We start from the raw sequence: 57,671 nt of genomic DNA, 5'->3' as shown, positions 1-57,671 counted from the left end.
CGCTGACGGCAAAAGCAATTGGCGGCTTTAATTTGGCTGACAATGCCCATCCGCGTGATTTTTTACAAGGGACGACGGGAGCTGCGGCGCGGGCTAATGCCGCCCAGCAAAACAGCTATGAGACCTTGCCTATATTTTTGGCGGCAGTGTTGGTTGCGATGCTGTTTTTTGTACCGCAGTTGATTATTAATACCATCGCTTGGCTTTATGTGCTGATTCGTATTGGTTTTTGCGTGGCCTATATTACCAATTTAGCTACCTTTCGCTCTATTCTTTGGACGCTATCGATGGCCTGCTCATTGATGTTATTTTATTTAGCGATTCGGGTCAGTATGTAAGCCAATTAGCCTGAGCGCGCTGTTGTAAAACATGCTCTTTTAGCAATAGAGTATGTTATCAATAAGGTAGTGATTCATTAAGCAACACTTGCTTGTAGCGCCTTGATAATCACTGCTTTATTTTTTTCTCGTTTGATATCGTCCCATACTGTTTTCGCCTCGCTATAGCCTTTGGTCAGCATCGCTAACCACTGCTTATAACGACCGACTAAAACCACATCGCTTTTCGCGACGCCCTCTAGAAATTTAATCTGATGGGTGATTAAATCTTGCCACAATAATATCGCCGTATTTTCTAGGTTTTTAGAATTATCAGTATCGAGCTGAGCAATTAAATCAGGTCGGGTAACGGCTCCGCGACCAAGCATTAGATGCGTCGTACCTGACTGCGCCATACAGTTTTGCGCATGCTCACTATTCCAAATCTCGCCATTGGCAATCACTGGAATATCTAAGGTATTAAAATTCTGAATTTTATCCCAATAAGCAGGCGGTTTATAGCCTTGGGTCTTGGTACGTGCGTGAATGGTTAGCCAATCGGCGCCGCTCGCTGCAATGGCAGCTTTGATATCATCCATGCGACTGGTATCGGTATAGCCCAAGCGAATTTTTGCTGATACGGGAAGATGAGCAGGAACCGCTTGGCGTACGGCGCTGATAATCTCATACATCACTTCGGGCTCATCAAGTAGCACTGAACCACCGCGATGGCTATTGACCGTTTTAGCCGGACAACCAAAGTTGATATCAATCGCCGGCGCACCAAGCTCACACGCATAGGCGGCGTTTTCTGCCATCAATTGCGCTTCGCTACCGAGTAGCTGAATATGAATCGGCGTACCGGATGCGGTTTTGGCATCATGATGTAGTTCTGGCACGTATTTATAAAAAACGTGTGCTGGCAATACATGCTGAGTGACGCGAATAAATTCACTGACCGACCAATCATAAGGGCGACCCAAGTCTGACGCAATTTGGGTTAGGATTTGGCGCATTAATGGGTCGGTTAAGCCTTCCATAGGCGCAAGGAGACGAACGGGGTTGGCAAACAAGCGCTGAATAGTGTGTTGGCGCTCTTGCAGTGCTTGAGATAAAGATGGAGTGTTATTCATGGTTGGTAAGCTATTATTGTAAATTGAGGTCGGCAAAGACTATGAGGTGTGAGATAAAAGAGAAAACTAAGTATTACCAAAAACCACCTTTTTACCCGTCTGTAATCCTGATATCAAGTCTTTAATATTATGAATATCTAAATTGCTCTGTGCCCGCGTACAAGCAACGTAGAGCAGACGCAGCTCTTCTGGGCTGATTTTTACCGCATTGGTCGTCACATCATAATAAAAGTCATCATCAAGTTGTACTTTACCCCACTCAAGCCCTTTGGCTTTATGCGCGGTTGAGATGACATAATCGGCATTTTCAATACTGGATAAACTATTGACCGCTTGGCTGAGCACATTAGTCCCATGATCATCGACCAATTTGACCAAGGTTTTAAGGTCGCTGCCTTCATTGGTTTCAGAATATTCTTGGACGTCACCCCAATTATAAAAATACGCCAGCTCAGGGACGCCATACGCCGATTTGCCGTTTTTTAAGTTTTCGGCTGCCTGACAGAATTTAAGCATACGATCGGTATCCGCTTGCAACGCCACGCGGTGACCGAGTTTTAAGCCCGTTAGCAATTGCGACATAGCAGCAGCATTGGTGCGGCAAAGAATGGCATCTTTTTTACTATGAACCATGCCTTTTTCGGTAGAAGACTGCTTATTAGGATTGCCTTTTAATGGCACATCTTCTTGTAAGGCTTTGAGCAAGGTATTGGCAATCTCAGCAATCGGTTCGCCAAAACGAAATGACTGCGTTAATAAAGTCTGCGGCAATGGCAGTTTTTTCATCGCATTGACCGCCCCGCGCCATTCATAAATCTGCTGATGGGCGTCACCTACATAAATCACTTGCCGTGGCTGCTGGGTCAAAATCCCCATCATCAAGGGATCGGCATCTTGCGCTTCATCAAATAAGATAAAATCTGCGGGAATACTCGGCTTCGATAATGCCCACAATTTAAGATAAATATCATGCCCGATACCAGCAGGATGGCGCGCATCAATTGACTGTAACCAACGCTGCTCAACGGCGGGGTAGAGCATTTCACGCAGTTGCTCGGCATCAGAATCATCGAGCCAACTTGGAAACTCAATATGCCTTGGCGCAGGATAGCTGGCGTGGGTACTACAAAAATTGCTCACCGCATCACTGACAAACCGCGACAAGCGCGCTGGCGTGAGGGTAATATATTTATTAATCCCATCCATTTGCCGACGGACTTGTACCGGTTGCAGACCCAAGTCATCACCTAAACGTTTGGGTGAAAATCTTGGCAACGACAATTTGGCGGTGATATCACGCGGTACATGACGATAAGCCAGTGAGTGAAAGGTCCGACAGTCGACGTGACCGGGGAATTTTTGCCGCGCATCGTTGGCAATTGCTTTGTTAAAGGCTAAATATAAGCCGCGGCCACGCAGACGCTCACCGATTAATTTGAGCGTCGTTGTTTTCCCTGCGCCCGCATAAGCGACCACTTTAAATGACTTGTGATCCATCGCCATATTTAGCGCGTTCAGCTGCTCATCGGTGGGATCGCTCATATAAGCTGGCATAGATGCGGACATAATAAAGCTACCTAAAAACTAGAATGGGGACAAAAATAACGGGGGTAAAAAAAGCCACTGCATAGACAATGGCCGACTGGTCATGATGTTGATTGCAAAAAAATTGCAAGCGCACAGGACAATAATAAAAAAGTTAGTAGAAAATAAAGGTGGAAATAAGCAGGTTATATTAACAGATTAGCGCGTTGGCTGTTTTGCAATAAGTGTCTGATAAGTAGAGCTATTCTTTCTTCAATTCTATATCGTCTGCTGCATCAAGGCTGCGATCTTCTTTGATTAAGATTTTCGCTAAAAATAATCCCAGCTCAAACAATAACCACATCGGAATCGCGAGCATCAACATCGATACGCCATCAGGCGGTGTAACGACCGCCGCAACGGCAAAACAGCCGACGATAATATAACGGCGTTTATCTTCTAAGCTCTGAATGGAGACGACACCCGCCAATATCAATAGTAAGGTGACCACTGGAATCTCAAACGTCAGCCCAAATACCATGAATAATTTGAGCGCAAAACTTAAATAACTGTCGATATCTGTCATCGGCAAGACGTTCTGCGGCGCAAACATGATAAAAAACTTAAGTACGCCTTTGAGTACAATAAAATAAGAGAAAGCCACGCCCGCATAAAATAAAAATATCGAGGACATCAGTACAGGAATGGCGACTTTTTTCTCTTTTTTATATAAACCGGGTGCGACAAACGACCAGATTTGATACAAGATATACGGCATCGCAAAAAATGCCGCGACAAATATGGTCAAGCGTATCGGTGCCATAAAGTTAGAGGTAATATCGGTCGCAATCATTGTCGAGTTGGCGGGCAACTGAGCAACCAATGGGTCAGATAAAAAATCATACAGCTCGCGTGAAAATCCGACCAAGGCTAAAAATATCACCAATACCGCGACGCATATCTTAATCAGATGCCGACGTAACTCAATCAAGTGCTCGGTAATCGGCATATCGCCCAGTGAGCTTAAGATATCGCCAGAGTCCTCATTATTACTATCGACATTAATGTTATCGACGTTCTCACTATCGGTATTACTATCAAGGGTTTCTGTTGCAGCCTTAATATCTGCATCCATTATTTTTTCTTGGCGGCTTTTTTTACGTTTAAATAAGCCCACTAATCATTCTCCTGCTTATTAACAGAAGCCTGTTTGGGTAAAGGAGTGTCCAAATGGTTGACAGGACTGTTTAATAAAATATCGGCTTTATAATTGGGTAAATAGGGTGCTTGCGGCAGACGCCTTGCTTTATCATAAGCGCCCAGACGGAACCACATATTTTCCCACGGTTTGGTGCTGATATTTTGCATGTTGCTTTGCGTTGTTTGTATAGTGATGTGTTGAGTGTCGCTATCATCATTACCTTGACTCTCTGAAAGTTCAGGCTCTTTTAACTTTTTATCTGACCCATCACTGTCATAGGCATAGTCAAACTCTTTTGGCGCCGCGGACGAATTACCGCCTTTTTCACCATCGTTTTTATTATTGGTATTATCCACTTTATCGGTTGTAGGCTGATGCGCTGCTTTTAGATGCTGATTCTGCGAGGATGAAAACTCTTGCATACTGCCGCGCATCTCTGCCATTTCACGGCGCATTTCTGCTTCCGTTTGGCGAATTTTGGCCAGCTCTTTTTGCATTTGCTGGCGCGTCTCAGCTAAGTCAAGCTCCGCTTCGATTTCAGACTGCAAGGTAGAAACCGTGCGGCGAATTTTGGCATACCATTGTCCAGCAGTGCGCGCCGCTTGGGGCAGCTTTTCTGGCCCCAAGACGATTAAGGCAATGACGCCAAAAAGCAATAATTCAGAAAACCCAATATCAAACATAATGTTCCGATGTCACTGTCTAAATGCTATACATTATGCTTGTCATCAACCTTAGTGGTTGTTGGGCGCTCTTCAGGGTGTGCTTTGCCATCATGGTCGAGCACCACTTGCTTTTTGGCATGTTCAGTATTTTCGTCTTTGACGGCTTCTTTAAAACCTTTGACCGCGCCGCCCAAATCTTTACCGGCATTTCTTAGTTTGGAGGTGCCAAATACGACAACCACCACCACCAATAAAATCAGCCAATGCGTAATGGAAAAACTGCCCATAATGCTATCCTTATGTCTTGGTTTTCAGTCTTTATAGGAATACGTTGAGTGTATAGAATATTGCTGTCGTACACAAAAGCTATCGATAGCTTATGCGAAGTAACACGTCACACTATTATAACCTGCCGTTATGACAAAAAGGTGAAAGCAACAATAATCAAACAGGGTAATGGCTAAGCTTAAAAAACGCTAGCGCGCCGCTTTTTCATCAATACCTGAGAGACCAAAGCGTCGACCTAATTCATTTAATACCGCCTCTGACTCGATATCGAACCAAGCCAAACCTACTAAGGTATGAAACCAGACATCAGCGACTTCATAGATAAGCTCATGACGCGCTTCGTCATATTGGGTTTTATCAATTGTTTCATCGCAATTGGCAAAGTCTTTAGCAGCGATAATGCTCTCGGTACTTTCTTCACCGACTTTTTCTAATATTTTATTTAAACCCTTGGCGTATAAGCTTGCTACATACGAGCTATCAGTATCCGCTTGTTTGCGCTCGGCCAATACTTTATCAAGCTGCTGCAAAATAGAATGAGTGGTAGCAAGGCTGTTATTTTGATGGGTGTCTGAATGGTCTATATCTTCCGCAGTCGCTTCATTAATTTCAGGCGTGGCTTTTGCAGCGGCGTTTGTCTGATAAATCTCTGCAGGATCTTTTAATACTTTATCGACTGTTTGCCATTCAGGTGTTTGCCCTGACAAATCCAAACGCTGATAAAAACAAGACTCGCGGCCGGTATGACAAGCAATACCACCGGCTTGAGTGACGCTAAGGACAATCACATCGGCGTCGCAATCTAGACGAATATCATGCACGCGCTGGGTATGCCCAGAAGATTCGCCTTTATGCCATAACTTGCCACGCGAACGCGAAAAGTATACCGCCGTCTGCGTTTGTGCGGTTAATTGTAGGGATTCGGCGTTCATCCACGCCATCATCAAAATACGCCCTGACACATAATCTTGTGCAATTGCAGGAATCAAACCATCAGCATTAAAATTTACGGCAGCAAGCCAAGCAGGTAAAGTCATCGTCTATCGTCTTATAAGTAGAAAGTAATTAGTCATACAAACTAATTAATAATAAAAAATAGGTTTTAATAAAAAGCACTCATCAATAAAAGGAAGCTTATGAAGTCATTTAGCCTATCTACCGTTTATGAGAGCGCTTTATCAGTGTTCACACTCTACTTAAACACAGCTTAGGCTGACATTCAATATGTTAAAGCAGTAAATAAAGCACAATTATACCTGAGCGGAATTTTGATAAAATAATAATTGTAAATAAGACTCAGCTAACCTTAGTTTTATTAAGTTTATATAGCTTAGTTTCTATTTCGAAGCTTGGATTTTAAGTGGCTAATGACCAAGGTTTAGCCGCTTAAAATAAGCGCCATGGTATTTGTGATTAGAAAGAACAACATACGCTAAACCGAGCTGAAACTTTCCTTGGCAAAACTGCGCATGATCTGTTAAAATAGCGCCTCCCACCTCGAGGCAAATAGAGGTTTAGTGCCTGTTTTTACAGCCACTATTCGTTATTGACTATTTGACGACCAGGTTCTATCAAAGACAAAGAGGCAAATCATCATGAAAGTTAAGATGAAAACCAGAAGCGGTGCAGCTAAACGCTTCAAAAAAACAGCGAACGGCTTTAAGCGTAAGCAAGCATTCAAAAGCCATATCTTGACCAAGAAATCAGCTAAGCGTATTCGCCAGTTGCGCGGTCTTAAGATGGTGGACAAGTCTGACGAAGCAGCAGTTCGTCGTATGTGCCCATACATCTAATAAGGCTATCGTCATTTATCTTTAATTAAGCGCTGTTTAATTAATAAATAGCGACTGAGTTAAAAGTATCTGACTTTGCAATCTGATAACGATGTCTATTAATTAATGACATCGTGATTCGTTTAATAATGATTAAAAATATCTTGGAGTAATTTATGGCCCGTGTAAAACGTGGTGTACAGGCAAATCGCCGTCACAAAAAAATCTTAAAGCGCGCAAAAGGCTACTACGGTGCCCGTTCACGTGTTTACCGCGTAGCGGTACAGGCAGTGACCAAAGCTGGTCAATATGCTTATCGTGACCGTCGCAACAAAAAACGTACTTTCCGTCGTCTTTGGATTGCACGTATCAATGCTGGTGCACGCTTAAACGGCTTAAGCTATAGCCGCTTTATCAATGGCATGAAAAAAGCTAACATTGCAATCGATCGTCGCGTACTTGCTGACATCGCTATGCATGATGCAGCGACTTTCACCGCCTTGGTTGAAAAAGCAAAAGCGGAATTGGCCTAAATATTAACCGTCCTTTAGGTATTCAGCTTTTTTGATTACTTGAATGGATAGGACTAATATTGATTAATAGTACGATATTAATAAAAGCTACCGCTGGTCGGTAGCTTTTTTTATATTAAATTATTTTATGGTCAGTTTATCACCGCTAAGGTTTTATCACCGCTAAGAGGCAACATGCTTTTTATAAAGTTGCACCTTTCATTGTCTAAATATTCAAGCCATTCATATTACACGCCCTTATATTAAAATGAATGGGTAAATGGTTTGCAATATTTGGTCAAATCCCTACAATTACCTATCACTATAATTAATAGTCCGTTTAAATCAGGAAGAATGCGTCTTATGACTACCCCTGCTGCTACCACCGATTTGTCGGCGCTACCGACCTTATCCTCAGAACTGAGCGAGCTAACTGAAGCCCAGTTGACTGAGTTTGCTAGTGCCGCTGAAGCCTTAATCCTACAAGTCAATGATGTCCGCTTATTACAAGATTTGCGCGTGCAATTGACGGGTAAAAAGAGCCCCTTAACTGGCTGGTCAAAGCAGATGGGCAAACTTAGCAGCGATGATAAAAAAACTTACGGTGGCTGGTTACATCAAGTCCGTAGCCGTATTCAAGATGCATTGACGGCGCAGCAACAGCAGCTAGAAGTGGCGGCATTAAATGCTAAGCTTGCAAGCGAAAGCATTGATATCACCTTGCCTGCGCGCGGTGGTCAAAAAGGTCATTTGCATCCAGTGACGATGATTACCCAGCGTATGCAGCAGTATTTCATTCAAGCGGGTTTTAATGTCGCTACTGGCCCTGAAGTTGAGAGCGACTATTATAATTTTGAAGCACTTAATATTCCCTCTCATCATCCAGCACGCGCGATGCACGATACCTTCTATTTTGATGCGCATTATTTACTGCGTACGCATACCAGTCCGGTGCAAATTCGCACGATGGAAAAAAATGAGCCGCCGATTCGTATTATTTGCCCAGGTCGCGTCTATCGCAACGACTCAGACCAAACCCATTCGCCGATGTTCCATCAGCTAGAAGGCTTAATGGTTACTGAGTCGAGCACCTTTGCTGAGCTAAAAGGCTTGATTAGTGAGTTCTTAGAAGCGTTTTTTGCCAAAGAATTGACCGTGCGTTTCCGTCCGTCATTTTTCCCATTTACTGAGCCTTCTGCTGAAGTTGATATCCTCGATGATAATGGCAAATGGCTTGAGGTCATGGGCTGCGGTATGGTGCATCCACAGGTGCTGACTAACTGCGGTATTGATAGCGATAAATACACCGGCTTTGCTTTTGGGATGGGTATTGAGCGCTTTGCGATGTTATATTACGGTATCGACGATTTGCGCTTGTTTTTCCAAAACGACGTACGCTTCTTAAAACAGTTTGGCTAGAGTGCTCTTTGTTTATATAAAAAGTGTTCCTTGTTAATACAACAAGTTAATTTGCCAACCTTTAATTCAAAATCTTTATTATAAAATTCTGATCCGAGATATTTATGAAAATTAGCGAACAGTGGCTACGTCAATGGGTAAATCCCAACAATAGCAGTGAGCAATTGGCCGAACAACTCACCATGGCAGGGCTAGAGATTGATGATCGCTTTGCGGTTGCCCGTGCCTTTAGTGGTGTGATTGTCGGTGAAGTCATCAGCGTTGAACAGCATCCAGATGCCGATAAACTGCGCGTTACGCAGGTTAATATTGGTGCATCTGAACCGTTACAAATCGTTTGCGGTGCGCCCAATGTGACTGTCGGTATGAAAGCACCTGTTGCGACCGTTGGTGCCATTTTGCCTTCTGATAATGGTGCAGGTTTTGAAATTAAAAACGGTAACCTACGCGGTGTCGACTCTAACGGTATGCTTTGCGGTGCCTCTGAAATTGATTTAACCGATAGCATCGATGGTTTACTTGAATTGCCAGCTGATGCACCGATTGGTATGGATATCCGTGAGTATTTAGGTTTAGACAATCAGATACTAGATATCTCTATCACCCCAAATCGCGGAGATTGCTTTAGCGTACGTGGTATCGCGCGCGAGATATCAGTCATTAACGATTTGCCGATGCAGCAGCCTGAGATTCCTGCCAATGTAGCAGCTACTGATAACAGCGCAACGCCAGCGGTGACAGTAAGTGCGGTTGAGGCGTGCCCACGCTATTTACTGCAGTCAATCAGTAATATTGATCGTAGCATCGACACTCCGAAATGGATGCAAGATGCGCTAGTCCAGTCAGGATTACGCTCGCATAACTTTTTGGTCGACGTGACTAACTATGTGTTGATGGAATTGGGTCAGCCGCTACATGCGTTTGATGCCGATACCATTGTTGGTGATATCGTGGTTCGTTTGGCAGAGCCTAGCGAGACCATTACCTTATTAAATGAGCAAACCATTACTCTAACGGGTGATGAATTGGTCATTGCTGATGATAAAGGCGCACTTGCGCTCGCGGGTATCATGGGCGGTCAACGCAGTAGCGTTACTGATAGCACCACCAATATCGTCTTAGAAAGCGCCTTCTTTAACCAGCTTGCTATTGCTGCACGTGCACGCCGTTTTGGTCTGCATACTGATGCCTCACAACGCTTTGAGCGTGGTGTCGATTTTGAATTGCCAGAGCTAGCACTGGCGCGTGCTTGTGATTTGATTACTAGCGTTACTGGTGGTCAAGCCGGGCAAATAGTAAAAGTGGAAAACAGTGAGCATCTACCAGCACGCGCACCGATAACTTTACCAATTGCTAAAGTCCGTGATGTCATCGGTATTGAGATTGAACCAGCAGTGATGGTACGTATTTTGAATCAATTGGGCTTTGAGGTAGCGCAGCAAGCGGATAGCCTGATTTGTACGCCGCCATCTTATCGCTTTGATATGAGTATCCGCGAGGATTTAATCGAAGAAATTGCGCGTATCTATGGTTATGACAATATTCCAAGCGTCTTACCGCATTTGCAAGTCAGTATGGATTATGACGATACCGCAGACTTAACGCATCAAATGAAGCTGGCACTGGTCGATAATGGCTATATGGAAGCGATTAGCTTTAGCTTTAGTGATGCAAAAATAGAAGCCTTGCTCGATGATAAAGCGTTAGGAGAAGTGTTGGCACTGGCCAATCCTATCTCTAGCGACTTAGCGGTAATGCGCCGTACTTTGCTGTCAAGCTTATTGCCTTGTGTACAATATAACCTCAATCGTCAGCAGCCGCGCGTGCGTTTCTTTGAAACTGGTCTTAGTTTTGTCGGTCAAAGTATTAGCGAGTTGGTACAAACGCCAAGTATTGCGTTAGTAGCAGTCGGCGATGTTTGGGACGAGCAAGCGTATCAAAACCGGGCATTAGACTTTTATGATTTGAAGCATGATATTGAGCAGTTATTACCTGCGCAAGTGGATAGTGCGCGTATCCGCTATGAGCGTAGTGAGCTTGCTTTCTTACATCCGGGTCAAAGTGCCAAGCTCTATATCGATGATCAGTATGTCGGTTGGTTGGGTCAATTGCATCCTAATACCGCTAAACAGTTGGATCTGCCAGCTACATGGGTGGCTCAATTATCACTTGCGCCATTATTAACCCTTGTACGTGAACAGCATGCCATCACCACGCCAAGCAAATTCCCGCAGGTACGCCGTGATATTGCCATCTTAGTCGATAGCGATATTAGCTTACAGACGTTAGAGGCGACGATACGCGCGGCAGCCGGTGAGTTATTGACAGATATGTGGCTATTTGATGTGTATCAAGGTGATAAAGTGCCAGCGGGTCAACGCTCATTAGCCTTTGCGCTGATATGGCAAGACAGAACACAGACACTCTCTGATGAAGCGGTAAAGACAGCGACCGATAAGGTAGTGCAAGCCCTAACCGAAAAGCACGCTGCTCAGTTGCGTGACAGCTAATATCTAATCCTAAAAATATAAAATCCTCCATAGCCTCCTCATAAGCGAGGCTATGGCGCTTTGCTATTGATGAAAAAAATTACCTGATAAAAATTTTTAGACATAAATTAAGTTAAGTGGTTATTAATAAAGGATTTTATTGCAGACTTTATTAAAATGACGGCAAAAAACCTTTATAATAGCTAACATTAATCCTCATACCGCTAAACCATGATATTCGACATCACGACATAGCATAGGAGTCGTACTGTGAGCACCTTAACCAAATCTGACATGATTGAGCATTTGATGAGTCATCTTAACCTGACACGCCAAGAAGGCCGCTGTTTGGTGGAGAACTTTTTCGATGAATTGTCAGAGAGTTTGATTGATGGCAAAGAGGTCAAGCTTTCAGGCTTTGGCAACTTCGAGCTGAAAGATAAAAACAGCCGTCCCGGTCGTAATCCAAAGACAGGTGAGCCTGTTGCGGTGTCTGCGCGCCGTGTGGTTACCTTTAAAACCGGTCAAAAATTTCGTCAGCAGGTTGATGAACGTTTATTTGATGAGTAAACTTTGTTAATAAGTTACTCTGTTGAGCCAATATCGATGATGAAAGTCATTCTATTGGCTTTTTAGATTTATCAAGCAAATGATTTACAAGATAGGGTAGTCAGTGTTATTTAGCGCCATAGCCTAACGCATTTTCTACCTAACCTTTGAAGCGCTAATAAAACCCTAAATAACAGACATAAAAAAAGAGAGCATAAGCTCTCTTTTTTTTACTACAGTATTTTTATTATGAAAAATAAAAATTACTGAGCTGGTTCTTCAACTACAACTTCGTCAGCTGCGTCTACTGCAGGAGTTTCGCTAGCTACGTCAACGCTAGTAGTAGTACCGTCTACAGGTACTTCAGCATCGATTTCGTCAGTAGCAGTAGCAGCTTGTGCATCAGCGATGTCAGCTTCAGCGTCAGCAACAGCAGCTTCTGCATCAGCAGGAACAGCTTCGCCTTCAGCAGCAGCTTCGTCTAACTGTTCAGAAGCATCTTGCACTTCTTCTTGTGCGTCAGATAAATCTTCAGCAGCGTTTTCTTTGTTGCTGTCACAGGCAGTAAGGCCCATAGTTGCAGTCATGATACCAGCTAGAGCAAGTAATTTTAAGTTCATAAGGTTTTCTCCGGGAAAATGAAATGATCAGTAGCAGCAAAAAAGGTTGAATATCCGAGATGTCTCAGAATTCAACTAGTATTAATCGCAGCTACTCAGCTTCCACGCATTCTATATGATTTCTTTCTGCATGGAAAGAGCTTGTACAATTAAGTAACAATAAAATTGTAAATAGGGGTTTACATGGTCTACTTAATATAACTTTTAATACAACAAGCCAAATTAATCGACGTATAATCAATGACATCAGTACGATTTAAGGGTTTTCCTATAAAAGGTTTTCTCTCATGATTAGGGTGCTAGTTTATACCCATTTATGGCCTATTGTCAGTACAATTATCATCAAATATAGCCATTGAATGATGAATATTAGCAGGGTATAAATAGCGGTAGTATTCGTAAAAGCTATCAATAAAAACCGTCTATAAAAGTAGTAAGAAACGAAGTCTTAGCAACAAAACAATAGCAGCATCAGAATCGTTGTTTGACCTCGTTTTTTACGGTTAATGGCTAAATGAAAAATGAAAAATAGCTAAATAAAATAGGCAATCAAGGGACTGAGCTTAAAATTATTAAATATCCATAACTATATAACAAGACTAACGACGATACGCATAGCGGTGACTATGGTATTTTTTAGGAGAGATATTATGAAATGGCAAGGCAGACGCGGCAGCTCTAATGTGCGCACAAGCAGTGGTGGCGGCAAGATGATCGGTGGCGGTATCGGCGGTATCATCATCGCTGGCATCTTATGGTTGGTGTTTGGGGTCAACCCAATGACTGCACTACAGACCGGTCAAGTGGTGGCAGGTGGTGGCAGCAATACCTCTACTGAGCCTGCGACCAGTGACGACCGTGATACACGGTTTGTCAAAGTAGTCTTGGCGGATACGGAAGAAGTTTGGCATCAGATATTTAATGAGGCCGGCAGTACCTATAAAGAGCCGTCCCTGATTTTATTTAATGGGCAAGTCAGCTCCGCTTGTGGCAGCGCCAGTGCGGCAACCGGACCTTTTTATTGCCCGGGTGATCAAACGGTTTATTTGGATACGTCGTTTTTTGTAGAGATGCGCCAAAACTTAGGCATTACAGGCGATGAGCAAGGCTCAGGTGATAGCGAAAACCAAGGTAAAGCCGGAGATTTTGCCCAAGCGTATGTGATCTCTCATGAGGTTGGTCATCATGTACAGACCTTGCTCGGTATTACCCAACAAGTAAATGAGGCGGGTCGTCAAGTTACGCGTGCACAGGCCAATAAGCTGTCGGTATTACAAGAGCTACAGGCGGATTGTTTTGCGGGCGTTTGGGCACAGCGTAATCAAGAGCGCGTGCAGTTTTTAGAAGCCGGTGATATCGATGAAGCCATCAATGCTGCCGGTCAAATCGGTGATGATCGCTTGGCGCGTGCTAGTGGTGGGGCAGTCGTACCTGATAATTTCACTCATGGTACCAGTCAACAGCGCGTTCAGTGGTTTACCCGTGGTTTAGAGAGTGGCAATATCCAATCTTGCGATACTTTTAGTGGGGCACTATAAGTAGTAGAGCATGATAAATAGTGAAGCATTATAAAAGTATTGCTTCATTGCTTAATAGATAAACATAAAAAAGCCTGCAATTTAATTGCAGGCTTTTTATTTTGATAACTGTCTGTTGATAGCTATCTAAAATATATTATTTAGTTTGGTCGTAGATATAACCACCAGCGCCACCAAGAGCAGCACCCGCTAATGCACCACGTGCGATGTCTTTACTATCGCCTTTACTTCTAATTAGAGCACCAGCAGCAGCGCCTGCAGTAGCACCTCTTACGGTGTTGTTTGCGTTACCGTATGGGCCTGTATTACAACCAGTCATGATTAATGCTGAACTAGTAATGGCTGTCATTGCAAAAGTTTTAGCAAATTTCATATTATCACCTATTAAGTCGTCAAATTTAAAATACAATATACAGTTTAAAATACAATAAGTATCTAGTGATGTTAGTACTACTTTGCATAGTAGCCCGTTTATGTCTATCGCGGCGTAGTAGAAACGCTAAGCTTTGCAAATAACCTGTAAAGTATGTTGCTTCACTGTATCGTTGGTAGGGCTTTTGCTTGGAGTTATTGTATTTATAATGAAAGTCCGCTAACTGTTTTTAAGGATTATCCCCACAGCCCTGTATTTTTTTTAAGTGGAATCGACTAGATAGCGAGAAAGTCTTTAAACGAGCATTTAAAAAGCAAAAAAGACCACCCTAAGGCAGTCTTTATGTTTGCATATTCACTATCTAATCAATTTAATAAACAATAACTATTAATTAGTTTTGTGATTTACGTTTCATTTGCTCAAAGAACTCGTCGTTGGTTTTGGCTTCTTTTAGACGGTCTAGCAAGAACTCAGTGGCTTGGACGCCATCCATTGGTTGAAGCAGCTTACGTAAAATCCAAACCTTGCGCAATTTATCTTCATCAAGCAGGCGCTCTTCGCGGCGTGTGCCTGATTTTTTGATATTAATGGCTGGGAAGACGCGTTTTTCCGCTAAATCACGCTCAAGGGTAATCTCTTGGTTACCGGTTCCTTTGAACTCTTCAAAGATAACGCTGTCCATTTTACTACCGGTATCAATAAGTGCACTGGCAATAATGGTCAAGCTGCCGCCTTCTTCAACGTTACGCGCCGCACCAAAGAAGCGTTTTGGACGCTCAAGGGCATTGGCGTCCAAACCACCGGTCAATACTTTACCTGATGATGGAATCACGGTGTTATAGGCGCGAGCAAGACGGGTAATAGAGTCAAGTAAAATGACCACGTCTTGTTTGTGCTCAACCAAACGCTTGGCTTTTTCGATGACCATTTCAGCCACTTGGACGTGACGCTGTGGTGGCTCATCAAAGGTAGAAGCAACCACTTCGCCGCGTACCGTACGTACCATTTCGGTGACTTCTTCTGGACGCTCATCAATCAAGAGTACGATTAAATAACATTCAGGGTTATTACGAGTAATCGACTGCGCGATGGTCTGTAGCAGCATCGTTTTACCGGCTTTTGGCGGTGCAACGATAATTGAGCGCTGACCTTTACCGATTGGGGCAATCAGGTCAATGATACGACCGGTCAAATCTTCAGTCGTGCCATTACCAAGCTCGAGCTTTAATTGCTCAGTTGGGAATAGTGGCGTCAAGTTCTCAAAAATCAGCTTATGACGCGAGCGATCTGGCGTATCAAAGTTAATCTCACCGACTTTTAATAGCGCAAAATAACGCTCAGAGTCTTTTGGCGGACGAATGGTGCCCGCGATACTGTCGCCTGTTTTGAGGCTAAAGCGACGGATTTGACTTGGGCTGACATAAATATCGTCAGGACCTGCTAAATAAGAGCCTTCAGATGAGCGCAAAAAGCCAAAGCCATCAGGAAGAACCTCAAGCACGCCGTCACCATAGATGGCTTCACCGTTACGGGCATGGGTTTTTAAAATCGCAAAGATAATGTCTTGTTTACGGCTACGCGCCATATTATCAAGACCCATTTCTTTAGCGATGGCCAATAGCTCAGCGATTGTTTTTTTCTTTAATTCAGTAAGATTCATAGATAGGTCATTAGCAGTTGATCAGATGAGAGATGCCATTATCAGCACAAATCAAGACATTGATTAAAACAACGGGTATAGGGCGATAGCGGGTATATGCACAGCATTGGGGTTTATGTAGGTTGGATTTTACGTGCCAGCTTATGGACGCGTTGCCAGAAAGTCAGGCACGCTCATAAGAGGTAAAGATAAAGAAGTCTACATAAGAGTCTGCGTCAAAAACTCAATATCAGTAATTGTGTTTAGTCATTGCGTTCAGTAGTGGTGTTTTATAATGACGATTGTGTTTTTGTTGATAAACACGAGGAGAATAGCGACAAGACACTTAGGAAAATGGTTAGTTTTCTCTTGTCAGCAGACTATACGGGCTTCAAGCTGGCATTGTCAATAATTTTTGCCAAAAAATTCGCATAATCTCGTTTTTTGCTCAGAAAAGCAGCAAAAAAGCCATTATCTGCTGTAGACAATAGCTTTTTCGGTGTCGGCTTTTATATAAAAACCTTTTAGTAAACAATTACTAAAAACGATTATAGATGCTTATCTAGTACGGCTGCTAATGCGGCTTTTGGCTGTAGACCCATCACTGAATCAACTTTTTCACCGTCTTTAAAGACAAACAGGGTAGGAATGTTACGAATACCGAAACGGCTCGCCGCTTGTGGGTTACTATCGACGTCGACTTTAACGATTTTAACTTTACCTTGGTACTCAGTCGCTAAATCTTCTAAAATAGGCGCAATGGCTTTACAAGGACCACACCAAGTTGCCCAAAAATCTACTAGGACTGGCACGTCTGATTGTAGAACATCTTGGTCAAAGTTTGCATCGGTGGTGTTAACAATAAGGTCTGACATAACTTTTCTCTCTTGTTTTATTATTTCTATTACCAGCCGTCTATATAAATATGAGGGTCATATTAAACAGATGAATGGCTAAAGAATGGTTAAGAAGGGGTGAAATTCTGCCATTATATTAACATGTTTGCTCAAAGTTGACAGATGCAGGCCGGTTAAATTGTTTAACAATTACTATTAGCACAATAAATCGAAACATAACGACACAGGTTATGTTTTATCTGTCACTTGCCATCGCTATCGTCATTTTTAACGCAAATCCAGTCGTCGCTTTGAATACTGGTCGAATACTAATTTATTATTATTTTTAACTGCGCAATCACCACCCATTTTGCTCAAAGTTAATTAGTATCGGTAATTTGTTTATATCGCCCATTTATGAATATCGAAACCTTATCAATATAGAACCCATTACTATAAGTAGCTAAATTTTATGCCTTTCACTGATGAAAAGATAGACGCCCTGAATGCTGAAGAAAATGCGTATCCACCGGAGTTTTTTCGAGAATTTGCGCAAGCCGTTACCGTTTATGAAGATGATGATATTTGGGTCGTCGATAAGCCTGCAGGATTGTTAAGCGTAGATGGTAAAACGCTCAAGGTGAGTTTATTAGCACGACTTGAGCGCGCCAATCCAGCGGTTAAGTTGATTCATCGCTTAGATATGGATACCTCAGGGCTGCTGATTTTTGCCAAAAATGCTGCCGCGCAAACCCATATTAGTAAGCAGTTTATTGAGCGGCTGCCGCAAAAAAGCTATCAAGCGCGCGTCTTTGGTCAATGGCAAAGCGTCGGTGCTAAAGGTGAGATATCAGTGCCAGTACGTTATGAGCCTGCAACTAAGCCGCGGCATATAGTCGATCCCAATTGGCCAAAGCATGCATTAACGCTGTATGAGGTGCTGGCGCATGAAGAGTGCAACGGGCAAACCGTCACGCGCGTGCTATTAAAGCCTGTTACCGGTCGCAGTCATCAGCTGCGTGTACATATGGTACATGTCGGACATGTGATGGTTGGCGACCCAATTTATGCTGAAGGTGACGCCTTAACGATTGCGCCACGGCTCAATTTACATGCCCAGCAATTACGCCTAAAACATCCGACACTTGGTGCTTGGATGGATTGGGAAAGCCCAAGCCCTTTTTAAGTCGTTCTCTTTTAAATAGATTGATTTTAAATAGACCATGTAAATTAAAACCCATCATGCAAAAACAAGGATTGTATTATGCTTGATATGACTGCCGGCAAACAGGCAATTAAAAAGTGCTTTAAATCTAAATCATCGCCAGCAGCCTTGAATACGCCCGTCGATTGTGAGGTGCTTATCATCGGCGCTGGGATTGCCGGTATCGGCATGGCCAGTCGATTGCAGCAGCAAAAGCACAAAGGGCTGTTTGGGCATAAAAGCCGAAGTCGCTTAAAGCAGCTAGTAAAAAGAAAGCCGCAAAAAACTACCCAGAGCTTTGTGATATTAGAAAAACGCGCAGATTTGGGTGGTACGTGGGATTTATTTACTTATCCTGGGGTGCGTTCCGACTCTGATGCCTTAACCTTTGGCTATAGCTTTCGTCCGTGGTTGGACCATCGAGTATTGGCAAAAGGCGTTGATATTAAAAACTATATTGCTGATACGGCGCGCGAGTTTGGTATCACTGAACATATCCGCTATCAGCATGAGGTGCAGCAGCTGTCTTGGTCAAGCCATAGTCAGCAGTGGACGGCAACGGTAAAAAACCATGTAAGCGGCGAGGTATTTGCCTTAACGGCAAAGTTTGTCGTCGGTGCTACAGGCTACTATGATTATGAGCAAGGTTATCGCCCGCATTTTGAAAACGAAGCAGATTTCCAAGGTGAAATCATCCATCCGCAGCATTGGCAAAACGTCAATTATGACGATAAAAAAGTGGTCATAATCGGTAGCGGTGCCACCGCGATGACGCTACTGCCCGCTATGGTCGATGAAGAAAGCGAGCAGTGCGCGCAGCACGTCACTATGTTACAACGCTCGCCAACCTATGTGGCAAGTGTACCGGGCGATGATTATGCGCTTGATTGGCTGGCAGGTAAGTTTTCGCCGTTATCAAAAACGCAAGCTTATAAGCTACTGCGCGCGCGTAATGTGTTGATGCAACAAGGGACGTATCGAGCGGCGGTGTTTGCGCCCAAGGTGATGAAAGCATTATTAAAACGTGGCGTTAAAACCGAATTAAAAGGCAGCGGGGTTGATATTGCGCATTTTATGCCCGCTTATAATCCTTGGGATGAGCGGCTTTGTGCCGTGCCAGATAGTGATTTATTTATGGCGCTATATGGCAAACGAGCTGCCGTAGTGACCGATCAAATCAGCCATTTTACCAAGACTGGCATCATGCTTGACTCGGGCAAACACCTTGAGGCTGATATCATCGTCACCGCAACGGGGCTAAAGCTACAAATGCTTGGCGGCGCTAAAGTCTATGTCGATGGGCAAGCAATCGATATCGGCTCGCGCATGACTTATAAGGCGGTCATGATTGAAGGCGTGCCAAATATGGTGGCGCTATTTGGCTATACCAATGCTTCGTGGACACTAAAAATCGACTTGGCTTGTCAATATGTGCTGCGGCTGCTCAACCATATGCATAAGCATCGTTATCAAGTGGCAGTGCCGCAAGCAAAAACTGCGCATAGCGAGGCACATGCTCAGCCAGATACGGTCATGGGTGCGCTATCGGCAGGCTATGTCCAGCGCGCGCAATACGAGCTACCAAAACAAGGCGATATTTATCCTTGGCGAGTCACCAATAATTATCTGAGTGACCGCGTGATGCTCAAATACCGTAACATAAAAGACGATTGGTTGCTTTTTAATCGCTAAATGAATCCTTAGATTAGCTATTAATCAAGCACTAAATCTATTGACCGTTATTAATAAAGTCAGTCACCTGCTTACTTAAGATTTGCCACAAGGTTTCTTGCGCGCTTTTACTGCCCCACGCATTATGTGGACTAAATATCACCCGCGGATGGTTAGCAAGGGTCAATAAAGGGTCGTCTTTGACAATCGGCTCTTGCTCAAATACATCGGTGGCATAACCGATAATTTGCTCGTTGTTAATCGCATTAGTTAGCGCTTGGCTATCGACAATACCACCACGGGCGACATTCACAATCAGCGGCTGTTTAGCCATTTCTGCTAAAGTATCTGCATTAATAAGATGCTTGGTTTGCTCGTTTAATGGGCAATGTAAGCTCAGTACATCAGACTGCGCCAGTACGTCTTCAAACGCCGTATAATCCTCATTACGCGGCGTACGCCCTTGATGCTCTGCCCACAATACCGTCATCCCAAAAGCGCGGGCGATGTCGGTGACGCGTTTACCAATAGTGCCAACACCAATAATCCCCAGTGTCTTATCTTCCAAATCTATCAGTGGAATATCGAGCAAGCAGAAATTACCATTGTTTGCCCACGTGCCGTCAGCAACTTTTTCATGATAATGGATGCCAGCACGCATGGCAGTTAGCATCAGCATAAAGGTATGCTCGGGCACGCTTTTGACCGCGTAACCAGCAACGTTATACAGCGCGATATCGTGCTTAGCACAGGCATCTTGATCGACGTTGTTCATACCTGTTGCGGTCAGTTGGATAAGCTTAAGCTTGGGCAAATTGGCGATGATGTCAGCATTGATTTGGACTTTATTAGTAAAAATAATGTCGGCATTTTGACAGCGCTCAATAATCAGCTCCCGAGGCGTATCCTCGTAGGTAATGTAATCAGTCACGCCAGCAGGTGCTGGCAAGTCGACATTATCAGAAAAAGTACCTTTGTCTAAAAAAACCGCTTGCATGATGATTCCTTATCTCATTGTTATTTTAAATAGATGACATTTTAAACAGAGTACGTTTTAAATGGTCTTGCATTTTAAATAGGCTGACATAGTTATCCGCTTAATGTAGCACGTTGCAGGGTTTAGTCAAAAAGCGTGTCAAAAAGCGTGTCAAAAAGCACGTCAAAAAGCACGTCAAAAAGCGTACAGTAAAAAACCTCTACTTCAATTGAAATAGAGGTTTTATTTTTTGCGACAAGAGTTTTTGCGACAAGAGTTTTTGTGCTTATATTGTTTTTACGCTTATAAAGAGAAACGCTTACGCAATTTACCAATCAGACTACGTACGCGACTGCTTAAATCAATACGCACGTCGTTTTCAGGGTCGTGCTCGACTTCATAGCGCTTCACCAATTCAGGGCTGGCTTTCAGTTTTGTATGATGCTGGAATGCACGGTTGACGCTAATCTCAAGTAAGCTGGCGCGCATTGGTTTTGGTAAGCAGCGATAGACCTGACCTTTATTAATCAAATCAATGAGCAAACCTGCATCTTGGAATTCAGTTTGTACTAAAACCACCAAGTGCGGCGCATCTTGTTTTAAGGTAAAGATAATCGGCGCGATGTTCTCGCCACTGACATTGATGTCGGTAATACAAACACCAATATCTTCATTCGCCAAATAATCATAAGCCTCTTCTAAGCCTTTAGCATGCAGGACTCTATAACTGTTCGAAAACTGCTTACGTATTTGCTCAATCAGATCGTTGGTTTCATCGATGACCAATAGCGTTTGCTTGTTGCCGGAGCTGTCAAATTGCTCAGCGTCTTCGTCTGGGTTATAGGTCAAAGCGATTTCGGTGGCGCGACCGACGACGGCAAGCAGCTCTTCAGATTTACAAGGTTTGGTCAAATAACGATAAATCTCTCCATCGTTAATAGAGCCGATAATGGCGTTTAAATCGGCATAACCGGTCAATAAAATCCGCATGGTAGACGGCGATACTTCTTTGACTTCGCGCAAGATATCGACACCAACGCGCTCAGGCATACGCTGGTCACTGACCGCCACGTGTACGTGGTTGTTTTTGATATAGTCAATATACTCAGTCGGGTCAGTGGTGATAAAAACGTCATGCGTTTTACGAAACAGCAGTTTCATCGAACGTAAAATACGTTGTTCATCGTCAATGAACGCCAACTTCGGCTTCGCTTCAGACCCTAACTCCGTGCTAGGGGTTTCCATTTCCAATTCATTCATGATGGTATCCTTATGATGAATAATAGTGCTATAGCTTTATATAATCATTAAAATAGCAATTAAAATAAGACAGAACCTAGCGATTACGCTGCTAGGCTTTGTTCCGTTAAATCATTATCAATCGGTAGCGTTAAGGTAAAGGTGGTGCCAACGCCTTCGGTTGAGACCGCTTTAATGTCGCCATTATGCTGCTCCATAATCTGCTGACTGATGGCCATACCAAGTCCAGTACCTTCGCCTGCGCCCTTAGTGGTAAAGAACGGCTCAAAGATTTGATTGAGAATCTCTGTGCTCATACCTTTGCCGTTGTCGCTGACATCGATATAGACATTGCTGTCATCAGAGCGCGTCCGCACTTCGATTTTGCCATCCGGTTTTTCTCCCATGGCTTGCGCGGCGTTATTGAGCAAGTTCACCAAGACTTGGTTAATCTGTGACGGCGAGCATTTAATCTCAGGCGTCGGGGCAAAATCAGTGACAATTTCTTGATGTCTGATAGAGTTACCAGCGATTTTCAATGACGCTTCGATACATTCGCGCACATCGATGGTTTTCACTTTTGATTCATCAAGACGGGCAAAGTTACGCAGATTTAGGACCATCTCGGTGATTTGCTCAACGCCAAATAACGAATCTTTAATCAGCTCTTTTAGCTCAGCGGACAAATCATCTTCTTGGATTTCATCAGAAGCACGGACGATATCTGCCAATAGCTTATCAATTTTGCCATCAGCAGCGGCATCAGTTTTAACGCCTTTTAACCCTTGTACCAGTTCAATCAGCTCTTCGTATTGCTCAGTTAGCTGACCGATAATCTCAAGATTGTTTTGCACATAAGATAATGGTGTATTTACTTCATGAGCAACACCAGCAACCATTTGACCTAACGTCGCCATTTTTTCTGAACGAATCAATTGCAGCTGTGAGTTTTTCAGCTCTTTTAGCGTATCTTGCAGCTCAGCGGTACGTTCTTCGACTTTAATCTCTAGCTGCTGATTGATATTGGCAAGCTTACCTTCGTTAGATTGGATACGGTCTAGTAGGTCATTAATAGAGCCATTTACCAGTCCAATCTCGTTGCGACCTTCAGCGAATTTAACCTCACTCAGCTTATTGTATTGCTTGTCGTTAATCAGCTTTTCTGCTTGCGAGATTTTATCCGTGGTTTCTTTTAGCGGTTTAAAGGCTAAGAAAGTCAACATAAAGTAAATCACACCCGCTGTGATTAATAGCGCCAAGGCAATCCAGTTAATCAAGTTTTCACTGAGATTATCGGCGATAGCGTTAATTTCAGCGTCAGGTTGGACAACGATAAGTTTCCAATAAGTCTCAGGAATCTCAAACACATACGCTTGACTGCCGTTGTAGAAGTTGTCTTTAGTCAGCTCAAAGCTCTGCAATAAGCGACTATCCATGGCGTTTTGCTTGTTTTCGCTATTATTTAGATAAGCGGCATAGTTGACCAAATAATAACCTTTGGAATCACCTGTTTCTGCTTTATCAATCGTATTCAATACTTGCTGTACTTGCGGCGATACGCTAGCTGCAACGCGCTCGATAGTCTCGTTACGCTGAGCTTCCAAGAAGTTTAATACCGGATTCCAAGCAGGGTCAGAGTTGATAACTTGTTTGATATCAAGCGGCGTACCGGTTTTTTCATCAATATAGCTTAAGCGCTCAGGGTTAGACGAGGCGATAACTTTGTCACTGTTATCCAGCAATAGAATATAACCTGAGCCCGAGCTTTCGCTTAGCTTCACGATGTTTTCTTGTAGCTGGTTTAGGGTAAAGTTAACCGTACTGGCACCCCAGAACTGATTGTCACGCTCGATAGCAACACCGCAGCTCATTGCCAGCTCACCTTTGGTTTGGCTGGCGCGTACGTGGTTCCAGATACAGCTTTCAGGTTTGAGCAATTTTAAAACGCTAAACCAGTCTTCTTGATAATAAGGATTGGCAGGATTTGGATCGCTGAGTACCGCTTGATAATCGCCGTTTTGACGTACCATCAAAAACGGATGGGTTGCAGCATTGACACCAAGTGCGCCTTTTTCAGGCCAAATGCCGCCACTACCTAATAAGTTATAATCACGCTTATCAAAGGCATTGGCGGTACTGGCTTGTAAAATCGCTTCTTGTGGCGGCAGCGTTTGCGCGCTTTGTTGCAGTAGTAGGGCACTACGCATCACCCGATTGATATCGGCTGAGATACTATTGACCGCTGTATTACCACGCTCGGCGACCAGTTTTGCTGACTCAAGGCGAATTTTCTCATAGCCTTCTTTATCAACAACATAGACGACGACCGCCAGTACGACCGCAAAAGCGATAAATAGAATGGTCGTCACTTGGGTACTGACTTGGTTAAAAAAGCCAACTTTTTTGGAGGCACTCATGATGGGGTTTGTCCTTGGATGATAAGAAGCACAAAGAAGATGATTAATGGGATTAATGCGATATGACACTCAAAGTTATCATCACTCTCATAAAATATAATTATGTATAATATTATAAGTGATAACTAAATGGACTATAATAAGCACTACTATCTCTATAGCGTTTAGACAGCATCTATAACGACTATGAATCTATAAAAGTGGGATTAGAAACCGTTAATGCTTAAATATAGATGATAGATAATAGGTACTTGGTAAACTTAGACAACGCAGACAGTCATTTCAATATGGCTCAGCTAAATACTGTAAAGATTCAGTCAAAGGTATCTAGTCAAAGATATTTAGCCAGAGACACTTATCCAGAGATGATTAATCAGAAACACTTAGCCAAATTAGCCGCATAAACAAATAACTTATTGCATTTTTTAACAATACAGCAACAATTATATGATGGCAATATTTTTTGTTTACTTGCGAGTCGTTATCTTGTTGTTTTATAAGACCAACTTATGCTTGGCTTTGCGGCAATCTTGGCAAAATCTGCTCTTGAAAAGTCAACTTAACGCACTCATCTAGGCGCTAACGTTATATAATGGTCTGTTTTATCAATCGACCTAGCTTTTAAGTTGGGCGTTGCTGATATCGCCAATGACCAGCAGCTTATTAATGACATTGAGCTATCGAGCCAGTAATGCTAGCTTGGCCAGTAAACGTAGCTTGCCTCATTAACTATCTATTTTCTTATCATCTGAGTACAAAAGACATCGCCTTATGACTATCTCTATCGCTTCATTGCACAGCACCGAATTTGCCGTTGGTCAACGTTATTTATCTGATACGGAGTCTGAGCTTGGCTTGGGGGTGGTCATCGATGTTGATGACCGCTGTGTACATATCTTATTTCCACAAAGTGAAGAGACCCGCGTCTATGCAAAAAACTCTGCGCCGTTATCGCGCGTGGTGTTCAAAGAAGGCGATAGCATTTCTGACCAAGCCGGTAAAACCTATACCGTAACCGCGGTCGAAGAAGTGATGGGTGTGCTCAAATACAGTGTCGATGAGCATGAAAAAGGCATTATGGAAACCCGTTTGGCGGCCAATATCACGCTTGCTAAGCCGCTTGAGCGCCTGCTTGCTGGTCGTATTGAACGTGGCGATTGGTATGAGCTGCGTCAAGATATCTTGCGTATGCAATCGGCGCTAGCAGGTCATCCGCTTAAAGGTTTAATGGGCGCGCGCGTCGATATTATTGAGCATCAGCTTTATATCGCCCATGAAGTTGGTAAGCGTATCGCGCCGCGTGTCTTGCTTGCTGACGAAGTCGGTTTGGGTAAAACCATTGAAGCAGGTTTAATTATTCATCAGCAGCTATTGACTGGCAAAGCTGAGCGTGTATTAATCCTCGTACCAGACAGTTTGCAATATCAATGGATGATTGAACTGCGCCGCCGTTTTAATCTAAATTTTGCCTTATTTGATTTAGTACGTACGGCAGCGATTAAAGAACACGACCCTGAGCAAAACGTCTTTGCTACTGAGCAATGTATCATTGCAGGCATGGATTTATTGCTCGACCATCCTGACTTGTATGACCAAGCGATGGAAGCCGGTTTTGATTTATTGGTCGTCGATGAAGCGCATCACCTGCATTGGGATGAAGCGCAAGGCGGCAATGATAAATATGACTTGATTGCCGACTTTGCTGAAGAAACACCGGGTGTGATGCTATTAACCGCGACGCCTGAGCAACTTGGCGCGCAAAGTCACTTTGCCCGTCTGCGTTTATTAGACCCCGATCGTTTTGATGATTTGGATGAATTTATCGATGGTCAAGAAGCCTTTGCTGAAACCGCAGCGGTTGCGAGTGTCTTAATCGAAGATAAGCCGTTAAGTGATGGTCAAATTGCGGCGTTAAGCAGCTTACTTACTATTAGTATCGATGAATTAGCAAACATTAATGACGACGAAAAACTGCGTACTTATGCGCTCAATGAACTCCTTGACCGTCATGGTACGGGGCGTATTTTATTCCGTAATACCCGTGAAAGCGTCAAAGGCTTTTATGGTCGTAGCAGCCAGCCGTATCCATTGCCGCTACCTGAAGCATGGGTCGATAGCTATCAAACCAAGGGTAAATTGCGCGAGCAGCTATGGGGCGAAGAAAACCAACCTGACGGTAGCTGGTTAGAAGATGACCCACGTGTGCCGTGGTTGATTGATATCTTAAAGGGTGAGCTTAAGCATAAAAAAGTATTGCTGATTGCCCGTAGTGGGGCGACGGTTGAAAGCTTAGAAGCCGTCTTACGTCTGCATGCCGGTATTAAAACCGCCATTTTTACTGAGCAGATGACCTTGCTTGAGCGTGACCAAGCGGCGGCGTTTTTTGCTGATAGTGAAGGCGCACAGATATTATTGTGCTCGGAGATTGGTTCAGAAGGTCGTAACTTCCAGTTTGCAAGCCAGCTGATATTGTGGGACCTGCCTGCCAACCCAGATACCTTAGAGCAGCGTATCGGTCGCCTAGACCGTATCGGACAAACGCAGCAAATTATGCTGCACGTCCCTTATGTACAAGGTACGGCGCAAGAGCGTCTATATCTGTGGTATAACGACGCGCTAAATATGTTCAATCAGATTTCACCGACCGCCCAAAGCGTGCAAGAGCAGTATATCCAAGACCTAAAGCCGATGCTTGAAGGCGCGGATAACGACGCTAACCGCACCACTTTGCAAGATATCATTGATGCGGCGCTACAAACGCGTTTGGATCTTGAGGCGCAGTTGCAAGCCGGTCGCGATCGTCTTTTAGAGTACAACTCATGCCGTCCGCGTGTTGCTGGGCGTATTGCTGATGCCATGCGTGATTTTGATGGGCATAATCTATTGCCGCAATTTATCGAGCGCTTTTTTGCTTCCGCCAATATCGATCACAATATTCAGCGTGATGGTTCATGGGTGATTGCACCGATTGATAGCACTGAGATTAGTGACTATATCGACGGTCTGCCACTTGGCGATGAAGATGGCATGACCTTGACCTTTGAGCGTGAGCAAGCGCTGCAGCGTGAAGATATCGAATTTATCACTCACGAGCATCCATTGATGCGCGCGATTTATGAGCTGGCAAGTACCAGCACCTTTGGTAATACCACCGTTGCGATGCTAAAGAGCGCTGCCGTCCCGCAAGGTATGGTGCTGCTCGAGATAAATTTCCGCGTCGAAGCCATTGCGCCAAGATTGCTCAATTTACCTGCGACTTTAACCACACAAAATATCCGTGTCTTTATCAGTGAGCAGGGCAGTGATTTATCCGCGCGTATCAGCGCCGATATGATTATGCCGCATATTGAACGTTTGGATAAAAACCGCGCCCGCCAAGTGATAAAAGTACGCGGCGATGTGATTGAGCAGCGCTATTATGAAGCTGAAGACATTGCCCGCCAGCAGTTAGCGGAGATTGGCGAGCAAGCCAGTGCGCGTTTTAGCCAGCAGTGGTCACGTGAAATCAAACGCCTAAAGCATTTGCAAACCATCAATCCTAACGTCCGCCCAGAAGAGATTGAGCGCTTAGAGCAATTAAAAGCCCAAGGCGAGCAAGCATTGGGTAATCTGTCTTTAGTACCAGACTCTATCCGTGTGCTCGTGGCAGTGAAACCATAAATTTGGCAAATATAAAAACGAGATGGCAATAAGCATCTCGTTTTTTATTTATTAACACTATCCTAGATAGTTGTTTTATGCTTAACATTGCACGGTAACTGCCTAGTCAAAGCCGTTAATATTCGTTAAGATGATTGGCTTTTCGCTTTATAATGAGTTCTTAGCAATCGTTTTATTGGTTATTTATTGCTCATCCTAAGCGTTATCTTGTAGTTTACTGCAAGCCATTTCATATTATTTTAAATTAAAACGCCGTATTGGCTTAAGCATATGGTATCGATATCAATATCGTTAGGTGCTTATACCGAGAAGCTTGGCGTTATTGATAAAAATAAGGAAACGTATCGTCATGTCTGATTATCCGCAACTGATAGATGAGCTGCTGGCTACTGTCGCGCTTATTGAAGTCAGCCCTGATGTTTTTGAAGGTAAAAGCCACGACTATGTTGGCAGTCGTATTTTTGGTGGGCAAGTGCTGGCGCAAGCGATTATGGCAGCGGCGCATACACTGGATAAAGACAAACCTTGTCATTCACTGCACGGCTATTTTTTGCGCGGTGGTGATATCAATCAGCCAGTCATTTATAAAGTTCGCCGCCTGCGTGATGGCCGCAGCCTGTCTGCGCGCGAAGTAACGGCGATTCAATATAAAGAAGTGCGCGGCAAAGCGCCTGTTGAGCAAGTGATATTTTCGATGATTGCGTCGTTTTCACCGATGGAAGAGGGTTTAGAATATCAAGAAGATATGCCCGTTTATCCGCCGCCAGAGGATTTGCTTGCCGAGCAGGATTTAAAAGAAGAGTACGTCGGTAAAGTCCCCGATGCGCTTAAAGCGCGCTTTATGCGTCGTCGTCACGTCGAGATTAAACCGGTCAAACCGCGTGACCCAATTCATCCAGAACCGATGAAACCCAAGCAAGCAAACTGGCTGCGTATTCGTGAATTGGGCAATCAACCCATAGCAATTCAGCAAGCACTATTGGCATTTTCATCCGACTTCTATCTAGTAGGTACGGGGCTGATGTCGCACGGTGTAAGCTTTATGACCAGTGGTTTGCAAGCGGCGAGTATCGACCACTCGATGCATTTTCATCGTGAGTTTGACTTAAATAATTGGCTGCTATACGACATGTGGAGTGATACCACATCCAATGCCATGGGTCTGAACCATGGGCAGTTTTGGCAAGATGGTCGATTGGTAGCAACGGTACAACAAGAAGGCTTGATGCGCTTACGAGTGCCGAAGTCTTAAGTTTTTAGTGCTTTATAAATTAAAAAAGCGACTCATGATTTATTGTGAGTCGCTTTTTTTTATGAATGTTATTTAGTTGCATTCACTCATTATTCTAAAATCTTAACCATCGCGCGCGGCAATCCTAGTGTCGCCTGCGCAGCATCAGCATTTAACCAATTCATATTAATCTCTGCTGCTTGTAATGCTTTGGTTAAATCAACCGTTTGCTCGCCATTTAAAGTCACTGATTGCGGCGTTAAATACCAATGAAAATGGGTTAATGAGTGTTTAATAGGCGCGTCATCAAGTAAGGTTTTATTCATTGGTGCTGCTGCTAAATTATTCTTTATCAGCCATTCATTGATAATTTGCTCAGCGGTGGTAAATTCTGTTTCGTATACTTTTTCATTACTAGCCACTTCTAAAGATTGCTCAACAGTCGCTTCTTTTATTTTCTTATCTATATTCTTGCCAGTATTTTTAACAGCAGCTTTGCCGCTAATCTTTTCTACAAATTCTAGCGGCAAACTCCACAACCCGCCCCAAATGCCGTTATCGGGACGCTGTAGCCATAAGATATTGCCATCTGCATCTTTAATCAGTAAGGCATTGCTAAACTTACTGGGTTTGGGCTGCTTTTTTGCTTTGACCGGATAATCTGTTTCGCGACCTTGCGCGTGCGCTAAGCAATCATCTTGTAGTGGGCACAACAGACAAGCAGGTTTGCTACGGGTGCATAAAGTTGCGCCCATATCCATCATCGCTTGCGCAAATAATCCTGAGTTCTCTCTAGGCGTTAGACGTTCTGCCAATGCCCACAGCTCTTTAGTGGTGGCAGATTTAGTGATATCGCCATCAATTGCTGCCCAGCGTGTCAGGACGCGTTTGACATTACCGTCACAGATGACACCATAACGATGTAGCCCCATCGCCATAATCGCCCCAGCGGTCGATGGGCCAACGCCAGATATCGCCTCCCAACCGGCTAAGGTTTGCGGAAAGTCGCCCGTCTCATTAATTACTTCGACCAATTGCTTCGCGCCTTTATGTAAATTACGCGCGCGCGCATAGTAGCCAAGCCCTGCCCAATGCTCCGCCACCATATCCCATTCTGCAGCTGCTAAATCTTGCACCGTCGGAAAGCTATCCATAAAACGGGCAAAGTAGGGCAGCACTGTCGTTACTTGCGTTTGCTGTAGCATTACTTCTGATAGCCAAACGATATAAGGATTGGGCGTGTCAGTTTGGTGCTGTTGCCAAGGTAAATCGTGGCGTCCATTAATTGCAAACCAGTCGAGAAGGCGTGGGGCGAGGGAGTTGAGAGAGGTTGATGATTGAGAAAATTGAGTAGGCAAGAGTATTCCTTGTAAATTGAACAGGGATATATGAATTTGAGATTAAGAACGTTTATGGGGTGTAATACGATTGATACAAGACAACAGCGGGTGAGCTTCGTTTTCAATGTCAGAAGATGAAATTATAATTGACCGTCTTGTTTGCCAAGTAAAGTTTGAGTAAATCTGCAGATAAGTTAAAGGTAAATAATAAAATATAGCAGGTGCGCTAGGCGCACCCTACGAACTTCAAATATACTTATAGAGAATATTCTACCTACTTCCGATTCTTCCGCGTTTTTAAACGACGTAAGCGCTTTTCTTCTTCTTTAGCGATTCTTTTCTCTTCTGCAGCGATGCGTTGTTCGGCGACGACCAGCTCTTCAGCTTCTGTCATGGCAGGCGTCTCGAGCGTAATATCGCCAAGCTTGCCACTACGTAACTCGTTAATCAGAATCTCAGACATGCGGTAAGTATCGACTTGATTGCCCGCGCGGACACAGCCGCGATTGCGTCCCGCCACTTCAAAAAACTCCCAATCAGTCTTGGGGAGCGCTTCAATTTTATAGCGGCTTTTTAGCAGCTCAGGATAGGCTGTCAGCAAATACTCAGCGGTATAACTGGCCACATCGGCGAAGTCAAAAGCCGTATCACGAATACCGCCGGTTGCAGCCAAGCGATAGCCAGAATTTTCGTTTTCGACCTTTGGCCATAGCATACCGGGGGTATCATAGAGCATGATGTCATCGTCAAGCTTAATCAGCTGCTGCGACTTAGTGACGGCAGGCTCGTCGCCGGTTCTTGCCACGGCGCGTCCAGCTAAGGTATTAATCAAGGTCGATTTACCGACGTTTGGAATACCCATAATCATGGCTTTGATTTGGCGACCCGTACCGACTTTATTGGGCACGAGGGATTTGCATATCGCGATGATACGCTTGACGTCATCGGCTTTATTATTGTCGCAAGCGATGGCTTTAACGCCATCTTGTTGCTCAAGATATTCCATCCACGCTTTGGTCAATTCCGGATCAGCGAGGTCGGCTTTATTTAAAATTTTGATGACCGGTTTTTCGCCGCGTAATGCCGCGACCATGGGGTTTTCGCTACTATAAGGAATACGCGCGTCAATCACTTCAATGACGACGTCCATCTGCGGCATGATTTCTTTGATTTCGTTACGGGCCTTGTTCATATGCCCAGGGAACCACTGAATACTTGCTCTCTTATCCATCTGCTTTTATAACCTTTTATAAAAAATGCTAAAAGTAAGACACTCTTTGCTTACTCTTTAATGGCGTCCAGTTTACTACACAACCAGCGCTATCACCCAACGTTATCAAGTTATCACGTTATAATTTCATTTAACGCTCATAGCAGACTATCATGCAGACTCGTCTGTTAAATCCTCGCGCGCTGGTGGTAATGGTGCTAAATAACCAATGACTAAAATTAAGCTACCCGCGCCAAGGAAGGAAATCACCCGCCAAATTGCCTCGGTCTGTGATAAATCGACAATTACCAGTTTTAGCACGACAACGCCCAACAGTCCAATGCCCATAAACCATAGTGTTCGCTGTCCATAGTGGCTAGCAATAATAGTGGCGACCAAAGCAATGAGCGTCCATAAAATGGTTAGCCCCGTCTGTACCTGCTCGCTATTCCAAGCACCCCCTGTAACGTCGTATAAACCGCCAGTCCATAACGGCGTGCCGATAAATGCATGCAGCGTCCTAACCAACATACTAGAACCTATCCAAAGGCCAATCAGCGCTAAGATAATTAATAGCATATCGTTTTTAGGAATGGCGCTTAATAGGTTTCTCGATTTCATGCCATGTGGCTGACGGAGCAAATAAACGCCCAAGCTGTAAAAAACCACCAGCCATAACGTCACATCATATAAGTTAAATAGGGGGAAATATGGTAGCTGCCAAATGACGCCATCGTAATTAAAGTTGGTAAAAATAGCCCAGCCTAAAGCAATAGGCACAAATATTTTGGCACTGTCTAACAGCGCCTGATGCCAATCAAACCAATAAGGTACAAGCGCTGAATTAGCTGCTTTTGATTGCTTATCATTATATTGAGCCATGGCATGACGTTGTGTCCACCACAAGCCTGCCAACATCAGCGCAATCGGCACTAAAATAGCCATGACGCCTTTTGAATCGGGCAAGCCATAATGCATGGCTTCTGCCAATATGATGATGCCAGCGCCAAGCCAGCTCGCGCTATCAAAACTTTTTAATTCCGCTTCTTTATGCCATGAATTTAACCATAGTTGCCCAACGACCAACCAACCTATGAGTAAGGTAATAAATATCGGCCAATGAAAGGTTGTCCATTGATAATCAAATTCATATTTTTGCGGCAGTTGAAACAGTAACATGGCATAAAATAGCAGCAATAAACCATGGCTAAACTGCCTAATCTCGCGCCACGAATGATAGTGATTGATTGCCTGATAAATAACTAGGCTGGTTAAGGTGGCTAATCCTAGCAGTGCCGTCGTTGCTAATTGCCAGCTGGTAAGCCATTGGTCAAAATCGATGACCAATACATACAGCAGCCAAACCATTGCGGTAAAGGTCAAACAGCGACTCAAAATCGGACTGCGCCACATCAGGTTAAACGCCATACTTTGGCTATTGATACTGGTAAGCCATTGCTGAGCGGCTTGGTTACTGATACCCAGCGATTGAGCGACGGTGGCTGTTGCGTCAGACATTACAGACATTGAATCTGTAGTCGCATTTTGCTGTGCAGGAAGGTTTTCAGTATCGTCTAAAACGGCAGGCGAATTGCTGGTGCGTAAAATAAACATCGTTGCTAGATAGCTAAGAGCTGAAATCGTCAATGCCAGCGTTGGATAATCTTTGATCGTAAAGACCACATTTATCATCAGCATGGCGATACTGAGCAGCTGCAATAACAATCCAAACAATACTGACCATGCGCGTAGTGAACGCCGTCCAAACCATACCAGCGCCAGCCCTTGTACCGACCAGCCAAAGGCAATCCATTCAGCATCGAATGCCAGTGGGATGACCAACGCTAAAAAGCCAAACCCTAACGCCAGCATACCCTCGGTGATTAAGGCATAACGCTGACTACGCTGCACAAACACCCAGCCAATGCCCAAATAAATCACTGCTAAAACAGCACTGGTAATGGTTAACGCGTTAGGAACAGCGTCTAACAGCGCAGCAAATAAACCAAAGGCTAGTATCGGTACGGAAAACAGTAAACCGGTATCAATAGGAAATACATAGCTATTGTTTCCTAGATGAACCTTATCCATGTGGTTGACGTTGTTTACACTATTAAAAGTATCTACAGCATCTGTATCAGCGAAACCTGCTTCATTAAGCGTGTTATAAGCGATAATTTGTTGCGCGTAGCGAATGACGACAAATAAATATAGCAGTATATGCAGCGCGACCAGTAATACCAATGACCAGCGCTGCGCCTCAATAACAGCACTTAAGCTTTCAGTCACACCCCAATAATAAGCCAGTCCAAAGGTGACCATCACGCCGAGCAGATTGAGCATTTTCCAAGTGCGGTAGTGAGCGATGATAGCAATGGTAACGTTCAATAATAGATAATAACTGAATAAAACCACTAAATTACCGATATCACTACTGGTCAATATCGGCGCAAAAAATCCGCCAGATAGGGCTAGGAGTGCCAACGGTAAGGCGTTTTGGCGTACGGCTAAGCCAATGGTGATGGCTGATAATATACCAAGTCCAATAAAGCTCGGCACACTTGAGAGCACGTGATAGGCGCTATAGGCAAAAAAGGTGGTTAAATAAGCAATCGCTAAACCTGCCCCTTGCAGGGTAATACCATAAGCAAAACGGTTTTTTGCTAATTTTAATCCCAGCGCTGCGAGCCCTAAGCCAATAATACCAATGCTAATAAGCTTCACGGTAATCGGAATTTCAATATAATCGCTTAATAATCTCAGCAATAACACCACGCCGACGAGCAATACCAATACCCCAACGCGCACTACTAAATTACCGCCAAAAAACCAATTTTGCATAGAGTGAATAATGGAGGTGACGATAGGCAATGAGCGTTCGTCCGGCTCTATGGTTGCGGTGGTGTTTTGTGGGATTTTCGATTGTGGCGGTGAGGGCGATTGTGGTGACTTTGATAATATCGGCAGCTCTGGAGGTGTTGTTTCTAAATGCTGATTTTTTGTAGATTCGACATTAGGAATAAAAGTAGCATCGGGAATGAGAACAGCGGAGGTAGCCAGTTCTGCTGCTGACTGTGTTAATGAATCTACTGATTCAGACCGGCTCTCTTGAGTAGGATGTATATACGCCGAGTGCGAGGGCTTTGCTGTATTCACGCTATCTGCAAGCTGCTCAAGCTCAGCTTGTAGCGCCGTCATATCATGGCGCAACTGCTCAATTTGCCGATTTATCTTGCTATATAGCACCACAACCACAATTAATAGAACAATAAAAGCCAGCCAACCCAACGGGCTCATTAATAGATATAGCATCCTCGTCACTCAATCCACTTGATAATAAAGTGATAATGACGCGATTTAATCAGAAGTACAAGATAAGTCATAAACATAAAATCGATCAGACAAATAAAAAGGGCCGCTTAATAGATAAGCGACCCTTTTTTAACTACCTATTATAGGCGTTTTTTGCAGAGATTTATGCCAAGTTGGTTTTCATAAACTCAAGCATATTCTCCCAGCTTTGCTTAGCCGCGGCTTCATTATAGCCAAGGTCGACGCCATTTTTGGCAGCGCGTTCATCAGCATGTGGATTGGTAAATCCGTGTTTGGCGTTATCATAGACATCGATAGTGTAATCGACATCGGCAGCATCTAACTCAGATTTTAGACCTTCTATCGCCTCCATGGATACCATTGAATCATCACGACCATGAGCGACCAATACTTTAGCTTTAAAGTTCTTGTCGGCTGGCTGTTTTGCTGATGGGTTGCCATGGAAGGTGGCGACAGCTTTTAATGGCATGCCTTCACGCGCCATATCGAGGACGACTTTACCGCCAAAGCAATAGCCTATCGCTGCTAAGTTATCGCGATTAACGGCCAATTGGTCACCAAAATCATTGAGGATTAAACGACAGCGATCCATCAGCATGTCTTGATCTTCAAGTACTTGTGTCATCCACATGTTTGCCATGGCCGCATCAGTGGTCAGTTTGCCTTCACCGTAAACGTCCATCGCCACGGCAGCATAACCTGCTTCTGCCAAACGCTCAACCACCGATTTTGGGTGATCGACCACGCCCCACCATTCTGGCGCGACCAAAATCCCAGCTACCGGATTATCATCTGAGGCCGATTCTGGCAGCGCCACATAGCTGATCAGTTGGACGTTATTTTCAGTGGTACTGATTAATTCAAAGGTCTTAATTGACATATTATTGTCCTTTTTTATGTTATGAGTGTTGTTCTATAAATATGAATAATGCGTATGCTAGCGCAATCCTTTTGCTTACTCGTACTACCTTAACGCCCAAGTTGAGCAAAAACAGCTATAATACTGTAACGCTCTTTATCAAAATGTCTCTTTATAAAAAATCGACTACAACGCTATGACTATCAACTTGTTAAATCAATCTGCTGCCAACTTAGATTCTGATTCAGCCTCGCAGAACAAAGCTGATTCAAATACAGAAATAAACTCAGGGCTAAAGCCAATTGTAAGCCTATTTCCTGCTAGCAATACTAGCAGCGACAATAAATCGACTGAAACATTGCGTCCGCAGTTTTGGTCACGTTTTGCGCTGTCAGAATTAAACCATAGCGAATGGGAAGCCTTGTGTGATGGCTGCGGCAGTTGCTGTCTCATCAAATATATCGACGATGAGCACGTCAGCGACGATGACAATAGTCATGAAGCAGAAATGGTCGAATATACCGATGTGACTTGCCAGCTGATGGATTGTGCGACGGGCTATTGTCAGCACTATGACACGCGCCAAGAACATGTGCCCGATTGTATTCAGCTGACCATGGAGAATTTGCCACAGATGATGTGGCTACCGTCGCACTGCGCTTATAAACGCTTGTATAAAGGACAAGGTTTGCCAAGTTGGCATTTGTTATTAACCCAAAATGCGGTGGCAACCCAGCAGCAAATGCGCGCTGCCAATGTTGGCGTAGCAGGGCGCTGTGTTTCCGAGATTGGTATGTCTGATGAAGAGATGGAAACGCGGGTGGTAAATTGGGTTAATCCTTAGCATCAGCCGCCAATTTAGCACTTGCTTCCGCATCCGTTTGCGAATCAGCTAATAGCGGCATAGGGATACCTTGCCGAATCTGCTCAGAGAATTTACGGCTATTTGTAGCGCTATTTCCTGCTCGATTATCAAAGCCGCGAACCTTGGCGTTGATATGGGTACGCTCGTACCAAGTATCCATTGACCAAGGCTGGCCGTCTTTTTCAGGATTGGCGTCGAGCATGCCGACGTCGTATAAATAGTTTGGCAGCCAACCAGATACCCAAATCCGGTAATCCCATGGCAGACGGTCACCACTGACAATACGCGCCATATAAAAAATAATATTGGTACAGTTGCTAATCAAGGTGTTATACCAAGCCGGCTTGGCATTCAGTTCATCGGCGGCGGTTAAGTAAGATTCAAATAATGACTTGACCTCATGCTGTTGTAGATTGCTGACCGGAAACAGATAAACTTGCTCGCCACGCGCATTGGTACGCGTGTAAATAATATCGCGCTCCTCTGCGGCAATCAGGCTTAATTCAAAACGTCTAAAAAACCCTGCCAATGCCGAAAACGATTCACCATTTTCTTTACGAATCTCAAATGAGAAGGCAAGCGGTCTATCATTTTCGAAGCGGAAACTGACCAAGGTATGAGCAATCAGCGGTCCCATCCAATAGGAGTTGGTGACATCGACGCCAGATAATTTAGACATATCAATGGTGCGCGTGTCCCAATGTTCGGTCGCTTCCTGATCCGTATGCCAATCAAAGTTACGTACATTGGTGAAAGTAATCAAATCAGGATTATTAGTATCACGCTCATACGTGACTCGCTCACTGACTTCAGGCATCCAATCGCGATCTTGCTTTGGCTCAATAGATAGAAACCAGCCAAGACCGACAAACCAAATAGCGGCATATAAACCCATTAGCCATTTGCTTGCTGATTTTTTATTTTTGCTTGTTTTTGCGTTAATAATTGATTGACTAGTCGCTTGCTGGTTATTCAGTTGCTTAGCGGTTTTTGGCCAATAACGGCTACTAAGCAAGGCTATCAGTACGCCGACAATCACGATAGTTGCCAGCCACGTGATAAGCGCGCGCATTCCAAACTGATACCAAAGCGCCATCAATAGCCAAATAGCAGATAGCAGTAAGGTAGTAATGATAAAAAACTGTACAAGGTAATAGCGCCATGTCCGCTTTTGCTGGCGACCATGAGCGGCGCCACTCTCTAAGCGATGGCTATTTGAGAGGGGCGTGAGCAGGCGAGAGAAAAACGCGCGTAGGGACATAGTGTTTGTTATTGATAAATAAAGGCTTTGACCATAGCAAAGTTTATAACACACTGACAATACAATTTGAGTGAATTTGTCGTTGAATGTCAGCAAGCCTTGCGATAAAGTGAAACACATTAAGCTGGTCTATTTATATTTATTATTTAATCATCTAATGATAAATGGCCGGTTTTATTTATTACTTTAATCCCCATCTACATTTTTTATGATTTTACATGACATTCACAATTGCTATTAACTCATTCTATTAACTAAAGAGGTTAAATCACACCACCATGTCTGACGACACTCCCAGCCCGAGTAGTTGGTCGATGCGCGGCTTAAAACGCTGGCTATCGACCGCCCCCGAAACCCGTGATGAACTGATTCGTTTGGTACAGGACTCACGTCAATTCTTAGAGCCTGATACCGTCGATATGCTAGAAGGCGTGCTCGACCTACCTGCGACCCAAGTTCGCGAAATTATGACCCCGCGCCCGCAAGTGGTTGGGCTGCATGAAAGTACCAGTCTTGCTGAAGTAATGGACATCATTCTTGAGACCACGCACTCGCGCTATCCGGTATTTGATAGCCAAGACGACGACGCTGTTATCGGTATTTTATTGGCAAAAGATTTGATTCCTATCCTCGTGCATATGGTGCGCGACCAAGAAGACAAAATCGACAGCAAACGTCTTAGAGACCTTGTCCGTCAGCCACTCTATATCAGTGAAACCGCGCGTTCTGATACTTTGTTACGCTCATTGCAGCGTACCCAAGTGCATATGGCGATTGTCGTCGATGAGTTTGGTAACTTCGGCGGTGTGGTAACCATGGAAGACTTACTCGAGGAAATCGTTGGTGATATCGTCGATGAGCATGATGATTTCGATGAAGACAGTGATATCAATAATATCGTCGCCGACCCTGAAAAGCCAAATACCTGGCGCGTGCAAGCGTCGACGGTGATTGAAGACTGTAATGATGAGCTAGGTAGCCACTTCGATGATACCGATGTCGATACCATGGGCGGCTTGGTCATGCAGGCGCTTGGTTACGTTGGTGATTTGGAGGGTGAAAGCGTGGTTATCGATGAGTGGCAAATCACCATTACCGATGTCGAAGGGCGCTTTATTCAGAATTTAGAACTCACTAAGATCAATGCTGACCAGCAAATACTGATAGGTAGCCATTAATTTATTATTCAGCTTTTTATGACTGAGTCTTTATGACTGAGCTTTTTATTATTAAGCTTTTCATAACGGCCTAGCAAGTTTATCAGTAACGTTATCATTTGATGTCTTTATAGCTATAAAAAACACGATTGCGGTCGTGTTTTTTTTCGCTTTTAAAACCGATATTTTGCAACGCAAATTTACCCATTGAGTGGTACAGACTGGTATCATGGGCAGGTTTGATTTTTGAGTAATGTCTTTATCGTTATATAGAGGGCTATCAAGTAAGCGCTGAATGCGCCACTGATTGAATCCCTCAAAGTTAATATTTAAGTTTGATAAGTTTTAAATTACTGAATAATAAGGTTTTGGATAACTGCTATGCGTCTGTCTACTGTTGATTTGCAAAAACGCCTGAACCCCGATAAGCCAAAGGGCTTACCTATGGTGCTGACTATATTGATTGCGTTGCTGGCAGGGGCAGTGTTTATCTTTGCGCTCGCGCCGTATGGCTTTTGGCCAGTCGCCTTGGTATCACCTGCTATTTTATACGCGTTACTGATGCCACAGATGAGCGGCAAGCGAGCATTTGTCATTGGTCAGGCTTATGGCACGGGACTTTGGTGTGTGGGAGCATTTTGGCTCTATACCTCTATCCATGTTTATGGCGATACGCCCGTCTGGCTGGCGCTGATTATGATTGCGCTAATGGGTTTGGGCATGGGATTATTCCATGGCTTTTTGGCGTTGGTTTTTAATCGGGTGGTCGGCAAGCAACCGTTATCATTTGCGGCGCTTTGGGTACTACAAGAGTGGATGAAAACCTGGCTATTTACGGGTTTCCCGTGGTTATTTGTCGGTTATGCCTTTACTGAGCAATATTGGCTATCGTCATTAGCGCCCGTTGCTGGCGTGTTTGCTGTCTCCTTTGTGGCGGTATTATTGGCGGCAAGTTTGGTCGAGCTGTTACGTCGTCGCGGCGGTTATATGATTCCTGCCAGCGCGTTGTTGGTGGTAAGCTGCGCATTATGGTTGATAAATCCACAGTGGACGAAGCCAAAAGGCACGCCTGATTTATCGGTGTCATTAATCCAAGGCAATATCCCGCAAGATTTAAAATGGCTGACTGAATATCAGATAGAAACGCTAAAAATCTATGCAAATTTGACGCGTACCGAGTGGGGGCGTGACATTGTTTTATGGCCCGAATCGTCGATTCCGATGTTTCAGACTGATGCGGTTGGTTTTATCACCGAAATGGTAAAAATGGCCAAAGAAACCAATACCACTTGGGTGACCGGCATTCCTTATAAAGATGAAGCGGCTTTTGATGCCAAAACTGACAAATATCCACCGTTTTATAATAGTGTGATTGCGTTAGGCGCGGAAGCAGAAGGGCTTTATAAAAAACAGCGCTTAGTACCATTTGGCGAATATATTCCGTTTGAAGGCATGTTAGATATTCTGCCTAATCTGGCGGGTAGCCAAGAGATTTTAAGCTACAGTCGCGGTAGTGACAATCAATCGCCGCTGCGGGTTCGTGGACATAACTTGGGCGCGGCGGTATGCTACGAGGTTGCTTATCCTGATACCACCCGTAAAAACGCCATCAACACTGACTTTTTATTGACCATTTCAAACGATGCATGGTTTGGCACTTCAGCAGGTCCACTGCAACATCTGCAAATGGTACAAATGCGCGCGTTAGAAAATGGTCGCTGGTTTATGCGCGCGACCAATACGGGGGTTACCGCTATTATCGACCACAAAGGTCGCATCGTTGAGCGCGCCCCGCAGTTTGAGCGCACGGTATTACGCGGTGATATTCAAGCCCGTGTTGGTAATACGCCGTTTATGAGCTTTGGTAATTATCCTATCTTAATCATTATTGCGCTTCTATTATTATTAAGCTATCTTGGCAAGCGTGCGACCCCGCGGACGCGTTTGGTTGCCTAGGTTGCCATTTAGTAATTTGATACGTTAAGCATGCCAATATAGAGCGGATTTCACTTTTTTTATGAATAAAACCTTTAAATAGTTAAGGGTTTTCACAAATCAGTATAAATTGCGATATAATAGCCCAATATTTTAAATATTCTGTGCAAGGTGGATAAGGTATGTCAGAAGATATCGTTAATAACAACCCCAAGAAAGAATTCCTATATGCTTTAGGCGGTGTTGCCTTATTTTTAGGTATCGTCTTATTGATTGGCATTTCTGGTTTCTTGCGTCCAGCGGGTGAGCATATCACTCCTGAGACCATTGAAGCGTCAGCCGCCGAGGAAGCAGAAGCAACTGCTGCTCCGGAAGAAGCTGCGACTGCTGAAACAGCGGCTGCGCCAGCAGCAGAGACTGATGCAGCAGCAACGAGCGATACTGCAGCGGATGCTAACGCAACGCCAGCTACCGATGCGGACAGTGCTGTGGTTAGCGCTGAAGCTGGTACAGCCACGGCTGAAGGCACTGTTAATCAAGCAGCGGTTGCTGATGCTGACGTGACAGCCGAGCAAGCCGATGCTGATTTGGATGCTGGCACGACTGAAAAAGCTGCGACAGCAGAGTGATTTTTATTCAGATAGCTGCTGATTCAATTTTTAGACCTAGCAATTTCTAAACCTAGCAATAGAGTTTGTCATAGCCCTATCTCTTATAATATTGCTTCTAATGTCTATGATATTGATTAATGGTATTGATTAATTAAAACGGTCATGGCGATTGTTTTATTTGTACAGCTCACAAAAAACCCGCCCTTAGCGAATTGAGGGCGGGTTTTTTTGTGAGTGTTTGTGTAATTATTAAACCTTTTTTTCTTTACTTGGTTCTAGGCAAGTGAAACAATAATGCGCCTATGTGACCGCCTAGCAGAATAATTAGAAGTTTGGTCATCATTACAGTGGTTTTTAAAGGAATAGATTTATGAGCACAGACTCACAATCGAACGCTAGTGCTGCTGAATTAGAAGCATTAGATAATGGCTTTATGGGGCATCCTAAACCCTTAAGCTCGTTATTTTTCACCGAGATGTGGGAGCGTTTTTCTTATTATAGTATTCGTCCATTATTAGTACTCTTTATGGTGGCGACGGTTGGCAGTGGTGGTTTCGGTTTTGATGAAGCAACGGCTTCTGCCATCTATGGTATTTTCGCCGGTTCATTATATTTGGCGGCAGTACCGGGCGGCTGGTTGGCGGATAACTGGCTTGGTCAGGAGCGGGCGCTGTGGTGGGGCAGTATCATTATTGCGCTTGGGCATTTATGTATTGCGTTGTCAGCCATGTTTGGCATGGTGCTATTCTTTGTCGGTTTGATGTTTATTGTCATTGGGTCAGGATTGTTTAAGACCTGTATTACGGTCATGGTTGGGGCGTTATATCCCGAAACGGACAATCGCCGTGACGCAGGATTTACGCTGTTTTATATGGGCATCAATATCGGTGCGCTATTGGCAGCGCTGATTGTTGGGGTGTTTAGAGAAAAAGGCATGTGGCATGCAGGCTTTGGCGTCGGTGGTATTGGTATGCTGGCTTCGTTACTGATTTACCGTTTTTCAGCCAGAAAGACATTAAATCGTTATGCGCGTGCCAAAAACATCACCGCTGATTGGGAGCATGCAAATGACCGCTTTCAAAATATAGGGCGCTGGGTATTAGGCGTTGCGGCTATTTTTGTGGTATTGATTGTGCTCATTAGCACCGGTTTGATGCCATTTAATCCGATATTGGTCGCAGAGTATATGACCTATACCATCGCAGCTGTGGTGCTGCTATATTTTGCGGTGATGTTTATGTCATCACGGTTGAGCTCCTCTGATAAAAAACGCTTACTGGTCTGTCTGTTATTGATTATTGGTTCAACCTTGTTTTGGTCAAGCTTTGATCAGCAGCCAACCTCGTTTAACTTATTTGCTGACCGTTATACGGATTTAGAAGTCATGGGTTTTCATATCCCAAGTATTTGGTTTCAGTCGCTCAATCCGTTATTTATCTTATTATTAGCGCCCATTATCAGTATTTTGTGGGTGAAGCTCGGTGCTAAAGGTCTTGAGCCTAATAGCATGGTAAAATTTGCGCTTGGTATGTTGTTAGCCGCTGCAGGTTTTGGGCTGATGATTATGGCATCAAAAAGTATCTTGGTCGCTCCCGGTGCTTTGGCATCACCACTGTGGTTGGTTGGCAGTTTGTTTTTACTGACGCTAGGTGAGCTGGCGCTAAGCCCTGTTGGTATGTCGTCAATGACACGCTTGGCACCTGAGGGTATGCAAGGTCAAATCATGGGGCTGTTTTTTGCTTCTATTGCGATGGGTAACTTGGTCGCCGCCTTCTTTGGTAGCCATGTCACCGCTGATAAAATCGAAGGCTTGCCGGATTTATTCTCTATTATGACCATGTTCTTGGTAGTGACCGCGCTGATTTTATTAGCATTGTCAAAACCGATGAGCAATATGATTAAAAACAGCAGTAATATCAGAATGTAAGCAAAGAATTTAAGTAAGAGGCTAATATAAGCATAAGAGTATTAGTACTATTTATAGCACTCTATAGCCGTCGTTTGATAGGTGATAAAAATAAAGAAGCTACTAAACAGTGGCTTCTTTTATTTTTAGTTATCGGTCATTTTTACGATTTGTTCACGATTCTTTCACGATTAAATGGGTATTGCTGTTAAAGGCATTTATAAGTCAGTTATCATCCCCATATCGTTATATGCGCTAGCTTGTATCTGTAGCAAACTTAATAAACGCCCACTTAATTAACCGCTAATAATCAGCTGATGATGTCAGTTTATAATAACAATATATCGAGAACCTATCGATTCTACGGCGCTGTATGGCGGTGAGTTTTTTCTACTTATACAGCATTTTATGCAGCGTTTTAAACAGCATGGTGCTCGTGCTTTTATACTAATTTTTTATATACAATAAGGGACGTTATGTCTACTCAAGAAGCCATTCCAAAAACTGAAATTCAACAACGTATTACCAGCTTGCGTGCTGCTATTGCGGCGCAAGACTTGACCGCGATTATCGTGCCGTCAGCAGATCCACATTTATCTGAGTACTTGCCTGAGTATTGGCAAGCGCGTTTATGGTTATCAGGGTTTACCGGTTCAGTCGGTACGTTGGTCGTTACCGCTGATTTTGCGGGACTGTGGACTGATAGCCGCTATTGGGTACACGCCGCTCATCAATTAGCAGGCACCGGTATTACTTTAGAGAAGCTGGCACCCGGTCAGCCAAACCATATCGATTGGCTTGCTGCGCACTTGGCCGAGGGCGATAGTGTGGCCGTCGATGGTAATGTGTTGTCTATCGCTGAGCAAGACAGATTGCTTGATGCTTTTGATGCCAATGATATTACCTTAATCACTGAACGCGATGTATTGACAGATATATGGAGCGATCGTCCAGCGCTACCATCGGCACAACTATACCAACACGATGAGCAATTTGTTGCGCAGTCTGCGACCTCAAAACTTGCCGCCGTGCGCGCAGGTATGGCGGATGCAGGCGCAACCCATCATTTGCTTTCAAGCTTAGATGATATCGCTTGGTTGACCAACTTACGCGGTGCGGACGTCGATTATAACCCTGTATTTTTGGCGCATATGCTGATTGATGCGGATAAAGCGACCTTGTTTATTGATAATAATAAAGTCAGCGCTGACATTGAAAAAGCCCTAAAAGACAGTGGTATCATGCTTGCTGATTATGAAGCAGTGCAAGAGGCCTTGGCTACATTAACACCAGAAGATTTATTATTGCTAGACCCAAGTAAAGTGGCAGTCGGTACGCTATCAAAGATGGCGGACGATGTTGGCTTTATCGAGCAAATGGCACCAAGTACTTTGCTTAAATCTGTTAAATCTGACTCAGACATCGATCATGTACGTGAAGCCATGCGTCAAGATGGCGCGGCATTAAGTGAGTTTTTCGCTACATTTGAGCAGCGTCTAGCAGCCGGTGAACGTTTAAGTGAGCTTGATGTCGATAGTATGCTCATCGAAGCACGCAGTCAGCAGCCGCATTATGTCTCGCCAAGCTTTCCAACGATTGCAGGCTTTAATGAAAACGGTGCACTGCCGCATTACCGCGCGACGCCAGAAAAATTCAGCTACCTTGATGTTAATGAAGGCGAGGGCGGTTTGTTGCTGATTGACTCAGGCGCCCAGTATCAAAACGGTACCACCGATATCACCCGTGTGGTCGGTATTGGCAAAGTAAGTTCTGAGCATAAACGTGACTTTACCACCGTGCTAAAAGCCCATATTGCGTTGGCAAAAGCGCATTTCCCTGATGGCATTGCTTCACCACTTATCGATGCGATTTGCCGTGCGCCATTATGGCAGGCACAAATGGATTATGGTCATGGTACTGGTCATGGCGTTGGTTACTTCTTAAATGTGCATGAAGGCCCACAAGTCATTGCTTATAGTGCCAGTACGCCAAAAGAGCGCGCCATGAAAGTAGGCATGATATCCAGTAATGAGCCAGGTTTATACCGTGAAGGCAAGTGGGGTATTCGTATTGAAAACTTGGTGGTCAATATGCCAGTGGCGAGTCCGACTGAGACTGAGTTTGGTAAATTCTTAAACTTTGAAACCATCACGTATTGCCCAATCGATACGCGTTTGATTGAGCCTGCACTACTAACTCAAGTAGAGATTGATTGGCTAAATGACTATCATAGCCAAGTTTATGCCGAGCTAAAAGACCGAGTTAAAGGTACGGCACTTGAATGGTTAACCGAGCGTACAAAAGCTATCTAAAATAAAAGCTTATATTCTTGAATTTAAAACAAAAAAAGCCCCGTAAATTTACGGGGCTTTTTCTATTCTAGAGATTCACTGCTAGAGATTTGTTGCTATCGATTTATGAACGGATAGCAATATTTAGCTTTTTTACGATTCTTTATTAGTTTCTACTTTATCTTCACTTAAATTTTGAGTCATCTCCGCTCGTAACCAAGATTTTAAGTTTTCAGACATCAGCATCATTTGTTCACTAAGATAATCATCAATTTGCATTTCAAGCTCACGGATTAGCTCTTGATGGGTGGTATTTAGCTTTGCATCTTTTAATGCCAGCTTGATGGCGGCGCTGGCTTTATCATTGACCGCTTTAATGCTGCTATCTTCTTTAATGCGCTTATCATTAGCAATATGGCTATCGCTAATTGCATTGCCGCTAATCGTATTGCCGCTAATCGTATTGGCATGCTCACTGACAGTTTTATTTTCAGAGCTAGCACTAGAGTCGTTATTAACATCAGTTTTTACGGCATTTGATGGTTCAGTAGGCTGAGCTTTAGCAGTATTGCTATCAGCGCTATTATCAACCTTATCAACATTATCTACGCTTGGCGCTGTGACCTTGCTAGTGTCATTAGCATGAGTGATAGCAGTTTTAGCATCAAGATTGTTCTTATCTGAACTGTTTTTATCCGCTGCTAATAGCTCATTTTTCTGTGGTGCTTGTTGCGCCGCTTCTGCTTCTTCACGCAGTCGGGTTTCTTCTTCTATCTTAGCCTCTGCTTTACGCTTGGCTTCTTCTGCCGCTTGTATTTTTTGTTGTTCTTCTAGCCGTTCTTTTTCAGCAGTAGCACGCGCTTGGGCTTGTTTGTCCGCGATGGCTTTGGCAATAGCTTGCTCGGCGTCATGATTCTCATAAAGATTGTCAAGATGCGCGTCTAAGTCGTGGGTGCTAAAAACAAAGCTCTCAAATGGCGTCTCTGTTTGCAGTAAGGTGGTGATGTCTTTTAGCTCTTGGGTGATTGCCGCGCGTATAGGCTCAGGTGCACACGTCCAGCGTTGGTAAAACTGATGGGAAAATGAGTAGCTTGACATGGTATCTTCCATAAATGTTCCAAAAATTACCCCTTATCATACGCAAGTACGATAAGGGGCTGCAAGTGGACAAACGTAGTAAATCTGACACCAAGGTTACAACGGCGACTATCCAAAGCTTTTTGGCGCTGTTTCTGGTATTTCTTTTAGCTTTAGGGTTGCACCGGCCAACGGGCAAATATCAATGAGCCGTTAGTGCCACCAAAGCCAAAGCTGTTAGACACTGCATATTGTAAGTTCTCAACTTTGCGTGATTGATTGGCAACATAATCAAGATTACAGTTGTCCTCGACGTTGTCTAAATTGATGGTCGGCGGTACATGCTGATGTTGCAGAGCAAGGACGGTAAATATCGCCTCAACACCACCAGCGGCACCCAATAAATGACCAGTCATGGATTTGGTAGAGCTGACCAATATGCTGTCTTTCACTGGCGCAAAGACGGTTTCAATCGCAATAGATTCGGCGACATCACCAGCAGGAGTACTGGTCCCATGGGCGTTGACGTAGCCAACTGCGGCAGGCTCGATACCGGCATCGTTTAAGGCATTGCGCATGGCTCGTGCCGCACCGCTACCATCTTCTGGGGGTGCGGTAATGTGGCTTGCATCATCACTCATACCAAAGCCAACCAATTCAGCCAGTATCGTTGCTCCGCGCGCTTTAGCATGGGCAAGGCTTTCAAGGACGACGACACCAGCGCCATCCCCAAGCACAAAACCATCACGGTCTTTATCAAAAGGACGTGAGGCTTTGGTTGGCTCGTCATTACGAGTTGAGAGGGCATGCATCGCCCCAAAACCTGATATACCAAGTGGGCTTGAGCCTTTTTCACTACCACCTGCTAGCATCACATCGACATCACCATACGCAATCAAGCGTGCGGCAATCCCTATTGCATGGGTCGCGGTGGTACAAGCAGTCGAGGTCGCAAGGTTTGGACCTTTTAAAGTGTGTTTAATCGCAACCAAACCTGCTGCCATATTGACGATAGAGCCAGGGATGATAAAAGGTGACACTTTCAGCGCGCCTTTTTCACGCAGGGTATCGCGACTGTTTTCAATGGTTTGGATACCACCAATGCCTGAACCCAAAATCACCCCAAAGCGCTCTTGGTCGACATTTTGCACAGGCGCATCAGCAGCGCTGACTTCATCGATAAAGCCGGCATTTTTCAATGCCATGGCAGAGGCAGCAACGGCATAATGCATAAATTCATCATAGCGGCGCGCGTCTTTGGCATTCATATATTGCTTGGCGTCAAAATCCTTGACCACACCGGCAATTCGCGCACGATAGTCTGTTGCATCAAAATGGGTAATTGGCGCGATACCGCTCTCGCCATTAAGCAGGCTTGCCCATGAGCTTTCGACATCTAATCCCAAAGGCGTCACCGCGCCCATACCGGTGACCACCACGCGCATATCGTCAGAACGCTCGTAGTGCGGTGGTTTCTGTCTTGGCTTATATGCTTGTTTGGTAGCAATATCCACGGGAGTATTATTCATCGTTTGCTCGGTAAGTGAGTCGGTCGGTAAACTGCTATGCTGGCTCATGCGCTATATCCTGTACTTACGGTCCTAAGAGGATGTTATTTCAAAAGCCATTATAAAACACATAAGTGTACGTATGTAAACTAAAATTTGACCAATCAGGCAAAACAAACCTGACCCAGTACAACGCCTTTACTTGCGCCAGTTACCGCTGGTAAGTTACCGGTTTCGCCCATTAGGGTTTGGCGTGCCAACCATGCAAAGGCGACGGCTTCGACCCAAGCGGGATTCAGTCCTAAGCTGGCAGAGGTTTCTACTTTGCAATGAGGCAGATGCGCTTGCAAGCGCGTCATCAAATAATCATTTAACGCACCGCCACCGCAGACATAAACCGAGCTATTTTCTTGTGCATTAATAAACATATTGATTTGCATACTGGCACTCATGGCGGTCAGCTCAGTGAGCGTTGCCTGTACATCGGCTGATGAATAGCGAATATGAGCAGATGCTTGGTCAAATTTTTGCAGCTCGCTTTGTAGCCATGCTAAGTTAAAGTCTTCACGTCCGGTACTCTTGGGATAAGAGCGTGCAAAAAATGGATGTTCTATCAGCTGGTTAAGTAGCGGCTCAACGACTTGTCCTGACTGCGCCCATGCGCCGCCAGCATCATAATCTTTATCTGTATGCAATGCTGTCCACGCATCTAATAATAAATTGGCAGGACCCGTATCATAACCAATGACAGGACTATTATTAACAAGAGCATCATTAACAGAACTGTCATTGGCTGGCAAGACCGTAATATTAGCAATACCGCCCAAATTTAATAACACCCGTGTGCTATCAGGGGTGGCAAATAAAGCTTGGTGAAAGGCAGGTACCAATGGCGCACCTTGACCACCAACGGCCATATCACGACGGCGGAAATCACTGACCACGCTAATACCAGTACGCTCAGCGATGATATTGGCATCGAGCAATTGCAAGCTAAAGCCCATTTGTGGACGATGACGCACGGTTTGACCGTGACAGCCAATTGCCAGCACCGACTCTACATCGGTATTGGACTGCTGCAATAAATTATTGACCACTTCGCTGGCAAATTCAGCATATTCTTTACTAGCCCAACCGAACCAGTCTAATTCGCTGTTTGGTTCACCCACTGTTGGTACTAATTCTTGGACACCATTAGGCTGACATAAAGCCAATAACACTTCACGCAAGCGCGGTGGGAAGTCCTGACTACGAGTTGCTAATAGTCGCATGGGTTGTTGAGTGTTTTCTTCACCACCGAATTGACAAAGCACGGCGTCCATACCGTCTAAGCTGGTGCCAGACATCATGCCAATATATAAGCCGTCATCGAAGTTTTCAAACACCGTTTGCTCAAGCGCATCGGTCAAGGTGGCATAATTTAAGTCGTCAATATGCGCTAAGCTATTTTCTAGACCATTATCTAAAATGTTGTCTAAATCATTGTCTGAGTTTATAGTCGAATGAGTATTATCATTGGTATCAGCAATCGATGCAGGGTTGGTCATGGCAATTTACCTTAAAAAACGCTAGTATATCTGTCAAATTCTAACATCTTTTACCGGCTACGAAACTTTAATCCCATTCCCAAAAACCAGAGTAGTGATAAATGAGTTCAAGTACTACATTTAATAGATAGTAGACTCAACGAGTTTGACGCTGCTAACCCTATTTTTGTGCTTGGTATAAATAGCCTAAACGCTTTACCTTTTTAATAAAGACAATAAAGAGAGCATCATGACCACCCAAACTTACACCCTAGAAGAACAACTTGCCTTAATCCAACGCGGTACACAAGAAATCCTATCTGAAGAGGATTTGGTTAAGAAGTTAAAACTGAATCGCCCGCTGCGTATCAAAGCAGGCTTTGATCCCACCGCTCCTGACCTACATTTGGGTCATACCGTGTTGATTAATAAGCTGAAGCATTTTCAAGATTTGGGTCATGAGATTTACTTTTTAATCGGTGATTATACTGCCAAGATTGGTGACCCTTCTGGCAAAAACAGCACGCGTCCGCCCTTGACCGATGAGCAAATCAAAGTCAACGCGCAGACTTATGCTGAGCAAGTCTTTAAGATTTTGGATAAAGAAAAAACCAAGATTGTCTTTAACTCTGAATGGTTCAAGGATATGTCAGCGGGCGATATGATTCAGCTTTCCAGCCAGTTGACCGTCTCACGCATGCTTGAGCGCGATGATTTCTCTAAACGCTATGCGGCGCAAACGCCCATTGCTATCCATGAGTTTCTCTACCCATTGGTGCAAGGTTATGACTCTATCGCGCTAAAAGCCGACGTCGAGCTTGGCGGTACTGACCAAACCTTTAACATCCTGATGGGACGTACCCTGCAAGGTCGTTATGGTCAAGAGCCGCAAGTTTGTATCACGGTGCCAATCTTAGAAGGGCTAGACGGTGTTAATAAAATGTCTAAGTCACTTGGCAACTATGTCGGCATTTACGATGCGCCGGGCACCATGTACCAAAAACTGCTGTCGATGCCAGATACTTTAATCCGTCGTTACTTTGAATTTTTAAGCTTTAAGCCGATGGAAGAAGTTGAGGCGTTAATGGCAGAGATGGAAAACGGTCGCAACCCACAGGAAATCAAACGTATCCTTGCTGAAGAATTAATCGAGCGTTTCCATGATGCCGATGCTGCGGCTAATGCGCATAAATCAGCGGGTAACGTATTAGCTGATGGCGAATTGCCAGTCGATTTACCAGAAGTGACGTTAGAGTTAGAAGGGCAGGATGCATTATTTATCACGCAGATATTAAATCAAGCAGAGCTTGCCAAAAACAGCTCATCGGCTAAAGATATGATTAAACGTGGCGCGGTAAAAGTAGATGGCGAAGTGGTTGATGCGGGCTTTAGCTTAACCTCTGGTCAAACAGTCGTTATCCAAGCAGGAAAAAAGGCGTATGCGAAAGTGACAGTGGGATAGGTCAATATGAATAAACTAGAAGAGCTTGAGAAGCTGAAAATAGAAGTTCAGAATCTAGAACGTGGCTATACTAATAAAAGAGAATCTCTTCTCCTAAAGGCAGGGGTAATAGTAGATAACTTTTTTGGGAAAAATTCAAAGTATAAAAACCTTCTTCTGTCTATAAGTTTTCACTTTACTGGTTTTAACTCAGGCGCTTCTACGGTTTCTAAAACAGAAATGTGGAATACTGGTAAAGATAAATTCATCGGTTTAATTGATACTCTAATCTATGATTTAGAAATTTCCGAAGGTTTGCGAGATAAGAAGCTGATGACTAAAAGTGACACTTCCAAAGTCTTTATTGTTCATGGACGTGATGATGGTGCTAAAGAAGCGGTAGCAAGGTTTATAGATAAATTAGGTTTTGGGGCTACTATTCTTCACGAACAGACAAACTCTGGTGCGACGATTATAGAAAAAATTGAGAAGAATACTGATGTTGGTTTCGGTATCGTACTTTATACCGCATGTGATATTGGTGGGATAAAGGCTGATTTAGACAATCTTAAGCCGAGAGCTAGGCAAAATGTTGTTTTTGAACACGGTTTTCTAATGGGTAAAATTGGAAGAGAAAACGTTGTTGCACTTGTAAAAGGTAACGTCGAAATTCCTAACGATATATCAGGCGTAGTTTACGAGTCTATGGATGAAGGCGGAGCTTGGAAATATAAGGTTGCTAGGGAAATGAAAAGCTCTGGCTACGATGTTGATATGAATAAAATTGAATAAGTGGAAGACAATATGAGCCAAACCGTCACCCAAGGCATCTACCGCCATTATAAAGGCAGCCTTTACCAAGTATTGCATACCGCGCAGCATTCAGAAACGGAAGAAATATTAGTTGTTTACCGCTGCCTATACGGTGAGTATGGCGTGTGGGTACGACCATTAGCGATGTTTACTGAAACTATTGAAGTTGATGGTAAGCAAGTAGCTAGATTTGAGTTAGTTAAAGTATTAGCTGATTAATACTTCAAAATGTTTAAAATTTATTGCCCAAATAAAAAGCGACCCGTTAAGGTCGCTTTTTTATATAAATGAACAACTAATTCTGCAAAAACCCTTTTAATACTTTATAAAACCCAACAGGTTCATCCATTGGTATCGCATGACCTGAGCGCGGCAACACGACCTCAGTGGCATTAGGTAGCATTTGGGTGATTTTTTGCTGCCATATAGCATCATATAGCTTTGAGCGCCCGCCAATCAGATTGACCACTGGAATAGTGACCCGCTCTAAAGCGCCGCGAAAGTCATAGGGTAATGTTAAATAAGCTTGTAAGCAGCGCATCTTATGATGCCAAATACTATGATCATAAAGCGCAAGTTTGGGGTCGTTTTTATAGGTCATCACTTGTATAAAGGCTTTTGAGCGTGTGCGATTGACGGATAATAGAGAAAACAGCCGTTCGACATCCGTTGCACGGCGTTTCAGGGCAAAAGGCAGATGGGTAAAGCTTTCGATGTCAGCATAAGGCAAAGTCTTATCAATTACCTCATGAAAGATATCGAATACTTCTTGCTGGCGCGTGCCAAACAAGCCACCTTGCCAGTCGGACTGGTTATGGATAGCAGGACTTTGGTCGATATTTAAATAGCGGCTGACTCTTTCGCTGCCATAACGCTCAAAATACGCCCACATAACTTGCGCGCCCATCGAAATAGCGGCAACAGGTAAGGATTCTATACTACGCGCCAAGCAAATTTGCTCAATGACGATACTGATATCATCGGCATACTGGCGTACAAAATCAAACTGGGTCAGCTTAATATCTTTTGCCGCGCCAAATCCTCGCAGGTGCGGCAGATAAAATGCATATTTGCCAACCAAAGGTAAAATAAATGGCAAAAATTCACGTGCATCCATGCCATAAGCATGTAGCAGCAGTACGGGTTTGCCATTGCCTATGACAGATACGGGTAGTAATGTACCGTCAGTCAAAGCGATATCAATCGTTTTCAACTGGTAGTTAGCAGGCAAGTTAATTAAATTTTTCTTCATAAGGCAGTATACCTTGTTTTCATTAAGCAATTTTATAAAGCCGATTTAGCCGAAATGCTTTATTGTGGAATTATTTATGCCACTAATGAAGGACTACTATATTAAAATAGGTAACTGACCATAGCATAAAATTTGTTAAGTGTTGAAAGCAGTTGAGCGGTAAAAGTAGCGAATTGTCATAGACTTTGACCAATCGAATCAAACGTCAGCAAGTAAAATATAAGGATATTAAGGTATGAACAAGTCGATGTTACCATTGCTCGATAGCAGCCTGTATCCACAAGTCTGGCAGCAGCAAAAATTTACCAATCCGCAGGCGTTACTGTTAGCAATGCTTACGATAGATATCACAGCAGATGCCGATGCTTTCACAAAGCAGCTGTTAAAAAATGATACTTATCAAGACTGGATTAATAGCAGTGTATTTGGACGTTACTTACAGCGTAATTTTACGGCGTTCTCTCAGCAAACAGAAGACAGCTTTAATGCAGATATGCCTTTGCTATTTCGTCAGGAATTAATGCGGCACGCGCAGTATTTGCCATTAGAGCAAGTATTGTTTTTTGCAGGTGATATGCCAAAAAGCGTGCGCCAGATAAAAGTTTTAAGCACAACGGTTAATCCTGCCACCGCCATCATCAATGCTCAGAAGCTAAGTACAAAATCTTCTATCAATAATACAACCACGATTATCAATCAGATAGTGATTAGGGGTAAGCAAGTTTTAGGATTTCCGATACGCCACAATAAACGAACTAGTGAGCGCTTGCGTAATGAGGTATCGATTTTAGATTTTCAGGATTTGCGCTTGGTCAATGAAGAGAGTATCAATACCAAAAAAAGAAGCAATATAGAGGAATCTATATTGCTTCGGTCTTATGAATTACGTTAATGAGCCAAACGGTCGGTTAAGCGTTTAAGAATCTTGCTTAGCAATCGTTAGACCATTATAGGTTTGCGCAACCGGCATGACTTCTAAACGATTGACGTTAATATGGGCAGGCGATTCAATCAGCCATAATAAAATATCGCCAATATCATCGCCGGTCATGGTTTTAAAGCCATCATAAACTTGAGCAGCTTTATCATCATCACCGTGGTAACGCACGTTTGAAAATTCAGTGCCCGCGACATTACCCGGTTCAAGGTTGGTCACACGCACTTGCGTACCGATGAGATCCGCGCGCAAGTTTAAGCTAAATTGTTTAACAAAAGCTTTGGTCGCGCCATAAACGTTACCGCCAAAGTAAGGCCAGCTACCTGCAATTGAGCCCACATTAATGATATAACCGCTATCACGTGCGACCATCGCTGGCAAGACTGCATGAGTGAGCGCCATCAACCCTTTAATATTGGTATCGGTCATACGCATCCAGTCATCAAGATTGGCGTTGTGCGCAGGCTCTGTACCAAGTGCTAGCCCAGCATTATTCACCAAGACATCGATTTGCTTGAAATCAGCAGGTAAGTCAGCAATGATTTGTGGAATAGACGCTGTATCACTGACATCCATGACCACAGGTAAAAATGCCTCGCCCAAAGTTTCTGCTAGCGCATTGAGCTTATCTATGCGTCTGGCGCAACCAATCACGCGATGGCCATTGGCAACCAAACGCTCAGCCAGCGCTTTACCGAAACCCGCGCTTGCGCCTGTAATCAATACGTTCATCTTATATCCTTATCATTGATGTTCTGCATATGTGTCATGGTTTTATAACGACGGCTTGTCTTGGTTTATTGGCGTTGTCTTACTTGTTAAATAGTTGTTTACCAAATATTTTATCACCCGCATCGCCAAGACCTGGAATGATATAACCGTGCTCATCCAGATGGCTGTCTAATGCAGCGGTATAAATAGTCACATCAGGATGCGCTTCATTGACCACACGAACGCCTTCAGGTGCGGCAACCAATACCAATGCTTTAATATTGGTACAGCCATTTTTCTTTAGCATCTCGATGGTCGCAACCATTGAGCCGCCAGTCGCTAACATTGGGTCAATGATAAGGGCTGGGCGTTTGTCCATGTGGCTGACAAACTTTTCAAAGAAGGGTACAGGTTGCAAAGTTTCTTCATCGCGCTGTAAACCAACGACAGAGATTTTCGCAGTAGGAATCAAATCGAGCACGCCGTCGAGCATACCAATACCGGCACGTAAAATGGGTACAATCGTTGCGGTCTTACCGATGATTTGCTCACCCGTGATTTCACCACACCATCCTTCCATTGGAAAGGTTTCAATCTCAAAATCACGGCTCGCTTCATACGCCATCAAGCGCGCAAGCTCTTTGGTCAATGTACGAAACTTATAGGTGCTACAGTCTTTTTCGCGCATGAGGCTGAGTTTATGACGGACTAACGGGTGATCGATGACGGTGATTTTTAAGTCGCTCATAAGGTCTCTCTTGGTTTTTGGTCTGATGCTTGCGCAGTTACTGCGGTTGCCATTAGTATAAAAGATACAAACACTTACCGCACTTCAACTCTATATTTAGCCCATCAATAGTAAGCTTAATGCTTTAATAAAAAAATAAGCCAAGTGCCTTTATAACAGGATTAATTTTATTTAAGTCGACTATGTTTGACTATAATAGCGCCCTGATAAATGAAGTAGTGTTTAGGCTTGCTATGATAGCAAAAAAACCGCTTTTCTGATGAAGAATCTTATGACTACACAACCATCCCATACGCATGATAATACTCATAAAATGGATACTAACTCGATATTGTCTGAAGCTCGCGCCGCAGAAGTAGAAACCCATCCATTCGGTCCAGTGCTACCGCCTGATGCCACCGTGATGATGATGGGTACTTTTCCACCGACCGCTGATAAATGGGCAATGCGCTTTCACTATCCAAACTTCTATAATGATATGTGGCGTATCTATGGCAGCGTATTTTTTGACGATGTGAATTATTTCAGAGTAGGCGATGAGAAGCGCTTTGACCCTGAGCGTATTCGCGCCTTTATGTTCGAGCGCGGCATTGCTTCTTGTCCTACTGTTACTCAGGCTATCCGCGAAACCGGTAATGCCTCAGATAAAAACTTAACCGTTGTCACCCCCGTTGACCTAGATAGTATTTTGCCACAAGTGCCAAAAGTTGAAACCTTATTTACCACGGGCGGTAAAGCAACTGAGGTGCTACTCAATTTATTAGCCGAGCCACCTGCCAAGTCCAAGTACCCGAAGACCAATCAAAGTATGGATTATCCTTATGAATGGCAGAGTGACAATAATAAAAAAGCTAATGTGAATAATCTTACCTTATATAGACTGCCTTCTACCTCGCGTGCTTATCCACTAGCCTTAGATAAGAAAGTGGCTGCCTATAAAGACTTCTTCAAAAAGATAGGTAAGCTATAAAAGTGTCATATATAGGAGATAATTATATATAGGCAATAAGCGGTCTTAAATAAAAAAGGCTGACTATCATTAAAGGTAAAACTATTTTTAATCCTAACTGACTGATAAATAGAGGGTATTAATAATAAGGTCAGATAATCGCTAAAATAGCCGACAAACCCCCTTGACCGCCACCCCAAAGCGCGTATAATGCCACCCAGTCGGAAGGGAAGGCGGATTGGAAAGTGGATTACCACTGATTACCAATAGCGGGTTTTAACCAAGCTACTACTTAATCATCCAACCGAGCAAATTCATTTTAGATTAACCTAGTTTAAAATAAAATAATTTACCTCTTGACTTAACAAATTAAACGTCTATAATACGCACCTCATTAAGACGAACTGGAATGACTTATATGTAGATTACATATAACAAACCCAGATAACTTATTGAAACAAATTATAAAAAAGCTTGACAAACCAAATCATTATGATATGATAGTCGGCTCGCTAGATAGGATAAGTTATTAACTTAAACTGGATAGCAAAGAGAAATACCCTATATAATCATCTACTGGACGACAGTAGCGTGACACTATTTAAAAGCATAACTAAAGAACAACTTGTGTGGATTTTTGCTGATTCAGAATGCTAAAAAATAAAGTT

The 57,671-nt window shown here is 43.8% G+C and carries 46 protein-coding genes (1 of these 46 running past the window's edge); 22 read left to right on the top strand and 24 right to left on the bottom strand.

Features of this window, described 5'->3' with window-relative positions; genetic code table 11:
- Window positions 1-338, top strand: the 3' portion of a protein-coding gene (locus ACP7AA_RS11350) for an MAPEG family protein (protein WP_201619617.1). Its footprint begins 88 nt before the window's first position; only the last 338 of its 426 coding nucleotides appear in the window; its start codon lies off the left edge, out of view; it ends in the stop codon at window positions 336-338.
- Window positions 339-415: 77 nt separating this feature from the next.
- Here ACP7AA_RS11350 and ACP7AA_RS11345 read toward each other — a convergent pair whose 3' ends face one another.
- The 6 genes from ACP7AA_RS11345 to hisIE all read right to left on the bottom strand — a co-directional run bounded on the left by ACP7AA_RS11345 (window position 416) and on the right by hisIE (window position 6,165).
- A complete protein-coding gene (locus ACP7AA_RS11345) occupies window positions 416-1,450 on the bottom strand; it encodes a tRNA dihydrouridine synthase (protein ID WP_426223620.1) in 1,035 nt (344 codons plus the stop codon).
- Window positions 1,451-1,516: 66 nt separating this feature from the next.
- Window positions 1,517-3,016: a UvrD-helicase domain-containing protein gene (locus ACP7AA_RS11340; protein ID WP_426223619.1), complete on the bottom strand. Its 1,500-nt coding sequence runs from the start codon at window positions 3,014-3,016 to the stop codon at window positions 1,517-1,519.
- 220 nt (window positions 3,017-3,236) lie between these two features.
- Window positions 3,237-4,151: a twin-arginine translocase subunit TatC gene (gene tatC, locus ACP7AA_RS11335; RefSeq protein WP_426223618.1), complete on the bottom strand. Its 915-nt coding sequence runs from the start codon at window positions 4,149-4,151 to the stop codon at window positions 3,237-3,239.
- A complete protein-coding gene (gene tatB, locus ACP7AA_RS11330) occupies window positions 4,151-4,858 on the bottom strand; it encodes a Sec-independent protein translocase protein TatB (protein ID WP_426223617.1) in 708 nt (235 codons plus the stop codon). The genes tatC and tatB overlap by 1 nt, the downstream gene beginning before the upstream one ends.
- A gap of 26 nt (window positions 4,859-4,884) precedes the next feature.
- Window positions 4,885-5,127: a Sec-independent protein translocase subunit TatA gene (gene tatA / locus ACP7AA_RS11325; RefSeq protein ID WP_201563635.1), complete on the bottom strand. Its 243-nt coding sequence runs from the start codon at window positions 5,125-5,127 to the stop codon at window positions 4,885-4,887.
- A 189-nt stretch (window positions 5,128-5,316) separates the two neighbouring features.
- Window positions 5,317-6,165: a bifunctional phosphoribosyl-AMP cyclohydrolase/phosphoribosyl-ATP diphosphatase HisIE gene (gene hisIE, locus ACP7AA_RS11320; RefSeq protein WP_426223616.1), complete on the bottom strand. Its 849-nt coding sequence runs from the start codon at window positions 6,163-6,165 to the stop codon at window positions 5,317-5,319.
- Window positions 6,166-6,723: 558 nt separating this feature from the next.
- Here hisIE and rpmI point away from each other — a divergent pair.
- The 5 genes from rpmI (at window position 6,724) to ACP7AA_RS11295 (ending at window position 11,890) form a co-directional block, all read left to right on the top strand.
- A complete protein-coding gene (rpmI, locus tag ACP7AA_RS11315) occupies window positions 6,724-6,921 on the top strand; it encodes a 50S ribosomal protein L35 (RefSeq protein WP_011281253.1) in 198 nt (65 codons plus the stop codon).
- A gap of 155 nt (window positions 6,922-7,076) precedes the next feature.
- A complete protein-coding gene (gene rplT, locus ACP7AA_RS11310; protein WP_011281252.1) occupies window positions 7,077-7,433 on the top strand; it encodes a 50S ribosomal protein L20 in 357 nt (118 codons plus the stop codon).
- A 342-nt stretch (window positions 7,434-7,775) separates the two neighbouring features.
- On the top strand, window positions 7,776-8,831 hold the full coding sequence (gene pheS / locus ACP7AA_RS11305) for a phenylalanine--tRNA ligase subunit alpha (protein WP_201563631.1): 1,056 nt from the start codon (window positions 7,776-7,778) through the stop codon (window positions 8,829-8,831).
- Window positions 8,832-8,935: 104 nt separating this feature from the next.
- Window positions 8,936-11,341 (top strand): phenylalanine--tRNA ligase subunit beta, encoded by a 2,406-nt coding sequence (pheT, locus tag ACP7AA_RS11300; protein WP_426223615.1) that lies wholly within the window; start codon window positions 8,936-8,938, stop codon window positions 11,339-11,341.
- Between the two features lie 249 nt (window positions 11,342-11,590).
- Window positions 11,591-11,890, top strand: a complete 300-nt coding sequence (locus tag ACP7AA_RS11295) for an integration host factor subunit alpha (RefSeq protein WP_079692789.1) — start codon at window positions 11,591-11,593, stop codon at window positions 11,888-11,890.
- 242 nt (window positions 11,891-12,132) lie between these two features.
- Here the strand turns inward: ACP7AA_RS11295 and ACP7AA_RS11290 are convergent, their stop codons facing one another.
- The gene (locus ACP7AA_RS11290; protein ID WP_201629323.1) at window positions 12,133-12,489 is read right to left on the bottom strand and encodes a hypothetical protein; all 357 of its coding nucleotides are present in this window, start codon (window positions 12,487-12,489) and stop codon (window positions 12,133-12,135) included.
- 650 nt (window positions 12,490-13,139) lie between these two features.
- Between ACP7AA_RS11290 and ypfJ the strand changes: the two genes are divergently transcribed.
- Window positions 13,140-14,027 (top strand): KPN_02809 family neutral zinc metallopeptidase, encoded by an 888-nt coding sequence (ypfJ, locus tag ACP7AA_RS11285; protein WP_271134628.1) that lies wholly within the window; start codon window positions 13,140-13,142, stop codon window positions 14,025-14,027.
- Between the two features lie 136 nt (window positions 14,028-14,163).
- Here ypfJ and ACP7AA_RS11280 read toward each other — a convergent pair whose 3' ends face one another.
- The 3 genes from ACP7AA_RS11280 to trxA all read right to left on the bottom strand — a co-directional run bounded on the left by ACP7AA_RS11280 (window position 14,164) and on the right by trxA (window position 16,914).
- Window positions 14,164-14,400, bottom strand: coding sequence for a hypothetical protein (locus tag ACP7AA_RS11280; RefSeq protein WP_201563623.1), 237 nt, complete (start codon window positions 14,398-14,400; stop codon window positions 14,164-14,166).
- 391 nt (window positions 14,401-14,791) lie between these two features.
- The gene (gene rho / locus ACP7AA_RS11275) at window positions 14,792-16,060 is read right to left on the bottom strand and encodes a transcription termination factor Rho (RefSeq protein WP_149490840.1); all 1,269 of its coding nucleotides are present in this window, start codon (window positions 16,058-16,060) and stop codon (window positions 14,792-14,794) included.
- Between the two features lie 527 nt (window positions 16,061-16,587).
- On the bottom strand, window positions 16,588-16,914 hold the full coding sequence (trxA, locus tag ACP7AA_RS11270) for a thioredoxin (RefSeq protein WP_149490841.1): 327 nt from the start codon (window positions 16,912-16,914) through the stop codon (window positions 16,588-16,590).
- Between the two features lie 433 nt (window positions 16,915-17,347).
- Here trxA and ACP7AA_RS11265 point away from each other — a divergent pair, with 433 nt between their 5' ends.
- Window positions 17,348-18,061, top strand: coding sequence for an RluA family pseudouridine synthase (locus ACP7AA_RS11265; RefSeq protein ID WP_426223614.1), 714 nt, complete (start codon window positions 17,348-17,350; stop codon window positions 18,059-18,061).
- Between the two features lie 78 nt (window positions 18,062-18,139).
- Entirely contained in the window at window positions 18,140-19,771 is a 1,632-nt protein-coding gene (locus ACP7AA_RS11260) for a flavin-containing monooxygenase (RefSeq protein ID WP_426223613.1), read from the top strand.
- A gap of 37 nt (window positions 19,772-19,808) precedes the next feature.
- Here the strand turns inward: ACP7AA_RS11260 and ACP7AA_RS11255 are convergent, their stop codons facing one another.
- The 3 genes from ACP7AA_RS11255 to ACP7AA_RS11245 form a co-directional block, all read right to left on the bottom strand.
- Window positions 19,809-20,747: a D-2-hydroxyacid dehydrogenase gene (locus ACP7AA_RS11255; protein WP_426223612.1), complete on the bottom strand. Its 939-nt coding sequence runs from the start codon at window positions 20,745-20,747 to the stop codon at window positions 19,809-19,811.
- Between the two features lie 282 nt (window positions 20,748-21,029).
- A complete protein-coding gene (locus tag ACP7AA_RS11250) occupies window positions 21,030-21,986 on the bottom strand; it encodes a response regulator (RefSeq protein WP_183620982.1) in 957 nt (318 codons plus the stop codon).
- A gap of 83 nt (window positions 21,987-22,069) precedes the next feature.
- A complete protein-coding gene (locus ACP7AA_RS11245) occupies window positions 22,070-24,382 on the bottom strand; it encodes an ATP-binding protein (protein WP_413500929.1) in 2,313 nt (770 codons plus the stop codon).
- Window positions 24,383-25,153: 771 nt separating this feature from the next.
- Between ACP7AA_RS11245 and rapA the strand changes: the two genes are divergently transcribed.
- Window positions 25,154-28,042, top strand: a complete 2,889-nt coding sequence (gene rapA / locus ACP7AA_RS11240; protein ID WP_426223611.1) for an RNA polymerase-associated protein RapA — start codon at window positions 25,154-25,156, stop codon at window positions 28,040-28,042.
- Window positions 28,043-28,391: 349 nt separating this feature from the next.
- Window positions 28,392-29,294, top strand: a complete 903-nt coding sequence (locus tag ACP7AA_RS11235; RefSeq protein WP_201565142.1) for an acyl-CoA thioesterase — start codon at window positions 28,392-28,394, stop codon at window positions 29,292-29,294.
- 89 nt (window positions 29,295-29,383) lie between these two features.
- Here ACP7AA_RS11235 and mutY read toward each other — a convergent pair whose 3' ends face one another.
- The 4 genes from mutY to ACP7AA_RS11215 all read right to left on the bottom strand — a co-directional run bounded on the left by mutY (window position 29,384) and on the right by ACP7AA_RS11215 (window position 36,036).
- On the bottom strand, window positions 29,384-30,631 hold the full coding sequence (mutY, locus tag ACP7AA_RS11230) for an A/G-specific adenine glycosylase (protein ID WP_426223610.1): 1,248 nt from the start codon (window positions 30,629-30,631) through the stop codon (window positions 29,384-29,386).
- Window positions 30,632-30,887: 256 nt separating this feature from the next.
- Window positions 30,888-31,844, bottom strand: coding sequence for a ribosome biogenesis GTPase YlqF (ylqF, locus tag ACP7AA_RS11225; RefSeq protein ID WP_426223609.1), 957 nt, complete (start codon window positions 31,842-31,844; stop codon window positions 30,888-30,890).
- A gap of 150 nt (window positions 31,845-31,994) precedes the next feature.
- Window positions 31,995-35,135, bottom strand: a complete 3,141-nt coding sequence (locus ACP7AA_RS11220; protein ID WP_426223608.1) for a DUF2339 domain-containing protein — start codon at window positions 35,133-35,135, stop codon at window positions 31,995-31,997.
- Window positions 35,136-35,298: 163 nt separating this feature from the next.
- Window positions 35,299-36,036, bottom strand: coding sequence for a dienelactone hydrolase family protein (locus ACP7AA_RS11215; RefSeq protein ID WP_426223607.1), 738 nt, complete (start codon window positions 36,034-36,036; stop codon window positions 35,299-35,301).
- 280 nt (window positions 36,037-36,316) lie between these two features.
- Here ACP7AA_RS11215 and ACP7AA_RS11210 point away from each other — a divergent pair, with 280 nt between their 5' ends.
- Window positions 36,317-36,859, top strand: a complete 543-nt coding sequence (locus ACP7AA_RS11210; RefSeq protein WP_426223651.1) for a YcgN family cysteine cluster protein — start codon at window positions 36,317-36,319, stop codon at window positions 36,857-36,859.
- Here the strand turns inward: ACP7AA_RS11210 and ACP7AA_RS11205 are convergent.
- Window positions 36,849-38,141 (bottom strand): DUF4105 domain-containing protein, encoded by a 1,293-nt coding sequence (locus ACP7AA_RS11205; RefSeq protein ID WP_426223606.1) that lies wholly within the window; start codon window positions 38,139-38,141, stop codon window positions 36,849-36,851. The two genes, ACP7AA_RS11210 and ACP7AA_RS11205, sit on opposite strands and share 11 nt — an antisense overlap.
- Before the next feature lie 278 nt (window positions 38,142-38,419).
- Between ACP7AA_RS11205 and ACP7AA_RS11200 the strand changes: the two genes are divergently transcribed.
- The 5 genes from ACP7AA_RS11200 (at window position 38,420) to ACP7AA_RS11180 (ending at window position 46,062) form a co-directional block, all read left to right on the top strand.
- Window positions 38,420-39,319, top strand: a complete 900-nt coding sequence (locus tag ACP7AA_RS11200) for a CBS domain-containing protein (RefSeq protein WP_183621385.1) — start codon at window positions 38,420-38,422, stop codon at window positions 39,317-39,319.
- 360 nt (window positions 39,320-39,679) lie between these two features.
- The gene (lnt, locus tag ACP7AA_RS11195) at window positions 39,680-41,254 is read left to right on the top strand and encodes an apolipoprotein N-acyltransferase (protein WP_426223605.1); all 1,575 of its coding nucleotides are present in this window, start codon (window positions 39,680-39,682) and stop codon (window positions 41,252-41,254) included.
- 161 nt (window positions 41,255-41,415) lie between these two features.
- Window positions 41,416-41,862 carry a hypothetical protein gene (locus ACP7AA_RS11190; protein WP_201565151.1) on the top strand — a complete coding sequence of 149 codons (447 nt, stop codon included), beginning with the start codon at window positions 41,416-41,418 and terminating at the stop codon, window positions 41,860-41,862.
- Between the two features lie 352 nt (window positions 41,863-42,214).
- A complete protein-coding gene (locus ACP7AA_RS11185) occupies window positions 42,215-43,771 on the top strand; it encodes a peptide MFS transporter (RefSeq protein ID WP_201565152.1) in 1,557 nt (518 codons plus the stop codon).
- A gap of 455 nt (window positions 43,772-44,226) precedes the next feature.
- Window positions 44,227-46,062 (top strand): aminopeptidase P family protein, encoded by a 1,836-nt coding sequence (locus ACP7AA_RS11180; protein ID WP_426223604.1) that lies wholly within the window; start codon window positions 44,227-44,229, stop codon window positions 46,060-46,062.
- A 132-nt stretch (window positions 46,063-46,194) separates the two neighbouring features.
- On the opposite strand, the gene ACP7AA_RS11175 is transcribed toward ACP7AA_RS11180, so the two are convergent.
- From ACP7AA_RS11175 to ACP7AA_RS11165, 3 genes are all read right to left on the bottom strand, one after another.
- On the bottom strand, window positions 46,195-47,151 hold the full coding sequence (locus tag ACP7AA_RS11175) for a hypothetical protein (RefSeq protein ID WP_426223603.1): 957 nt from the start codon (window positions 47,149-47,151) through the stop codon (window positions 46,195-46,197).
- Window positions 47,152-47,291: 140 nt separating this feature from the next.
- Entirely contained in the window at window positions 47,292-48,647 is a 1,356-nt protein-coding gene (gene fabF / locus ACP7AA_RS11170) for a beta-ketoacyl-ACP synthase II (protein WP_426223650.1), read from the bottom strand.
- Between the two features lie 143 nt (window positions 48,648-48,790).
- Complete coding sequence (locus tag ACP7AA_RS11165) at window positions 48,791-50,173, bottom strand: anhydro-N-acetylmuramic acid kinase (protein ID WP_426223602.1); 1,383 nt, start codon at window positions 50,171-50,173, stop codon at window positions 48,791-48,793.
- Between the two features lie 229 nt (window positions 50,174-50,402).
- Between ACP7AA_RS11165 and tyrS the strand changes: the two genes are divergently transcribed.
- The 3 genes from tyrS to ACP7AA_RS11150 are packed head-to-tail and all read left to right on the top strand — an operon-like array spanning window position 50,403 to window position 52,625.
- Window positions 50,403-51,614, top strand: a complete 1,212-nt coding sequence (gene tyrS, locus ACP7AA_RS11160; protein ID WP_198329974.1) for a tyrosine--tRNA ligase — start codon at window positions 50,403-50,405, stop codon at window positions 51,612-51,614.
- Between the two features lie 6 nt (window positions 51,615-51,620).
- Entirely contained in the window at window positions 51,621-52,385 is a 765-nt protein-coding gene (locus ACP7AA_RS11155) for a TIR domain-containing protein (RefSeq protein WP_426223601.1), read from the top strand.
- A 12-nt stretch (window positions 52,386-52,397) separates the two neighbouring features.
- On the top strand, window positions 52,398-52,625 hold the full coding sequence (locus ACP7AA_RS11150) for a DUF1653 domain-containing protein (protein ID WP_201619647.1): 228 nt from the start codon (window positions 52,398-52,400) through the stop codon (window positions 52,623-52,625).
- A gap of 76 nt (window positions 52,626-52,701) precedes the next feature.
- On the opposite strand, the gene ACP7AA_RS11145 is transcribed toward ACP7AA_RS11150, so the two are convergent.
- Window positions 52,702-53,658 carry an alpha/beta fold hydrolase gene (locus tag ACP7AA_RS11145; RefSeq protein WP_426223600.1) on the bottom strand — a complete coding sequence of 319 codons (957 nt, stop codon included), beginning with the start codon at window positions 53,656-53,658 and terminating at the stop codon, window positions 52,702-52,704.
- Window positions 53,659-53,893: 235 nt separating this feature from the next.
- Between ACP7AA_RS11145 and ACP7AA_RS11140 the strand changes: the two genes are divergently transcribed.
- Complete coding sequence (locus tag ACP7AA_RS11140) at window positions 53,894-54,550, top strand: hypothetical protein (protein ID WP_426223599.1); 657 nt, start codon at window positions 53,894-53,896, stop codon at window positions 54,548-54,550.
- 24 nt (window positions 54,551-54,574) lie between these two features.
- On the opposite strand, the gene ACP7AA_RS11135 is transcribed toward ACP7AA_RS11140, so the two are convergent.
- Both ACP7AA_RS11135 and upp read right to left on the bottom strand, forming a co-directional pair.
- Window positions 54,575-55,327: an SDR family NAD(P)-dependent oxidoreductase gene (locus tag ACP7AA_RS11135; protein WP_426223598.1), complete on the bottom strand. Its 753-nt coding sequence runs from the start codon at window positions 55,325-55,327 to the stop codon at window positions 54,575-54,577.
- A gap of 79 nt (window positions 55,328-55,406) precedes the next feature.
- The gene (upp, locus tag ACP7AA_RS11130) at window positions 55,407-56,054 is read right to left on the bottom strand and encodes a uracil phosphoribosyltransferase (RefSeq protein WP_149490868.1); all 648 of its coding nucleotides are present in this window, start codon (window positions 56,052-56,054) and stop codon (window positions 55,407-55,409) included.
- 313 nt (window positions 56,055-56,367) lie between these two features.
- Between upp and ACP7AA_RS11125 the strand changes: the two genes are divergently transcribed.
- Window positions 56,368-57,024 (top strand): DNA glycosylase, encoded by a 657-nt coding sequence (locus ACP7AA_RS11125; RefSeq protein ID WP_426223649.1) that lies wholly within the window; start codon window positions 56,368-56,370, stop codon window positions 57,022-57,024.
- Window positions 57,025-57,671 lie beyond the last annotated feature (647 nt).

Source organism: Psychrobacter sp. DWR1-2-3, from assembly GCF_049896465.1.
GTDB lineage: Bacteria > Pseudomonadota > Gammaproteobacteria > Pseudomonadales > Moraxellaceae > Psychrobacter > Psychrobacter maritimus.
This window is presented reverse-complemented; position numbering and strand designations above follow the sequence as displayed.

What these genes read in the sequence shown, in the direction of transcription:
- ACP7AA_RS11185 (WP_201565152.1), top strand. Translation starts at nt 42,215, where the DNA reads ATGAGCACAGACTCACAATCGAACGCTAGTGCTGCTGAATTAGAAGCA.
- ACP7AA_RS11255 (WP_426223612.1), bottom strand. Translation starts at nt 20,747, where the DNA reads ATGCAAGCGGTTTTTTTAGACAAAGGTACTTTTTCTGATAATGTCGAC.
- rpmI (WP_011281253.1), top strand. Translation starts at nt 6,724, where the DNA reads ATGAAAGTTAAGATGAAAACCAGAAGCGGTGCAGCTAAACGCTTCAAA.
- pheS (WP_201563631.1), top strand. Translation starts at nt 7,776, where the DNA reads ATGACTACCCCTGCTGCTACCACCGATTTGTCGGCGCTACCGACCTTA.
- upp (WP_149490868.1), bottom strand. Translation starts at nt 56,054, where the DNA reads ATGAGCGACTTAAAAATCACCGTCATCGATCACCCGTTAGTCCGTCAT.
- rho (WP_149490840.1), bottom strand. Translation starts at nt 16,060, where the DNA reads ATGAATCTTACTGAATTAAAGAAAAAAACAATCGCTGAGCTATTGGCC.
- tatA (WP_201563635.1), bottom strand. Translation starts at nt 5,127, where the DNA reads ATGGGCAGTTTTTCCATTACGCATTGGCTGATTTTATTGGTGGTGGTG.
- ACP7AA_RS11220 (WP_426223608.1), bottom strand. Translation starts at nt 35,135, where the DNA reads ATGCTATATCTATTAATGAGCCCGTTGGGTTGGCTGGCTTTTATTGTT.
- ACP7AA_RS11165 (WP_426223602.1), bottom strand. Translation starts at nt 50,173, where the DNA reads ATGACCAACCCTGCATCGATTGCTGATACCAATGATAATACTCATTCG.
- ACP7AA_RS11235 (WP_201565142.1), top strand. Translation starts at nt 28,392, where the DNA reads ATGTCTGATTATCCGCAACTGATAGATGAGCTGCTGGCTACTGTCGCG.
- lnt (WP_426223605.1), top strand. Translation starts at nt 39,680, where the DNA reads ATGCGTCTGTCTACTGTTGATTTGCAAAAACGCCTGAACCCCGATAAG.
- ACP7AA_RS11340 (WP_426223619.1), bottom strand. Translation starts at nt 3,016, where the DNA reads ATGTCCGCATCTATGCCAGCTTATATGAGCGATCCCACCGATGAGCAG.
- ypfJ (WP_271134628.1), top strand. Translation starts at nt 13,140, where the DNA reads ATGAAATGGCAAGGCAGACGCGGCAGCTCTAATGTGCGCACAAGCAGT.
- ACP7AA_RS11190 (WP_201565151.1), top strand. Translation starts at nt 41,416, where the DNA reads ATGTCAGAAGATATCGTTAATAACAACCCCAAGAAAGAATTCCTATAT.
- ACP7AA_RS11125 (WP_426223649.1), top strand. Translation starts at nt 56,368, where the DNA reads ATGGATACTAACTCGATATTGTCTGAAGCTCGCGCCGCAGAAGTAGAA.
- ACP7AA_RS11140 (WP_426223599.1), top strand. Translation starts at nt 53,894, where the DNA reads ATGAACAAGTCGATGTTACCATTGCTCGATAGCAGCCTGTATCCACAA.
- ACP7AA_RS11345 (WP_426223620.1), bottom strand. Translation starts at nt 1,450, where the DNA reads ATGAATAACACTCCATCTTTATCTCAAGCACTGCAAGAGCGCCAACAC.
- pheT (WP_426223615.1), top strand. Translation starts at nt 8,936, where the DNA reads ATGAAAATTAGCGAACAGTGGCTACGTCAATGGGTAAATCCCAACAAT.
- ylqF (WP_426223609.1), bottom strand. Translation starts at nt 31,844, where the DNA reads ATGGATAAGAGAGCAAGTATTCAGTGGTTCCCTGGGCATATGAACAAG.
- ACP7AA_RS11245 (WP_413500929.1), bottom strand. Translation starts at nt 24,382, where the DNA reads ATGAGTGCCTCCAAAAAAGTTGGCTTTTTTAACCAAGTCAGTACCCAA.
- ACP7AA_RS11290 (WP_201629323.1), bottom strand. Translation starts at nt 12,489, where the DNA reads ATGAACTTAAAATTACTTGCTCTAGCTGGTATCATGACTGCAACTATG.
- ACP7AA_RS11135 (WP_426223598.1), bottom strand. Translation starts at nt 55,327, where the DNA reads ATGAACGTATTGATTACAGGCGCAAGCGCGGGTTTCGGTAAAGCGCTG.
- ACP7AA_RS11145 (WP_426223600.1), bottom strand. Translation starts at nt 53,658, where the DNA reads ATGAAGAAAAATTTAATTAACTTGCCTGCTAACTACCAGTTGAAAACG.
- ACP7AA_RS11155 (WP_426223601.1), top strand. Translation starts at nt 51,621, where the DNA reads ATGAATAAACTAGAAGAGCTTGAGAAGCTGAAAATAGAAGTTCAGAAT.
- fabF (WP_426223650.1), bottom strand. Translation starts at nt 48,647, where the DNA reads ATGAATAATACTCCCGTGGATATTGCTACCAAACAAGCATATAAGCCA.
- rapA (WP_426223611.1), top strand. Translation starts at nt 25,154, where the DNA reads ATGACTATCTCTATCGCTTCATTGCACAGCACCGAATTTGCCGTTGGT.
- ACP7AA_RS11200 (WP_183621385.1), top strand. Translation starts at nt 38,420, where the DNA reads ATGTCTGACGACACTCCCAGCCCGAGTAGTTGGTCGATGCGCGGCTTA.
- trxA (WP_149490841.1), bottom strand. Translation starts at nt 16,914, where the DNA reads ATGTCAGACCTTATTGTTAACACCACCGATGCAAACTTTGACCAAGAT.
- ACP7AA_RS11260 (WP_426223613.1), top strand. Translation starts at nt 18,140, where the DNA reads ATGCTTGATATGACTGCCGGCAAACAGGCAATTAAAAAGTGCTTTAAA.
- tyrS (WP_198329974.1), top strand. Translation starts at nt 50,403, where the DNA reads ATGACCACCCAAACTTACACCCTAGAAGAACAACTTGCCTTAATCCAA.
- ACP7AA_RS11265 (WP_426223614.1), top strand. Translation starts at nt 17,348, where the DNA reads ATGCCTTTCACTGATGAAAAGATAGACGCCCTGAATGCTGAAGAAAAT.
- ACP7AA_RS11180 (WP_426223604.1), top strand. Translation starts at nt 44,227, where the DNA reads ATGTCTACTCAAGAAGCCATTCCAAAAACTGAAATTCAACAACGTATT.
- ACP7AA_RS11215 (WP_426223607.1), bottom strand. Translation starts at nt 36,036, where the DNA reads ATGTCAATTAAGACCTTTGAATTAATCAGTACCACTGAAAATAACGTC.
- ACP7AA_RS11280 (WP_201563623.1), bottom strand. Translation starts at nt 14,400, where the DNA reads ATGAAATTTGCTAAAACTTTTGCAATGACAGCCATTACTAGTTCAGCA.
- tatB (WP_426223617.1), bottom strand. Translation starts at nt 4,858, where the DNA reads ATGTTTGATATTGGGTTTTCTGAATTATTGCTTTTTGGCGTCATTGCC.
- ACP7AA_RS11205 (WP_426223606.1), bottom strand. Translation starts at nt 38,141, where the DNA reads ATGTCCCTACGCGCGTTTTTCTCTCGCCTGCTCACGCCCCTCTCAAAT.
- ACP7AA_RS11175 (WP_426223603.1), bottom strand. Translation starts at nt 47,151, where the DNA reads ATGGAAGATACCATGTCAAGCTACTCATTTTCCCATCAGTTTTACCAA.
- rplT (WP_011281252.1), top strand. Translation starts at nt 7,077, where the DNA reads ATGGCCCGTGTAAAACGTGGTGTACAGGCAAATCGCCGTCACAAAAAA.
- hisIE (WP_426223616.1), bottom strand. Translation starts at nt 6,165, where the DNA reads ATGACTTTACCTGCTTGGCTTGCTGCCGTAAATTTTAATGCTGATGGT.
- ACP7AA_RS11150 (WP_201619647.1), top strand. Translation starts at nt 52,398, where the DNA reads ATGAGCCAAACCGTCACCCAAGGCATCTACCGCCATTATAAAGGCAGC.
- ACP7AA_RS11250 (WP_183620982.1), bottom strand. Translation starts at nt 21,986, where the DNA reads ATGAATGAATTGGAAATGGAAACCCCTAGCACGGAGTTAGGGTCTGAA.